This is a genomic window from Methylophilus sp. TWE2 (assembly GCF_001183865.1).
In the GTDB taxonomy this organism is placed as follows: Bacteria; Pseudomonadota; Gammaproteobacteria; order Burkholderiales; family Methylophilaceae; genus Methylophilus.
In genome coordinates, this window is sequence record NZ_CP012020.1 from 397962 (window position 1) to 455632 (window position 57671).

Here is a 57671-nt window from a genome sequence, read left to right on the forward strand (position 1 = left end):
TACGAGGCCTTGCTCATGCTGGCCCTGGCCCTGGCCCTGACGGCGGCCTATGTGATGCTGGTGGGCGATGCCGGACATGGCTGGAAGAGGCTGGGACTGCAAGCTTTGCTATGGCTGGTAATGGGCGCTTATTTCGTGCGCTGCTGGGTGGTGACCGGGCAAACGCTGGCAAGCCAGACCTGGAAACTTAAAGTGGTGGATGGGCATGGTCATCAGTTGCTAAGCGAGCAGCAAGCCATCCTGCGTTATGTAGTGGCTAGCTTATTGTTGGTACCTGCCGGATTGACATTGTGGTGGGCCTTGCTGGATCGCGATCAGCAGTTCTTGCATGACCGCCTGTTAGGATCACGCATCATTGAATTACCCAGGACTTAGCGCCGTTCAACGTAATACAGCATGCCGAGACCAGCCGCTAAAAAAATCAGTGTCGGGCTGATGGCGCTCACAAGCGGGGACCAGTCATTCAGTACCCCCAAGTGCACAAACACACGGTTCATGATCTGGTAGACCACGCCCAGGAAAATCCCAGCAAAAATCTTGGCACTGATGCCGCCTGCGCGTTGCTGTAAAAAGCCAAATGGCAGGGCCAGCATGACCATTACCAGGCAGGCCAAGGGGTAAACCAGCTTGGACCATAACGCGACCTGGTAACGGGTGCTGCGCTGGCCATTCTGATGCAGGTACTGGATAAAACTATACAGGTTCCATGCCGACATTTTCTCTGGCAGTACTAGCAAAACATTGAGCAATTCCGGTCTGATCAGGGACTCCCACTTGGTTTGCTTGAAAAATTGCGAGGTGACCGAGTTGTGCTGGACGGCCTTGCTGGTGTTCATTTTGGTTTGTGTCACATTGGATAATACCCAATGGTCATCCTCAAAATAACCTTTGTCAGCATGACTGATCGTGCGTAAACGGAACTCAGGATCAAAGTCATAAATACGGATATCTACCAGGCTGGAGTCCGGCATCACCGTGTTGACATTGACGAAGCTGCTGCCATCCTTGATCCAAAGGCCAGACTGGAAATCCTGCGCAATGACGGAGTCCGTGGCCTGGATACGAATGCGTTGCGCCATTTTTTCGCTGATGGGGGCAATGACCTCACCAATCAGGAAGGTGACCACCGCAAAGACCAGGCCGATGCTCAGCAGCATTTTGGCAATGGTTTGCAATGAAATGCCGCTGGTGCGCATAACGATGAGTTCGGAGCTGCTGGCCATGGCGCCGAGTGTGTAGACAATCCCCAGAAGCACGGCGACCGGGGCGACTTCGTAAATATGGCCGGGAATGCTGAGGCCCACGTAAATCAGCATGCTGTTGATGCCGTAATGTCCTCTTCCCAGGCTGTCCAGCTCTTGCAACAGGTCAAAGAAGGAAAACATGGCGAGCAGGCCCAGCAGCACCAGCATGATGCTAAAGCTGATTTCTTTCCAGAAATAACGATTTAAGATGACGAGTGTCATGGCTTTATACGCGTTTTGCCCGACGTTTGAACCAGTCGGGAATCAATGGTTTAAGGTATTTGCGCCGGTAATATAAATACCAGCCAAGCAGGATAAAGCTTAAATGCACTGGCCATAGCCCAACGACAATCGAAATTTTCCCCTGCGTGATCCATGCTTGAAAGATACTCAGCATGTTGTTGTAGATGATAAAGATCAGGATGGCAAACATAATGTTGAGTGAACGCCCGGCGCGGGGGTCGACAAAGCTCAAAGGGATGGCAAGTAAAACCATGACAATGGTCGAAATGGGAATGGCTAGCCGCCAGTGAAGTTCTGCCTGATCAGCAGTCGTGGCGCCAGTGATTAATGATTGTGTAGACTTGGTTTGCGCAGTACTGGTCGGCGGTGTGGATTCCTTGATCTCTACCCGTATATCGTAACGTTCGAATTCAGTCGTGGTGACTTCCAGAGTGTTGGGGATGGTTTCATAGCGTCGGCCCTGTTCCATACGCAGGAAATTGTCGCCGTTTGGCGCTTTGTAACGGCTACCTCTATTGGCGGTGATAATGCCGGTTTTGCCATGCTGCTGCGATTGCACAAAGATATTCTTGACCTCGTAGCCCAGTTTGTCGAAGCTCTCAATAAAGTAAATACGCTCACCGTTATTGGACTCTTTAAATGTCCCTGGGCTGATGGAGGAGAGTTCGTCACGCTTTTTAAGTTGTGCCCGATAGTTTTCGGCCTTGTCATTGGCCCAGGGCATGATCACCAGGCTGAACAGGCTGATGATGATTACGATAGGCGTAATAAAACGCATGATGGGCATCACCCACTGGCGTAAACTGAGCCCGGCATTCATCCAGATGACCATTTCCGAATCACGGTGCCAGCGCGTCAGCGTCAGGAGGACTGCCAGGAAAATCGCCAGCGATAGCATCATGGGCATGAATTGCACCAGGCTGAAGGTCAGGATGGTGCCGATGGCGTCATTGGGTAAAATGCCCTTGGACACCTGGCGCACGATATTGCCGGCACGTTGAGCTACCACAATACCGAGGATAATCAGGAAAATCGCAGAGGCCGAGGACATTAACTCTGCAGACAATGCACGTTTGAATATTTTCAATTTAGATGCACCGCTTTGAAATCAGCATAAAACACTAGATAATACAACCATCACTCAGGCTAGTTGCATGAACCAAAAAGGATAAAGATGGAATTTAGCATAAAAAGCACCTCCCCGGAAAAATTGCGTACGGATTGTTTGCTGGTCGGCATTTATGAAGGGAAAAAACTGACGGATCTGGCGAAATCACTGGATGCTGTCAGTGAAAAAGCAATTTCTAACGCCCTTAAGTCAGGGGATATGGAAGGCAAGGCGGGCAGTACGCTGATGTTGCGTCAATTGACAGGTGTCATGGCCTCAAGAGTCATGCTGGTTGGCCTGGGTAAAACAGATGAAGCCACTTTAAAGAGCGTGCGTAATAGTTTCCGCGCCGCATTAAAAGCCTTGCCCACCGGGGTGGAAAATGTTGCGACTGACTTTTCCAGCCTCACCCTCAAAAAAATAACAGTCCAGCAAAAGGCCGCGGCATTGGCTGAAGTGGCATTGGATGCCACCTATAAAGTGAATGCCATCAAGGCCAAGTCTGTGGAGCCGCACCCGCTAAAACAATTACTTCTATTGGTAGATAAAGCCGATACTGATGCCGCTGAAGCTGGTGCCAAGCAAGGCCGTGGCTTGGGACAGGGTGTTGCCCTGGCTAAAGACCTCGGCAATCTGCCACCTAATATCTGTACGCCGACGTATCTGGGCAAGCAGGCTGAAAAACTGGCCAAAGACTATGGATTCAAGGTGGAGGTGTTGGACCAGGCAGCGATTGAGAAACTCAATATGGGTTCCTTCCTGGGGGTGACGCGTGGCAGTGAAGAGCCGCCGCGTTTTATTGTGCTGCAGCATTTGCAAGGTAAAAAGTCGCAGAAACCAGTTGTGCTGGTGGGGAAAGGCATCACGTTCGATACCGGCGGTATTTCGCTCAAACCCGGCGCAGACATGGATGAAATGAAATATGACATGTGCGGCGCGGCCTCTGTGCTAGGTGTGTTTAAAGCCATTGGTGAGTTAAAGTTGCCGCTCAATGTGGTTGGCCTGATCCCGACCTGTGAAAACATGCCGAGTGGCCGTGCCACCAAGCCCGGCGATATCCTGACCAGTATGTCCGGCCAGACGATTGAGGTATTGAATACCGATGCCGAAGGTCGCCTGATTCTCTGCGATGCGCTGACGTATGCCGAACGTTTCGAACCTGCTGCCGTGATTGATATTGCCACCCTGACCGGTGCCTGTGTGATTGCCTTAGGCCACCATGTCAGCGGCTTGTTTGCCAATAATGATGACCTGGCGAAAGCCTTGCTGGCAGCCGGTGAGCAAGCCAATGACCGAGCCTGGCAAATGCCATTGTGGGACGATTACCAGGGCCAGCTCGACAGCAATTTTGCTGACATGGCCAACATTGGCGGCCGTGCGGCGGGTAGTATTACCGCGGCCTGCTTCCTGTCACGCTTTGCCAAAAAGTATGATTGGGCACACCTGGATATTGCAGGCACGGCCTGGAAATCTGGCAAGGAGAAAGGCGGCACAGGTCGTCCTGTCCCCTTGCTGGTGACTTATTTGCTGGAGCAAGCAGCCAAGTAAGCGGTCATGACCAAGATTCGTTTTTATACTGACGTGACAGACCAGGTGGCCTTGATACAGCATCTTGTCAGCCAGGCCTTATCGCGGCAACGGCAGGTAACCATTTATGTGCCAGACCGGGAACGGGCGTTGCAACTGAGTGAAGGGTTATGGCTGCAATTTGCCGACAGCTTTTTCCCGAATGCATTGGCTGATGCTGAACATGCGGCTTTGGCACAAGTGCAGTTGGCCTGGCAACCAGAGCAGATTCGTCAGGATGACCTGTTATTTAATTGCCAGGCCACGCTGCCCAAATTTTTCAGTCGATTCCGCCACCTATTTGAGCTGATTGGTACGGAAGAACAGGAAAAGGTGGCTGGACGGCAACGTTGGACGTTTTACCGCGAACGCGGTTATGAGATTCAGCATATGAGCAAGCAGTAATTCAGCTTGTATACGGAGGTTGTGTGGATATTTCAGAAATTCCGGTGTTAACCAAGGTGGTACAAAAAGCCGCGGCGCCTGCTGCGGATATGGACGAACTGGTGATACAGCTTAAAGAGGCATTGCTCCCTGAAATTGCACAGATGGTTGCAGCCCAATTGGCCGGACAGCCTAACGATGCGCTTGGGGCCGGGCAGCAATCATTGGCTGACTATGCCAATACCTTGCAGCAGGAGTTGACGGTAAAAGCACAGGTGCAGATGGGTGACACGATTCAATCCGTTGAGCAGGCCTTCACTGAAGCCATGGGGAATATCAGCAAACAACAATTGCAGACATTTCAAACCACGCTGGAAAGTCAGTCACAACAGCAATTGCAGGTGATTGAAGAAAAACTCTCGCAGTTAACTGACACACAACAACAGTTACTGTCCTCAGCGGAACAGTCGTTACGAGAAGTCTTGGAACAGGCCACGGCACAATCGCTGGAAAATGCCATCAACCCGTTGATTGAACGCCAGCAAGCGCAATTGGAAGGGCGTGTGCAAGTGTTACGTGAGCAATTGGAGCGTGGCCTTGATGCACATTTGCAGCAACTGCAAGAAAATAGCCACCAAACGCTGACTGCTGGTCAGGAAGCCGCCACCACACAACTGGTGGCAGAGTACAAAGCGTCTTTGCAGCAGGCCTTTGCCGAATTAAATGCGACACAACTCAGCGAATTCAGGCAAAACATGCAGTCTGAATTGATGACTTCTGAAACTGTTTTGCAGGAAAAAGTCGCGGCCATGGTCGCCACGCAATTGCAAGAGATGGAGGCTGAGATGAACAAACGGTTGAAATCGCGCATCCTAGAAGTCTTGCAGGGCATCAAGTTTGTGATGCCCACCATATAACCCAGATTTTCCATCAGGCGATTTTCACTCTACTTGAGCGTCAACTTGTTCAGATTGCGTCTTTTTTGCGCAAATTTTCGGTCAACAGAATGACTATTGATCCTCAAATATCCACAAAAAATCCATCAAACTGACCTGCGTTGTCATTTCAAGCCCCAGTAGACTGAGATTAGTTAAGCATCAGCCAGTGTCAGCACCACTGGGGTGTGGTCACTTGGACGCTCCAGTTTGCGGGGTGCCTTGTCTATGATGCAGCTTTGACATAAAGGCTTCAAGGCTTCGCTGACAAGGATATGGTCTATGCGCAAGCCCATGTTGCGGCGGAAAGCCGCCATCCGGTAATCCCACCAGCTGAATTGACCGGCTTCTTCATTAAATAGCCGGAAACTGTCGTGTAATCCCAATCCCAATAGTTGTTGAAACGCCTCCCGCTCCGGCGGGCTCACCAGCACCTGTCCTTGCCAGGCTAGCGGGTCGTGGCAGTCCCTGTCGTCTGGGGCAATGTTGTAGTCGCCCAGTAACGCCAGTTTGTCGTGCTGCCTGAGTTCTTCTTTCACCCATGCATGCAATACCCCTAACCAATTCAGTTTGTACTGGTATTTGTCAGAGTCTACGGACTGTCCGTTGACCACATAAGCGCAAATCACACGTACACCCTGGATTGTCGCAGCAATAATTCTTTTTTGCGTGTCGGCAAAATCAGGTAGGTCCAGATGCACATTTTCAATTGGGTGTGGGCTGATGATGGCAACCCCGTTATAGGTTTTTTGCCCGTTATGCACTGCGTGGTAACCTGCTTCTTTCAGCGCCGCATACGGAAACTTGCTATCTTCCTGTTTGGTTTCCTGCAGGCAAAGGACATCTGGCTGATTGGCAGCCAGCCAGTCCAATACATGCGGCAAACGTACAGTCAGTGAATTGACATTCCAGGTAGCCAGTTTCAACAATATTCTCCCCAACTTTTTAAAGGCGCTTTAGCCGCGCCAGAATTATCCAACACAGGATTCCTGCGCATTTTACATGAGTCTGTGGCGCGTGCTGCCACATCACTGCAGTGATGTGCTTGCGTCTGGCAGGATATCAGGCAAATGGCGTATTTTTAAATCCTGCCATCGCCACTACAGTCTTGCCTGACAGGATTTATTCAGGAGCAACGCATGCCAGGCAATAAAGCAAGTTTTTCCAGGGCCGAATGGGGATTGATTGTAGCCATTGTATTGGTGGCGATCAGCCTGCGACCAGGGATTGTCTCTATGGGGCCGGCCTTGCCTGCCATCATAGACACCTTCCAGTTAACCCATGCCATGGCCTCGATGATGACGGCGATCCCTGATGTCTTGATGGGCGCATTAGCCTTGCCTACCCCCTGGCTGGTGCGCCGCTTTGGTGTGAACAGAGTGCTGATGCTGGCGCTGGGTATCTTGAGTATTGCGATGATCGTGAGAGCTTATGCAGCCAACAGTACTGTCCTGATGACGGCAACGGTAGGCGTGGGTGCAGGCATTGCGGTGGCGGGTGCCATGTTTGCCGGTATCGCCAAGGCCAGTTTTGCCAATCACGCGGCTTTCATCATGGGGGTGTATGCCACAGCCCTATCTTTAGGGAGTACGTTGTCAGCCGGATTCACCGGCTGGATATTGCAATCGGCAGGCTGGCGGCTGGCCACTGGTGTCTGGGCGATTTTTGGCCTGATTGCAATCGTCGCCTGGTGGTGGGTGATACGGAAATCAATCACAACCAGGCGACTTTCTGCAGTGCCATCTATGACAGCAATTCCTCAATCACGATTGCCATTGCGCACGCCAGTGGCATGGCTGATTGCGTTATTCTTTGCCTGTGTCAATTTCCTGTTTTATTCCATCCTGACCTGGACCGCTAGCATGTACCAGGAGCGGGGGATGTCTGCCGCTGAGGCGGGAGCTGTCCTGGCCAGTTTCACTTTTTGTTTCATGCTCGCCAGCCCCATTGTGGGCATGTATAGCCGAGATATCGACAGGCGAGGTTGGCTGGCAGGCTGTGCATTATTGTCTACCATAGGCCTGGTTGGCATTGCCACTCCTGGGACATTGGCTTGGCTATGGGTACCATTGGCAGCGCTTGGCCTGGGCGGCGCATTTACGCTGGCAATGACCTTGCCGCTAGATCATACGCATAGCCCCGACGCGGCAAATCGCTGGAATGCCTTTGTGCTCACCATTGGCTATCTGATTGCGGCGACCGGGCCGTTTATCATGGGATGGATGCGGGATATCAGCGGCCACTTTACTGGCGCATACCAATTACTGGTGGTGGTTTCTTTATTGATGTTGGCGTTGGCCACAAAGTTAAAACCGCCGGTGCATTGAGTCTGCGCATTCAAATGCATTGATACCACTATAAACGCCTGCTTATTTGGGTCATGTGTTCAACATCTTTTGCGGTATAAATTAAGCTGGATACGATTGTCGGCAGTTTGCCTAATCAGTCATTGCACTTAATTATTACTCCAATACGCATGAAGCTTGTTCCCATCCTGTGGTTGATCAGATGGCTGCTGACACTTGTCACGCTGGCCGGACCAGCCATCTCCTTCGCTTCGGAAACGATTACCGTACAACTCAAATGGCGCCACCAGTTCCAGTTTGCGGGTTATTATGCAGCGGTTGAGCAGGGCTATTATCGTGAAGAAGGGTTGAATGTCCGGCTCGTAGAAGCTAGCAAGAACCTGTCACCGTTGCAGCAAGTACTGTCAGGGCAGGCCGACTACGGTATTGGTGATGCAGATATACTGGTGTCGCGCATTTCCGGTAAGCCGGTGGTGGCCTTGGCCGCCATTTTTCAACACTCTCCAGGCGTATTACTCAGCCTGAAGCAAAGTAATATTCAAACGCCCGCAGATCTCATAGGTAAGCGTGTCATGCTGTCCAGTAATGGGCAGGGCGTATATCAATTCAAGGCCATGTTGTTGAAACAGCATCTGGATATCCGCCAGATGACCATTGTGCCGCATACCTGGCGCCTGCAAGACCTGATCGAGGGCAAGGTAGATGTGGTCTCTGCCTATGCCATGGATGAACCTGGGCAGTTGCAGCAAATGGGCTATGAACCCTCTGTGATCAGCAATCAGCCCTATGGCGTAGATTTTTATGGCGATGTGCTGTTTACCAGCGAGCAAGAAATTTCAGAGCATCCTGAGCGGGTACAGGCCTTTTGGCGGGCAACCAAAAAAGGCTGGATGTATGCCTTCAAGCATCAGTCAGAAATGGCGGAGTTGATTGCAAACATGCCTGGTGTCACCACGCGTGGCCTCAATAAACAAATGTTGTTACATGAGGCTAACGTGATGTTGCCTTATGTGCTCACCGATCTGGTCCCTTTGGGGCATATGAATGAAGAGCGCTGGAACAGCATTGCACAGACCCTGGCTGATCTGGGCCTGGTACCGCAACAGTATAGCTTGGAAGGATTTCTGTATCAGGATGATATGCTGGTCAAGCGGCCATACATGGTCTGGCTGTTGCGCGGTATTTTTATCCTGCTGCTAGTGCTGGGGGCTACCTTCGTCTGGAACGTGCAGATACGGCGACAGGTCATCCAGCGTACCCAGGCCTTACAAAACGAGATTGATAGGCGTACCCAGGCTGAATATTTGTTAAAAGTGGCGGGTAGTGTGGCAAAAATCGGTGGTTGGGTCATTGACCTGAAAACCAACCTTATTCATTGGTCTGATGAAGTGGCTGCTTTGCACGATATGCCGCCTGGATACTCGCCTACCGTTGAGGAGGGGATGAGTATGTTTGTGCCCGAGTCGCAACCGATCATGGCCAGTGCGCTCAAGGCATGTATGGAGGCCGGGGTGTCATATGATCTGGAATTAGAGAAAATCACTGCCACCGGTCGCCGGTTTTGGGTACGTGCCATGGGGCAGCCTGTACGTGACAATGCCGGCAATATTATCAAGCTGCAAGGATCCCTGCAGGATATTACTACGCATAAGCAACTGGCAGCGATCAAGGAAGGGCAGGATAGGATCCAGGCCATGATGTTGGCAGATATTTCCTTATCTGAGATTCTGCATACAGCGGTGTTGCTGATTGAACATCAATTCCCGGATGCCTGCTGTGCCATATTATTGCTCGATCAGGAAGGCTCGCATTTGCGGCATACAGCCTCCGCCAGATTGCCTGCTGCCTATGCGCAAGCCATTGATCGTATGCAGTTGGGCAGTTGCGGCATTGCAGCATTGACAGAGGGTAGAGTCGTGGCTGAAGACATCAGTGAGCACCCACTCTGGGATCAGTGCTATGAACTCGCCAGCATGCACGGTTTACGTGCATGCTGGAGTATGCCTGTCTTGTCCCGTAGCCGACGTGTGCTTGGTGTGCTGGCCATGTACCGCCAGCAGCGTCACGTTCCGAGGTTGGCCGAACTGGATTTTGTCGATAGTTATGCGCAGATTCTGGGATTGGCGATTGAACGTGAGCAATCGGATGAGCAATTGCATCTGTTACAAAGTGGCGTCTCCAGGCTCAATGATGTTGTCATGATTACCGAGGCACCCATGCATGCGCCCATGCAGCAGAAAATCGTATTCCTCAATGAGGCTTTTGCAAGGATTACCGGTGTGCCTGTTAAGCAATTGCAGGGCACTTCACCATTTGAGCTGTTTCAAGAGGCCACACCAGGGCGTGAGCTAGAGCGCATCAAGAGCGCTTTCCTGCAGATGCAGCCAATCAAGACTGAGGTGGTAGCCATTAACCAGGAAGGCGTTGGCATTTCACTTGAAATGGATGCACTGCCTTTGCATGACAAAGGTGGCCTGGTCACGCACTGGGTGGCTGTGCTGCGTGACATTACCCAGCGCAAGCAGGCCGATGCGCAGATCCGCCAACTGGCCTACTACGACACCATGACTGGCTTACCTAACCGATTGTTGTTGCAGGACAAGTTGTCTTCGCACGTACGCAAAGCCATGCGAAAACAAGTAGGTGGTGCCTTGTTATTTATTGATATCGACAACTTCAAGACACTCAATGATACCTATGGTCATGACGTCGGCGATGCCTTGCTGGTCGAAGTTGCCAAACGTATCAGACAGTCCGTCCGCCGTTTGGACACCGTCAGCAGGTTGGGTGGTGATGAGTTTGTGGTGGTCCTGGATAGCTTGCATTACGATTCAGCACAGGCCGAAAAACAGGCCCGGAGAGTCTGCGAGAAGATTATGGCTGCATTTAAAAAGCCATTCAAACTCAAACATTACCAGCACTACACCACCCCCAGTATTGGTGTGGTGTTATTTGACCCTGAACACCTGAGCCAAACAGACGAATTGCTGCGCCGGGCAGACCTGGCCATGTACAAGGCCAAAGAGGCAGGCAGGAATGGTTTCCGCTTTTTTGACGCGCAAATGGAAACCGAACTCCGTCAGCGGGTGGCGCTGGAAGCTGACTTACATGCAGCCATTGAAAAGCAAGAGTTCACGCTGCATTTCCAGCCACAATACAACCAGGCCCACGAGATTGTAGGTGCTGAAGCACTCGTACGCTGGCAGCATCCTGAGCGTGGATTGATCATGCCAGGGCAATTTATCAGCCTGGCTGAAAGTTCTGGCCAGATTGGAGAACTGGGCCATTGGGTATTAAAGGAGGCCTGCAAAATGCTGCAGCGCTGGTCTACGCATCCGCAATTGCGTCATTTGGTGCTCTCGGTCAATGTGAGTCCCAAACAATACCTGCAGCCCGCCTTTGTCGCTGAGATACAACAAATGCTTGTCGAGACTGGCATTTCACCACAACGCCTCAAACTTGAGCTGACAGAAAGTATGCTGGTAGATAAAGTCGAAGACATTATTGCCAAGATGGCGGCGCTCAGGGAGCTTGGCATTTGCTTTTCGCTGGACGACTTCGGCACGGGATATTCCTCATTGTCTTATCTGAAGCGCTTCCCGTTTGACCAGTTAAAAATCGACCAGTCATTTGTGCGAGATATGCTGAATGGTCATGATCATGAGAGCATTGTGAATGCCATCATTTCGCTGGGTCAGAGTTTGCAACTGGAAATTCTGGCTGAGGGGGTAGAAACAGAAGCGCAGTTAAATGTCCTGAAAGACCTGGGGTGTGAGATATTCCAAGGCTACTACTTTACCCAGCCATTAAGCCTGGAAGCATTCGAGGTATGGATATCGCAGCCAATAAACTCGGCCAAGCATACCGCCACAGCCTAAGCCGTTAACACGGTCTTAACTGGCCAGGCTTATTGGTAAAGCACAAACACCCCTTCAAACGTAGAAGTCGTTTTGGTTTGACACACGATGCGAGCCTGCACGGTCATTCTCGCGCGACCCTTGTCACGATAATCCGCCACAAATTGCGCCCATGTTTCAGCGGATGGCAAAGTGGCGATACAGTCAAAGTCGGCATGCACGGGCAACAGAAATTTAATCTCCTGCTGTTTGATGACCAGGTTTCCTGCCAAGCCTAACCGTTGAATGTTGTGCTTCAACAGTGACCAGGCGGTGGTGATCGAAATGGCGGCAATACTGCCACCAAATACAATATCCAGATGGTTTTTATTGAGCGCATACGAGCCGCGCACAACCAACTCGGTCTCGCCTATTTCGGTAAACTGAATGCCAAAATTTTTGGTTTGAGGGATCAGCTCAAACAGCGTTTCTTCAAATGTCGTTTCGAGGGATGTCACTTTACTTTCCATATGTCGCTTCTCTTCAGATGATCTCTCTATGGGGACATTATCGCTTAATTATCAACATGACTGGAGAACGAACTTTGGCGATCTCATATTCAAAAGCAAGCAACGGAGTTTTTTGCTGCAAGTGATGCTGTATATTCTGGTTTCTTATGCACATACATCAATTCAATATGAACGTGGATGCAGCCCAAACAATATTAAGCGATCCGCGTTGGCAGCAGGTGCTGGCGCGTGATGTCAACGCGGATGGGCAATTTTTCTATGCAGTAAAAACGACGGGCATTTATTGTCGCCCTTCGTGTGGTGCCCGTCAGGCCCGCCCGGAGAATGTAAGCTTTCATTTGACCGCTGCTGCTGCCGAAGCTGCAGGATTCCGCCCCTGTAAACGCTGCAAGCCCAACCAGGCCGGGGCAAATGAATATGCAGCCAGGGTGGCAGCCGCTTGCCGGATGATAGAAGACGCAGAATCGCTGCCCAGCTTGGCGCAATTGGCAGCACACGCTGGCTGGAGCCCTTTTCACTTTCACCGTATTTTCAAATCAATCACAGGGCTCACACCTCGAGCCTATGCGACGGCTATCCGGGCACAAAAGCTGCGTCAGACACTGGGGGCAAACATGAAAATTACCGATGCAATGTATGACACTGGCTACGGCTCAAATAGCCGTTTTTACGCATCCGCAACGGATATACTAGGCATGAAACCGTTGCAATACGCTAAAGGAGGTGTAGATGCGCAGATTCATTTTGCCATTGCAGAATGTATATTAGGCAGCCTACTCATCGCCACCAGCAGCAAAGGCGTGTGCGCGATTTCCCTCGGCAATGATCCTGAAACACTTCTGCGCGAACTGCAGGATAGGTTTCCGCGAGCGGACCTGGTTGGTGGAGATCGGGATTTTGAGTCGATCGTGGCAAGTGTCGTTGGTTTTATTGAAACACCTGGGCCAGGGCTGGCCTTGCCACTGGATATCCAGGGTACGGTCTTTCAGCAAAAAGTATGGCAGGCTTTACGCGAGATTCCATACGGCACCACTGTGACTTACAGTGAGCTAGCCAGTCGCATTGGTGCCCCTAATGCAGTGAGGGCGGTTGCCAGCGCCTGTGCAGCCAATACCTTGGCTGTGGTGATTCCCTGCCATCGTGTGATCCGGCAGGATGGCTCATTGTCAGGATATCGGTGGGGAATTGCGCGCAAAAAAGCCTTGATTGAGAAAGAGGCGGCAGCGACCGCTGTCCCGCCCAAGTCATCGAAGTAGAGCTGTTTTGCCAAACTGTGCCGGAAATCAATATTTCCGGCACATTCATGGTTAAGGCTGCACTTTTCTACCCAGGAAGTTGTGCATCAGGTTTCCTATTTCTTCACCATCCTCTTCTAAGGCAAAGTGGCCAGTGTTGAGAAGATGTAGTTCGGCATTTGGCAAGTCTCGCAAGTAAGGGGTCGCACCTTCTGCCGGGAATATTTTGTCATTTTTACCCCACACGATCAGCATAGGCGGTTGATATTGACGAAAATAGGCCTGCCACGCTGGATAGAGTGGCGGGTTGGTGCCATAGCTATAAAACAGTTCTATCTGAATGTCTTTATTGCCTGGGCGGTCCATATAAGCCTGGTCCAGCATCCAGGTGTCCGGGCTGACATGGTGTGCTGGGTCACGAAATCCTTCTGTGTATTGCCATTTGGTCGCATTCAATTCAAGGACTGGGCGGAGCTTGGCAGCATTGGCTTCAGTTTTGTTTTTCCAGAAAGCTTTAATCGGATCCCAGAACGGATTATCAATGCCTTCGTTATACGCATTGCCATTCTGGACAACGATGGCAGTGACTTTTTCTGGATGCGCAGAAGCCAGGCGATAACCTATCGGTGCGCCATAATCCTGCACGTAAATGGCATATTTAGTCAGCCCAATCTGAGCGGTAAATTTGTCCACAATAGCGGCTAGATGATCAAAACTGTAGGTGAATTGTTCCATAGCGGGTTGGTCACTTTGCCCATAGCCAGGATAGTCTGGAGCAATCACATGGTAGCGATCAGCCAGTTTGGGGATCAAATTCCTGAACATATGTGACGAGGTTGGAAAGCCGTGAAGTAACAATACTGTCGGTGCATTTTTCGGGCCAGCCTCTCTATAGAATACCTTGACGCCCTCAACCACTTCAGTGTGGTAAGAAACCGTGGTTTCATTTAAAGCACCGTGGTTGGATGCAGGTGCAGATACCGCTTGCAGGGGCATTGCAAACGCGGTCATCGCTGCCCCAAGTAAGATCGGCCGCACCATCCATTTTAAAATATCGTTTTTCATTATCAGTCCTCTTAATATATTGGATTAAGTCATTCATTTCATTTGAGCTCGTCACACTGACGGCGTGACTGAAATTTAAAGGATTTTTTAACACTGAAAATCCAGGCTGGCCGCAATTCATTATTGCAGGCAACGAAACAATCACCGGAGACCTTCTGTGGACAATTGTAGAATGACTGTTCTACAATGCTGGGATGACAACCAATGAACCCCTGCAACGATTATTATTGGCGACCGAGAAACTGATTTATGCAAATGGCATCAACGCGACTGGCATGGATGCTATCGTCAGTGAATCCGGTGTAGCCCGTAAAACGATTTACCGTAATTTCCCCACCAAGGAAGCGCTGATCGCTGAGGTATTGAGGCAACGGGATCAGCGGTGGATGACATGGTTTATTGACTCCACGCGCACGCTGACAGAGCCTAGAGCCCGAATTCTTGGCTGTTTCGATGCTTTGGAAGCATGGTTCTCCACCCCTGATTTTAACGGCTGTGCGTTCATTAACGCCGCTGGCGAATGTGGCAGCAGCAGCCAATTGATTGCTGAGGTCGCCAAAGAGCATAAGGTCAATTTAGAACGTTATTTGGAACAGCTGGCTGCGGCTTATGGCGCCGCCGAGCCTCAAAAAATAGCCTCAGAGTTATTACTCTTGATAGAAGGCGCAATCACCGTGGCCAAAGTGATGGGGGATAAAATGGCGGCGAGTACTGGAAAACAGTTGGCTGAGCGCTTATTTTTGCAATCAATAGAAATGTAAGTGACGATCTCACCAAGGTCATGTATTGGCCGGTTTGTGCCGACCCTGATTGCTTATAACCCTAATTCAGACAAGCCGGGATGGTCATCCGGACGTCTTCCCAGCGGCCAGTGGAATAAGCGCTCACTCTCTTTAATCGGCACATCATTTAAGGATGCGTAGCGGTTGACCATCAGTCCATCCGGGTTGAATTCCCAGTTTTCGTTGCCATAAGAACGGAACCAGTTTCCAGAATCATCCTTCCACTCGTAGGCATACCTGACGGCAATCCGGTTGCCATCAAACGCCCACAACTCTTTAATCAGCCGATATTCATGTTCCTTGTTCCATTTGCGTTCAAGAAATCTTTGAGCTTGCTCACGCCCTTTGATGAATTCAGACCGGTTTCGCCAATGGGTATCTATGGAGTAGGCCATGGCCACTTTTGCCGCGTCACGGCTGTTCCAGCCATCTTCGGCCAACCTGACTTTCTGGATGGCAGTTTCTCGGGTAAATGGAGGCAGCGGTGGCCTGCTGGCTTGTATAGTAGTCATGGATACTCCTTTAGTGGCGCAAGATGGTGATATAGGTGTGACAACACACTTGATACTCTGCTCAGACTGACCTTATAAAGAGAGGTAGAATGAGTATTCTACTTATGGTAGAACGATTGTTCTTTTTTGTCAATCCGTTATTCCAAGTTGTGGATTAGAAGGGCCACTTTCGGAAAAAACATTGCATTCACAAGGGCAGTCAGTCGTATTGCTTGCGCAAAGCAGACCCTAGGCTGATTTGCAGGGTTTTATCGAGAAATTAAAAATTTTTTATGAATTTCCCTAAAGTTCTCTAAAGCAATGCCGTAAAGAAGTCAGTAGTCCGAAAATCCGTGCCCCCCGATTTAACGACTTTTCCAAGGCCCAGAACCCGCCTTTGTTGTATTCAGCCGCTATTGTGAGCTGTAGGCAACATTTAATTTTCACTATTGAAAGTTTGCGGCTATGTTCGGGTTCCAGGAATCAATGATTTTAGAAGCACATCCCATAGATGTTGCGCTTCAACCTCTTTCCTCAAGTATCTATCTCACTTTGTTGTGTCTGATCACTTTAGTTTTGTGGCGATCCACAACTCTGGCCATTGGTATTCCTGTCAGTTTTCTGTTTGTCATTTCCGTGAGTGCAACAGTATTCAACACTCTGACTAGAGTGCGGAGATTGGTGCAAACAAACACGCCTCAAACTTTCAATACTTGGAAGCATGCATCCTCTTCTGAAAGGGTATAAAAATGTTAAACAGTCTTCGCAAGGTATTTGGTGGTCATCAATACACAAAGATATCCAATATTGAACTTGCTAATTTAAGAGGTCAAATCGAAGCCATTGGTAAATCGCAAGGCGTGATTGAGTTCACGATGGACGGCTTGGTGATCACGGCAAATGACACTTTTCTCAATATCTTGGGTTATACGCTGGCCGAAGCCAAAGGACAGCATCACGGCGCATTCGTAGAGTCTGCTTATCGTAACAGCCCTGAATTTAAGGCATTTTGGGCCAAGCTGAACCGTGGTGAATATGAAGCGGGCGTTTACAAACGCATTGGTAAAGACGGGCGCGAGGTATGGATACAGGCTAGTTATAACCCTATCCTGGATCTCAATGGCAAGCCATTCAAAGTGGTGAAATATGCGACCGATGTGACGGCAGAGCGCCTCAAGAATGCGGATTTTGAAGGCCAGATTGCCGCCATTGGCAAATCACAAGGCGTGATTGAATTCACCATGGATGGTCATGTGCTCACAGCCAACAATACCTTTCTGGATGTATTAGGCTATAGCCTGGATGAAGCAAAAGGTCAGCATCACAGTACCTTCGTTGAGCCTGCTTATCGCAGCAGCGTTGAGTATAAAGAGTTCTGGGCCAGGTTGAACCGTGGTGAATACCAGGTGGGTGTTTATAAACGTCTTGCTAAAGACGGGCGCGAGGTATGGATACAAGCCAGCTATAACCCTATTTTGGACCTCAACGGCAAACCATTCAAAGTGGTGAAATATGCGACCGAGGTGACTGCAGAGCGTCTCAAGAATGCCGATTTTGAAGGCCAGATTGCTGCGATTGGCAAATCTCAGGGAGTGATCGAATTCACGATGGATGGCAAAGTGATGGCCGCCAACGATACCTTCCTGAACCTGTTGGGCTATAGCCTGCCTGAAGCCATAGGACAACCTCACAGTGCTTTCGTGGAGCCTGGTTATCGGGCCAGTGGCGAGTACCAGGCTTTTTGGGCCAAACTCAACCGGGGTGAGCATGATGCCGGTGTGTATAAACGCATTGCCAAAGATGGGCGTGAGGTTTGGATACAAGCTAGCTACAACCCCATTTTGGATTTGAATGGCAAACCATTCAAAGTGGTGAAATATGCGATCGATGTGACGGCAGAGCGCCTCAAGAATGCGGATTTTGAAGGCCAGATTGCTGCCATTGGCAAATCACAAGGTGTGATTGAATTCACCATGGATGGCCATGTGCTCACAGCCAACAACACCTTTCTGGATGTATTAGGCTATAGCCTGGATGAAGCAAAAGGTCAGCATCACAGTACCTTCGTTGAGCCTGCTTATCGCAGCAGTAATGAATATAAAGCGTTTTGGGCCAAGCTGAACCGTGGTGAATACGATGCAGGCGTCTATAAGCGTATTGCCAAAGACGGGCGTGAAGTCTGGATCCAGGCCAGCTATAACCCCATTTTTGATCTCAATGGCAAACCGTTCAAGGTCGTGAAATACGCCACTGATGTCACGGCTCAAATTCATGCTTCCAGAGTGCTGGCAGAAGCCGTTGCCGAAACGCAAGTAGTGGTCAGTGCGGCTAAAGAAAATGATTTGACTAAGTTTATCCCCATGGAAGGTAAAACTGGGGAGATTGCCAACTTGTGTGAGGGTGTGAATGTACTGATTGGCAATATGGCGGAAATCATCACACAAATCAAAGAGGCCAGTGAGACCATTAATACGGCAGCTGGCGAAATATCTGCGGGCAATAATGATCTTTCGCAACGTACTGAAGAGCAAGCCTCTTCATTAGAAGAAACCGCCGCCAGTATGGAGGAACTCGCTTCCACGGTAAAACAAAACTCACAGAACGCCAAACAGGCCAGTCTGCTTGCCGTTGAGGCGTCCAGTGTTGCAAATAAAGGCGGCAGTGTTGTAGAGCAGGTCATCACAACGATGTCGGATATCAGTGCAAGTTCCAGCAAGATCGAAGACATCATTTCAGTGATTGACGGCATCGCTTTCCAAACCAATATTCTGGCACTCAATGCCGCAGTCGAGGCTGCGCGTGCAGGAGAGCAGGGACGAGGCTTCGCTGTGGTTGCCGGTGAGGTGCGCAATCTTGCCCAACGCTCAGCCACTGCTGCCAAAGAAATTAAGCAACTTATTGCTGACTCTGCTGAGCGCGTGACTACAGGCACCAAGCTGGTACAAGAGGCGGGCGAGACCATGCATGAAATCGTGAGCTCGGTTGGGCGCGTGACCGGCATTATGGAAGAAATTTCCGTGGCATCCACAGAACAAAGCACCGGAATTGACCAGGTAAATTCAGCTGTCGCACAAATGGATGAGGTCACTCAGCAAAATGCAGCGTTGGTGGAAGAGGCTGCAGCGGCTTCTGAATCCCTGCTGGATCAGGCGGATGCATTAATGCGTAATGTGGGCATGTTCAAGTTGAGCAAGAACGTGATCACTCACATGGCCGCCAGCAGTTCCAGAGCCTCCCACAACACTCACACTGTCACAAAACAAGCTGGCCGGTTTACCTCAGCACATGCATCAAGCTCAAAGGCGGCTTCTCCATCCATGGGGCTTAAAACTGCCACGGATAATGAATGGGTTCAATTCTAATGCGAGGAACAACGACCATGAATACGACATATGCAACATCTGAGTCTTCCAAAAATGAGTTCTTGTCTTTTCAGTTGGGAGAAGAAGAGTTCTGCCTTGACATTCTCAAGGTTCAGGAAATCCGGGGTTACGCTGGTGTGACCTCCATCGCCAATACGCCAGACTATATCAAGGGTGTCGTAAATTTGCGGGGAGAGGTGGTGCCCATTCTTGATTTACGCATCAAGCTTCAATGTGAACAAGTTGAATACAATGAATTTACGGTGGTGATCATACTTAATCTGGGCGGCCAGAATCTCGGCATTGTGGTCGACGGTGTGTCAGATGTAATTGCCTTGAATGCGGATCAGATACAGGATCTGCCGGAGATGCTGAGTTGTATAGATACCCGGTTTATGACCGGTGTCGCAATTATCGATAGCCAGACGGTCGTGTTGCTGGATATCGAAAAATTATTAAACAAGGACGAACTGGACTCCGTGGTTAACCAGTCCGTGCATTAGTGAATATGCCCCTTGGAATTTTTAAGGATCCCATATGTTAAAAACAATCCACATTCAGGAGTTAAAGCTGGGCATGTTTGTCCAGCAGTTACAAGGTGCGTGGTTTGATCATCCGTTCTGGCGTAGCTCATTTTTACTCAAAGATCAAAGTGATCTGAATAAATTATTGGCAAGTAACGTCGAGCATGTACTCATAGATACGGAAAAAAGTCTTGTTGCCACTACGCCATCAGGCACTTTGGAGCATAGTGTGACGGGTAAGTCTGTCAACGATGCCATGGCCGAGCTAAGGAAACGTGAGATTGGCAAACCGCGCGCACAACACCTTTCAGCGGCCGAAGAGCATCAAACGGCGATGAAGTTAATCAATGCGAGTAAGGCATCCGTACGCCACATGTTTAATGAGGCCCGGATGGGGAAAGCGATGAATGCCGAAGAAGCCTTGCCATTGGTGAAGGATATTTTGTCATCCATAGACCGTAGCCACAATGCCATTACCAGTTTGGTGCGGCTCAAAGGCAAAGATGAGTACACCTATATGCATTCGGTGGCAGTCTGTGTGCTCATGATTGCCCTCGCCCGGGAGTTGGGGCTGAGTGATGAGCAGACCCTGCAGGCGGGCGTGGCTGGACTGTATCATGATATTGGCAAGATGGCGATTCCGGACGATATTTTAAATAAGCCCGCCGCATTGTCGGAGGATGAGTTTATCGTGATGCGCAAACATAGTGAGTTTGGGCATGCAATTTTGTCGCGGAGTAAACAGATTGATGAAGTATGCCTGGATGTATGCCTGCACCATCATGAGAAAATAGACGGTACGGGTTACCCGCATAAAATGAATGGTAGTGAGATCAGCATTTTTGCAAAAATGGCCGCAGTCTGTGATGTCTATGATGCGCTGACTTCTCATCGCCCATACAGGACTGGCTGGGAACCGGGCATTACCCTGCACAGGATGACGCAGTGGACCGGGCATTTTGATGCGCACATCCTGAACGCTTTTATTAAATGTATTGGCATTTATCCAATTGGTAGCCTGGTAAAACTGAAATCCGGCAGACTGGCTGTCGTTATTGATCAGTGCCCCACCTCCTTGTTGACGCCAGTGGTGAAAGTGTTTTTTTCTACCAAGTCCAATATGCACCTTGAGCCACAAGTCGTGTACCTATCAAGAATCGGGGGCCACGATGAAGTGATAGGACACGAAGACCCTCGGGTATGGGGCATCCATGATTTGCATACGATGTGGGCGAATGGCTAGTGCAATAAGTGACTTGTTTAATGAATGACCCTTGGAATGTGCTAGGCGTCATTTTCAAGGTTCAGACGCTCACGCGAATGAATAATGCTGGTGGCAAAGTCAACCAGCTTTATCCGTTTACTGCGGGCGTTATTGCGTAACATGCTATTTGCTTCTTCGTAGCTGATGCGGTATTGATCCATGATGATACCGATGGCGACGCTCACTGCGCGGTCGCCATCGAGCGCGGTTTGTAACTGTTGCTGCTGGGATTTCATCTTTTTCACATCTTGTGCCCGTGAAAGTGCGGTTTGAATCGCTGGAATCAACTGGGCGCTATCAATCGGTTTGACAAGGTAAGCCATGGCACCCAAGGTGTTCGCTTCTGCATTCACCTCAGGCTCACTTCGCGCGGTGAGGAAAATAAATGGAATATAGTCCAGCCTGTCCAGGCTTGCAGGCAGCTCCAAGCCACTACGGTTGGGCATATTGATGTCAATGATGGCAATGTCAGGCCTGGGATTACTTTCCAGCCAGGCTTCAGCATCATCCACAGACTCCGTGGTGTTGACTTCGTAGCCCGCTTGCATGAGGCCAGTGGCCATGGTCGCCAGGATCAACCGATCGTCATCGACCAATAAAATAGAGGCTTTATTTTGTTGCAATGACTTTTCTGAAGACATGGTTAATCGCTCCTCGATCCAATGTCGATGATGGGGGCTGTTAAATCTATCCGCGTGATCACGAACTCACCCGCCTGCTCCCAAGACAAGCTGGCGTTCCTTTTAGGTAGCAACACCGTTGCCAGTTGTAGGCCGGTGCCAAAGTGTGGCGTCATGTTGGTTGAGGTCGCTGCCAACTTCCCTTTATTGCGGATGACGATGGAAACTTTATTGCCGTCAGCATCATAGGCCAGTTCAATCTCTACTTGTGATTGATCACCGTGCTTAATGGCGTTTGTAATCAATTCATTCATGACCAGTGCCAGGGGGACGGATTCTTTTTCTTCAACAAGAATAACAGTCTCATCCGCTGGCATGCTCAATACCACCTGGGTATTCCATAGCAGCTGGTTATTGTTTGCGATAGCTTCAATGAGGCCTCTCAAGCCAACGGCGCTATTCACAAATTGTCCTTGCAAGCCATGTACGGCAGCAATACTTTTTACTTGAGTAATGGCAGTGTTGAGCGGCTCCGCCAGTTTGGGGTGTTGGGCTGAAAAGTTGCTCAGTAAACTGGCGACGCTTTGCAAGTTATTTTTAATACGGTGATGCACTTCGCGCACTAAGGCATCACGCTGATTTGACTCATCGGCAAGACGTTGCTCTTCATGTATTTTATATTCGGTATTGTCGCTAAAAATACCCACATAATTAGTGATTTCGTCATTACTATCTGCGACCGCTGTAATCGTCATATTCGCGGGGTATATTTCTCCATCCTTGCGACGGTTCCAAATCTCGCCTTTCCAAACCCTTGATTCCTTAAGACGAGCCTGCATGTCATCAAAAAACGCTTTTGCGTGATAACCTGAATTGAGAATACGTGGCGTATGCCCAAGCACTTCATCAGCAGAGAACCCGCTAATGGCAGTGAAGGCCGGGTTGACTGAAACAATCACATGATTGATATCAGTGACCATGATGCCTTCAATGGTGTTTTGAAACACACTTGCTGCAAGTTTTAACTCATTTTCAGCCTTGATGATGGGCGTGACATCTGTCACCAGAACATAAAAGCCATTTACTGTTCCGTGAGCGTCAATATCGGGGATATAGTTGGCCCACGTATAGCCAATACTTCCATCCGCTTTGGTCAGCATCCGTTCGAACTGCTGACATTCTCCAGCCAAAGCACCTCGAATATACTGCTCATTCATTTTAAACAGGGTTTCCCCTAACAGGGATTTGATAGAGGTACCGATAATGGCTTCTGGGGGCTTGCCAAACCATTGCATATAAGGCTTGTTGGCGAACCGGCAAAGTAAGTCCCGGTCCCAATAGGCCACCATGGCCGGCATGGCATCAGTAATGGTTTTAATAAATCGTGCATTCTCTACAATGGCCGCTGCAGATGTTTGGCGATCGAGTTCGCTCGCTATCCTGGCAGCAAAAATCTTTAGCGTGGATTCAATTAATACTTGTGATTTTTGTAAGATGGGTTCACTAAAGAAAACGAATAATAAACCCACCGCTTTGCCACTCGAGTTGTAGATGCATAATCCTGCAAACGCCTGGAACTTTGCAAAGTTCATCATGCTCATGTCTGGGAAATCACGGTAAGCATGTTCAGGTACAATATGCAGGTCAACACTACTGAACAGCTCGTTTGCCAGTGCGTCAGAAATTGAATAATCAAAATTGGCTATGATTTCATGATTCACCACAGCCGCAATGGTTTGGGCTATCACTGGTTTCTCAGGCAAGAAACGGGAGGCATGCCCTGCTTGCGCGCCCAGTGCGCTGACCATATTAGTTACGAGCTGTGAGAAAAAGGCTTCGCCACTGCTGACACTGACCGCTGTCGCCACCTTAAGCATGGCATTTTGCAACTGCTGCCGTTCATGCTCGGCACGAATATTGATGATCCCCGCCGCCAAATTGTCCGCAAGATCTTGCAATAGGTGGAGTTCATCTTGCGCAAAATGGTGAGCGTCTCCCAGATATAACGCGAGCAGGCCAAACGCTTTTTCTTTGTTTTTTAATGGCAGGGATACTAATGAACGGTATCCTTGTTCCAAAGCCTCTTTTTTGACCGGGTAGCTGGCATCTTTCAATAAATCTTCAACAACCACGGTCTGGCCATTACGAATGGTTTTTCCGCCTGGCCCCAAACCGTTTACGACATGTTCTGACCAACTCAGTTTGATTTTATTAAGGAAACCTTCGGAATGTCCAAAATGCGCTTGAGGCAGGATAGATTTATAGTCATCATTTTCTGCATAACCAACCCAAGCCATACGGTATCCGCCAATGACAACCGCAATACGGCAAACCTCAGTAATTAGTGCCGTTTCATTGTTGATGTGAATAAGCAACTCATTGCATTTGCCAAGCATCTGCAAGGCACGATTGACCCATGCCAGATCCAGCTCGTTTTTCTTGCGTTCAGTAATATCCTGGAAAGCACCAATCAGGCGGACAGGTTTTCCTTGCGCTATCACTACTGTCCCTTGGGTACGAACCCAGATATGCCTGCCTTTGGCCGTGATCAATGGCAACTCAAGATCCCAGGGGGTATGGTCATCGAGGGTTTTACGAACGGCTTGGCGAATGACAGGGATGGCTTCAGGGGCATAAAAGTGCAGCGCTTGTTCAAGCGTCGGTAATTCGCCTGAATCAATTTCATGAATAGCGAATATTTCTTTGGACCATTGCAATTGCTGTGTTTCCAAATCGACTTCCCAACCACCGATTTTTGCCATCTCACCGGTACGTTGCAATAAATCCGCCATGCTTGCCAGCGACGCTTTCGCTTTTTCACTGGCTGTAATATTAGTTGCAACCCCTAAAAAACCAATTAAAGCGCCTGTATTATCATACATGGCTGTGACGGTGAGCCTGACAGGGATGCGGTGCCCCTCCTTGCTGATATATGTCCATTTTCGGGTATCAGAATGGCCTTGTTTCGCTTTGATGACAAAGACCTCAAAGCCAGGCTCAATCTGTTTGCCTAACAGCGTACTCAGTTCGTTGGCGTAAGCAATCACTTCGTCCGTATCATGAAATATTTGCGGCTGCTTTCCTATCATCTCAACAGCCTGATAACCAAGCAATTTTTCGGCACCGATATTAAAGCTTGTGATGTTGCCTTCTACGTCTGTTGAGATAATGGACTGGTCTACACTGCAAAAAATGGAATCAAAAAATGCCGTTTTTTCTGCGAGTTTTTCATTAAGAGCGACTAATTCCAGCCGGTGGGTTCTTGACTCCACCTGTGCAACCACTTGTTTGGCAAGCATCTTTAGGGATGTGCGCTGTTCATCCGTGAGTTTGCGCGGCACTTTATCGATGACACATAATGTGCCAAGTCCATACCCATCATGCGTCATCAATGGCATGCCGGCATAAAATCGCAGATGTAAACTGCCAGTAACTAATGGATTATCGTGGAACCTTTCATCTTCCAGTGCATTAGGAATCTCAAACAATTCTTCCTGCAAGATGGCGTGGCCGCAAAATGAAATTTCCCGAGCCGTTTCTGTCGCATCAATCCCTATCTTACTTTTAAACCACTGGCGCTTCTCATCAATAAGGGTAATCAGGGCGATGGGCGTTTCACAAATTTGGGAGGCAAGGTAGGTGAAATTATCGAACACTTCCTCCGCAGAAGTATCCATCATTTGGTAATGATGTAATGCACTTAATCGTTGGATTTCATTAGGAGCTATGTCAGGTTTTTTCATCAATGAATGCTCTTCACTCAGATTATCCAATCATGGACTACTCGCTCAGCAGTGCTGGCGAAACTTATTTGCCATTGACCATTGAACCACTGAAAACAGAATTAGCAAAATGACTGGTATACCAAAACAAATGCCAGTGTATTTTTTGCTAGGTGCGATAAGGTCTGAAAGTCCGAAATATCGTATGCATAAAACCTGATGAAAATGAAACGCTTAAAAATATACCCCCCTCAGAAACTGAGGCATTATTTAAGCATTCGGCGGGAATTAATGTTGTCATTTAAGCTGCCTTTTAAATCCTTTACCCTGACGATAACCTGGCTGAAAATTGGTTTATATCAGCCAATTTAAGAGGGGATATTTTATCTTTTCAGCCTTTTTTAATTGCTATCAAACTTTTATTTCAACAAATCAATAGATTAGCTAGTTGGAATGATTTATGCATTTGAATAATTATGCTCCTAGTCATGATTCGTTATATTTCATCATCTTAGGGCATTTAGAAAATGAGTCATTCGTCAAATACTTTAGTATCACAACTGTATACTGACCACCATCGCTGGATTCTGTCTTATCTCAAAAAGCGTCTCAGAAATGTAGAAGATGCTTATGATTTAACCAACGATACCTTCTTGAAGTTAATTTTGAAGGGCGACATAAGTAAGATTATCGAGCCACGCGCTTTTTTAACTAACTTGGCTCATGGCTTAATGGTGAATCACTTAAGGCGGAAAGAGATTGAGTCCAAGTATCTGGAATTCTTAATCCAACATTCTGAAGACTTTCATGATTCAGTGGAAACCCGGACGATTATTTTAGAAACCTTATACCAAATTGATTTAATCCTGGATGGACTGGAACAAAAAGTGAAGAAGGCTTTTCTGCTGTCACAACTGGAAGGCATGGCTCACGGTGCAATTGCGAATGAAATGCAAGTGTCAGTGAGTAGTGTGCGGAAATATATTTCAACCGCATTGCTGCATCTGATGCAGCATAAAGATTAAATATGCGCTCCCATGAAGACGTCGTTCCTGAAGCAGTTAATTGGTATGTACTGCTTTCATCCGAGCATGTGACTGATGCAGAGCGGCAGGCATGGGATAGGTGGATGCGCGAATCCGATGTGCATCGGCAAGCTTGGGAAGACATCAAACGCAAGCTCTCCATCTTTGAGGGGATTCCATCCAATCTTGGTGTTGAGGTACTTAGCCGCACACCAAGTAAAGTGAATCGTCAGCGTAGAGAAGCAATCAAAACGCTGGGATTACTTGCCGCTGTGTTATTGCCAACCGGATATGTGTTCAAAGACGCATTGTTTGGACGGATTAATTATGACCATTTTACTGACGTTGGGGAGCGAAAGAATATTACCCTCACGGATGGCACCAACCTTGTCTTGAACACTAAAACAGCGGTCACGATTCATTCTTCCCGTCACACCATGATAGTTCAATTGCATCACGGTGAGATCTTGGTGTCGACTTCCAAGTCACATCAAAAAACACAAGTACTGATGATTGAAACCGGTCATGGTCGGATTCTTCCCCTGGGTACTGCATTTAATGTTCGACGATTTGATCAATTTTCACGGGTATCCCTTTTTGAGGGCGTGCTCAAGCTATCCCCTCAACAAAACGGTGAAGACGCTTTCATGCAGCCCCTGCAAGAAGTGGACATTCATTCCAATCGTGTTGTGTTTAGGCCCCGGCTGAGTGTCCTATCCCCCTCTTGGCAGAGAGGTTATCTGGAATTGGATAATATGCCGCTCAAGTATTTTGCCGAAGAAATGGAAAGATACCGTTACGGAATCATAAAATGCCATAGAGATATTGAGCAGTTGATGATTTCAGGATCATTTTCATTGGATGATGTTGACGCTTCCTTACGCAGTCTGGCTCAGACATTTCCAGTCAGAATTCAGCACTACACACGCTTTTTGATAATGATCCTGCCTCTGAATCAGTAAATTTTTAGAAAAGTATTGTCACTTTTGAGTTTTCGATTGGCATAGCTAATGAGAACAATATTTTCAGGAGTGCAATATGTTATTTACCCATTCAAATCCTCTTCCATTAAAACCAGGCAAAAAGCGTCGCTTGCATTTGATGGTTGCCGCTAGCTTGGTGTTGACTCAGTCCTGGCATACGCCACTGATCGCCGCTGAAAACACCGTCGCAGAAACTACAAAAAAGGCTTACAACATCAGTGCTGGTCCTTTAGGGGCGGCGCTATCTGCGTATGCCGCTCAGGCCGGTGTACTGCTGTCATTTGATCCGCAGTTAACTCAAAACAAGCAGACGACAGGACTCAATGGCGCGTACAGTCTGCATCAGGGGTTCGATGTTTTGCTTCAAGGCAGCGGCCTGGCTGTCATACAAATTGAAAGCAACAGTTTTTTACTCAAGAAAACGGTGAGACAGTCGGAAGAAAATATCTCTGTTTTGCCCGAAGTCAAGGTGACGGATAAATTCATCATTGATGAGCCTGATCAGCAGTTTTTGCAGAAGGAGTCGTCAACAGCATCCAGGATCCCGCTCGACATTAAAGAGTCTCCTGTTTCAGTCACGGTCATACCGAAGAAAATCATGGATCAGCAAGCGGTGAGAGTGCTTGCTGATGTGGCTAAAAATATCGCCTCAATTAATCAGGAAAGTTTTAATGCAGGACGACAAGCTGCACTGCGGTCGCGAGGTTTTCTGCTGGACGACGAAACAGGGTATTTTGTCGATGGGCAACCGTTGTATGGTTTGCTTGATCAGCCCGTTGAACTGTTAGAACGGGTGGAGTTCTTGCGGGGACCTGCCTCCATACAATATGGTCGTGCCCAGCCGGGCGGGGTCGCTAATTTAATTCGTAAAAGACCCACGCAAGAGAGGTTTACATCGTTTAAGGTAAGCAAGGGCAGTTACGATTACGATCATATGCAGTTGGATGCAGGTGGCCGTGTCCCGGATTATGAGCATATTGGCTACAGGATTAACGTCGCGCGAGAGCGCAGTGACAGTTTCAGGGACAATGTGTATTTAGACCGCGATGTGCTTGGTTTGGTGTTGGATGCGCAAGTGACTGACGACCTCAAAGTCACAGTGCTTGCTGATTACGTCAATCGTGACACGCCTTGGGATAACGGCCAGTTTTACTATCGTGGCGCTGTCAATGATGTGCCAAGAAGCCGTTACTTTGAACTGCCATGGGGCAGTCAATCTTCTGTCAATACCACATTGGGCTATGAGGTGGACTGGAAGTTAAATGATCAATGGAAGCTGAAACATCAATATACCTATCAGGATTACTTTATTGACCGCCATCAATCTAACAAATCTGCACCCAATGCCGTGACGGGTAACTTTAATGTGACCGAGCAACGCTCGACCCAGGATGTAGATGCCCGCTCTTATATCTTTGACTTGATCGGGGACAATACACTGTGGGGCATGCGGCACAGAACGGTGTTTGGCTATCAGCGCGTCGATCTGGAGCGTACTATCCACTCGCAAAGTGGGACTGGCAATGTCTATGCATCCAATATTTTTAACCCTGCCACTTTTGTACGTAGGCCTCTTCCAATGGTTGCCTTACCTACCCAAGAAAATAACAATTTATTTCAGGGGGTATATGCTGAGGATTTTATAGGGCTGACCTCCAAGCTTAACTTGATGATAGGCGGGCGTTATGACCGCTTTAGCCAGGGCTCGAAATTTCCTGCAACAGGGGCCGCAAGTGACACCGTCAGAAACAGCGATTTTACGCCTCGTGCTGGAATCATATACACGCCTTTTGAGCCGGTCACTTTGTATGCCAGCTACAGCCGTGCCTTTAATCCAAATAGTCGTGTGGGCCCAACCTTTGCCAATGCCGGACAGGTGCTTGATCCCCAAACCGGCAAGCAATATGAGGCTGGCATTAAAACAATGTGGCTGGATAACAAACTGGCCATCAATGCCGCCGTGTATGAGTTAACCCGCGGCAATTTAACGTTTACCGATGTCGCTGCCAACACCGTGACGCTGGTAGGCGAGGTACAAAGTAAAGGCTTTGAGCTGGAAGCGATTGGCGAAGTGGCAGATGGCTGGAATATCATGGCCTCTTATGCTTATCTTGATTCCGAAATCAAAGAGGGCACCAACAAGGGCAATGCGCTGAACCAGGCACCTTCTAATGCCTTCAAGGTGTGGACTTCTTATGATTTCACCAGCGGACCATTCAGGAATTTATCCATCTACGGCGGCGCATTCAGCCAAAGTGAGGTGTTTGGTGACCCGGCCAATACCTTCAAATTAAGTGGTTATACCCGTTACGATATAGGCGCCAGTTACAAACACAATCTGGGTAACCATAAAGCAATTTGGCGTTTTAACGCAGAAAATATCACGGATAAAGTCTATTACTTCGGTAATGGAGCACAATCCATTTTCCCAGGCATGCCAGCCAATGCCAGAGTGAGCCTGGAGGTGCTGTTTTGATGTTTGGTAAAACACTATTTTTGGTTTTGATGCTGGCCTGGCATCCAGCCTTCGCAGCAGAAGGCCCTGTTCCCGTGATTAACTTTGAGCTGATTGCCGATGCCAGCACGATATTCTCGGGGGAAGGGGGCAAGTTTAAAGAGTTTGCAACCGCGCCCGTGGTTGATGGTGACGCCATATTCTTTTCTGCCACACGTGACAACGGATTAACCGGTATTTTTAAAAGCAGGCTGGGCAATATCGATATGCTGGTCAGTTCGCTGGATGATATCCCCGGAGGCGTGGGCAAATTCATTAGTTTTGAAGGCGCACCGATGGGCGTGGGTGATCAACTGGTTTTTCGTGGAACAGGAGCGGATCAGCAGCAGGGTATTTATTATTCTGCAGGTGGCAAGATCAGCAAAATTGTTGACCTTAATACCCTGATGCCCAACAGCAAATTTAGATTTACCTCTTTCAAGCGCCCGGTCTTTGATGGCCGGACGGTCGTATTTGTTGGCCGAGGCGACGTCAAGGAAGCGAAAGAAACGCGCCAATATCAGGGCGCTTACCAATACGATATTCAAACAGGGCAACTCAGTGTTGTTGCAGACTGGACGACAAAAATCCCGCATCAGTCGCTCTATTTTGGCGCCATGGATGATGTGACAGTCGGCCACGATCGTGTATTGTTGACCGCCTCAGACCAGCTTGGAAAAACCGGGATATATGTCAAACAAAGTGGTGCACTGCTTGCTCTGGTCGACGCTTCAACCCCTATCCCCGATGTACCTAACGCCACCTTTCAGGGTCTGAATGACGGGACGGTAGACCGCTCTTTTGCGACGCAAAATTATGCGTTTAAAACGGTCTCCAAAGACAATACCTTAAATGGCATGTATGCGTGGATAGACAATAAACTCTATACCCTGGCCGATAACAAGGCAGAAATGGCCGGAGGTTCTGTCAACTTCAGCAGCTTTAGCAAACCCAATATCTTTAAGGATCGGGTATTTTTTATTGGAAAAAATCCCCAGGGGCATGCGAGTATCTATGTGTGGAAGAAGGGAAGTCGCTTTCCCATCGTGCATCCTGAAATCAAGCTTTCCGGTAAAACCCCAAAAAGCTTTAATCTTAGCCTGGAGTCTGCCACATCAGATGGTCTGGCATTTCAAGTGGCATTTGAGGATGGTTCTAGCGCAATTTACAAAGCCCACTTAAGAGATCAAGTTGGCAGAGTGGTACTTTCTGACAGTTTGCACGGCAACAGCCAGGGGCAGGTACAAGGCGGTCAGTTTGTGGAGGGCGGTGGGTGGACACTGCTTAATGATAACGACCGGATCGTCTGGAAAATCCCGCCGATGTCTTCTCATGGATTGCTTGAAGTCGATATCCGTCACTTTGATCCCCGAACACAATTGACGGCCAATAAAAATATTTTTCTGGGGCTATGGGGCAATCTTTTTAATAATCACGAGCGGATGAATCTGCCGGAAACAGACAATTGGGAGCTCAGGGTAGGCAAAGCGCATGCGCAATTCAAGATCGAATATCACGCCCGAGGCTTTGGTAAAGCCAAGGAATGGGTACCCTTTGACGGCCCCTTTGACCCGCAACATACCTATCGTTTCCGGGTGGAATGGCATGATGGCAAAGTGACGACCTGGATCGACGACAAGGTATTACACTTTGAAGGTTTGCAGTATGAGCCTGTAGATAAATTCAATTATCTGCATATAGGCACCAGTACCCATTTTGGCGGTGCAGGCACGAGAGGACCGATATATTCCAATGTTCGGATCGTGTCATTTGATCATTAAGCTTGCGTCCAGTTGATCCGGAAAGCATGCAGTGTCCTCATCTTGTTGATGGTAGGCTTAACATTGTTTGCCAGCATAAAAAAACTCCCGGAAACCGGGAGTAAGAGAGAGTCAGGTCAGTTGCCAGAGAAATTCACAGCAACTTCAGCTGCGTCATGCGGATGCATAACGGCTGATCATAAGAGGTATCGATCAGAAGGTGGAGCTGAGCGTGATCACCCAGCGGTTATCTGTCAGGTCCTTGGAGCCCGTGCCGCCATTAAAGCTGGAGCCACCAAACCCACGGCTACTCCAGTAGCCAGTATCATCGGCCCCAACGTAGTAAACCCCGAGGTTAAGCCCATTGGTATTGGCGAATGCAATGTTTTTGCTCAAACCAATCTTGTAATCCTTGTTGTCAGGATTGCCCCTGCCTGAAACAAACGTGCCATATGCGCCAGGCGTGACTCTGCCTGCGACATCGAGCATGCCTACGTGGGCAACCAACACCAGATCATAGAATGGCAACGGATAGTTTGCATTGAGTTCGAGATAAGTCGAGCCTTTGGTATTGCTGTCAAAACCGGTACCACGGTTCGCGCCAAACCAGTCTGTCAACGTCATGGAGGCTTTTGCGCTAATCCAGTCGTAGCTAAGTGCGGCATTCACCTCATAGGTGTCAAAGCGCTGGCTCGAAACTGCAGATCCATCACTACGCGTACAAGCTGTACATTTGTCCCAATTGCCGCCTGGATAGAGGTAGCCAATGAGCCCGGCTGACCAGGCGAGCTTTTCAACCGAAGCAAAACTGCCGTTATAGCCAGCGTAAATATCAATCTCGGTCGTGCTGTCAACATAGGTCTGGGGCGAGATACTGGATCCCCACAAGCCTGCATAAAAGCCGCTCTCATGGGCAATGTCTAAGCCGGCCTGCACGGCAGGTTTATGCCATGACTGAGAAATGCCGCGTGAGTAATAGTCAGATACAAACGACAGATTTCTGGATAAAGACCAAGCGGATTTTTCTTCTGCCAGGCTGGGAGTGGAGACGAAACTTGCTGAAAAAAGTGCAAGAGCAAAGAGGATAGATTTACGCATAAGTAAGGACCCTGTTGATGAATAATGTGAGGCCATTTTGCGGAATGCTTTACTCTGCGACTATCCCAAATCGGCAAAGATGCAGATAAAAATGGCGATGAGAGGTTTGATGATTAGGTGAGCAACCTGATGCGCAGACAGCGCTTTTTGCGCCCATGTAATGCACTAAAAATAGGCGCAGTATGCGTAATTGCACCTGGATTGATGACTTTGTGATTGGGGTAACCACAGTTGCGAAATAAAAGTGCACAGGAAAGGCTTTGTTAGCCTGCATGAGGAGCTCAGTGCCGGGCAATGTGCTAAAGCCGGGGAGTTGGAATGTTATTTGCTAATACAGCTATTAAAGTTAGCTCGCACAATAATAAAGAAGACTCAGGGATACCATAATGTTAGAACATTGCGCGCGCAATGCGCCATTATTGACGCTACCACAGCCAAACTATTTGCATAGGGAAAGTCAGGATTTTGATGAGCAGTCTCAGTTCCTGCAAGGCTGGCATCAGGATTATTCACAGCTTTCGGCCGGGCATTTTAATGGCTTTTTGACCCATGTGCACTTGCCTGAGGTGTCGCTATTCCTTGAGTTTACCAATCAGCAACTCCATCAACAAGGCTATCTGGATGAGGAAAAAATTTCCATCGGTGTGCCTATGAATAGCATTGAAAAGGGCATGTTTTGTGGCAGCCTCTGCGAGCAGCAGGCGGTGCATATTTTTTCTGGCAGAAACGGGTTTGAATTTGTCTCGCCCGCAAACCTGACCATTGGCTTGATTGTGATTTCGAGAAAGTTTCTGATGCAGTATTTGTCTGATGACGATCAGGAGCGACTGTACCAGCAGTGCCAGAGTGCCAAGATTTTATATTTGAGTCAAACAAAGTATCAGAACCTGGTCCGCTTTTTACGTTCTGTATTTGCGACGCTCAAGGCACTGCCCGGCTTTATTCAATACCCTACGCTGGTGCAAGAAACACAAATGATGGCGTTGCAAATGGTTGCCGATACATTGCTGTGTGACGATTCGGCGCCAAGGACGGTTTATTATCAGAATCAATCCTGGCAAGTGGTCACCAAAACACGAAAAATCGTGCGTCAACGCCAGGATGATCCTATCAGTGTCGTCGAGTTGTGCGAATCTTTGGCCATGAGCCACCGCACCTTGCAATACCATTTTCAAAGAACGCTGGAGAAAAGTCCGGTCGTCTACCTGCGGACTGAGCGCCTGAATGGCGTCCGTCAAATGCTGAGGCATGCCAACTCAGTGACCGAGGCCGCGACTTCATGGGGCTTCTGGCATTTTGGACATTTTTCGCAGGAGTATAAAAAGATGTTTGGTGAAGCGCCCTCTACCACCTTCAAGCGCTTTCATGGATGAGGTGGCAGTTTAGCGTCATTGTCCGGAAGGCGCGTCTTGAACCATAACGACATCGCTTTCATCTTTGAGTGCAACGCCGGACAATTTTAAACGGTTGGCTTCTTTTGCCAGCCATAACAATTTTTTTGCGGCGGCGGCATAGCCCAGGCCATCTGGCCTGACATTGGAAATACAGTTTCTGTCCGCATCACTACGGCCACGCCGTGGCTGATGCGTCAAATAAATCCCCAGACTATCCGGCGAACTTAGTCCAGGCCGCTCACCAATCAGCATGGCCACCATGTTTGCCCCTAGCATTTCGCCCACTTCATCGGCCAGTGCAACCCTGGCCTGAGAGGCGATGACCACCGGTCCCAGATGCCATTCCGCAGGAGCTTGCGCATGAATTTCTTGCAATAATGGCAGCGCGTGATTTTTGATTGCCAATGAAGACAAGCCATCCGCAACCACCAGTAATAAATCAATGGCTTGTTTTGTGTTGGCGGCTTTGAGTTTTAGCCCGCTGTCTTCGCTCAGTTGACGGCCCCAATCGGGCCTTAATAAATAAGAAGCCCGGTCTGGTGCCTTGCTATGAACCTGATGGACATCGACTGACAATGTCGCTTGAATTTGCACCATCAACGCCTGGGTATCGAGGCCAAGATGAACCGCATCCCTGGCCAATGCATGGCTCAAGCTGAAATCCAGGACTTCTTGCGTAGGCAGGCTGCTGCCTACCCTGCCGATGGCAATCCGCGCTTGTGTGAAGCTTTTAAGTTGTGACCAGGGATCTTCACTGACGATGCCTGTGCTAGGGGCTGCAGGAGGCTGATGCATATTAAGGGGCACTCATTAATTGCTTGGGTTTATTTTGTAACAAGGCATGGCTATTGTCTACCGGGCGGATCATGCCAGTGTTATCCATCAGGTTCATGCGCTGTAGCCATTGCTCAAACTCCGGTGCTGGCTTCAGGTTAAGCGTTTTACGCAAATAGAGGGCATCGTGAAAAGAGGTGGTCTGATAATTAAGCATGATGTCATCCGCCCCTGGAATGCCCATGATGAAGGTAATACCAGCCACAGATAGCAAGGTCATCAAGGTGTCCATGTCGTCTTGATCCGCCTCGGCATGGTTGGTGTAGCAGACATCACACCCCAGTGGCAGACCTAGCAACTTACCGCAGAAATGGTCTTCCAGGCCGGCACGGATGATTTGTTTGCCATCGTACAGGTATTCCGGCCCAATAAAGCCCACCACCGTATTGGTGAGCAAGGGGGAAAAGTGGCGGGCGACGGCATAGGCACGTGCCTCACAGGTTTGCTGGTCCATGCCAAAATTGGCGTTGGCCGAGAGTGCCGAGCCTTGGCCTGTTTCAAAATACATGACGTTTTGGCCTACCGTGCCGCGTTGCAGTGACAAGGCTGCAGAATAAGCTTCATCCAGAATGGAAAGATTAATGCCAAACGTTTTATTGGCTTGTTCGGTGCCGGCAATCGATTGAAACACCAAGTCAATCGGCGCGCCTTTTTCAATCAGTTGAATCTGGTTGGTGACATGGGTCAGGATGCACGACTGGGTGGGAATCTCATATTGGTTAATGACTTCATCGACCAGGTAATATAAGTTCATCAAGCCAGGAATACTATCGGTGGCCGGATTGATGCCGATCACCGCATCGCCTGAGCCATACAGTAATCCGTCGAGCAAAGAGGCGGCAATGCCGCGGGCATCATCGGTTGGGTGGTTGGGCTGCAAGCGCACGGACAGCCGACCCGGCAGACCGATGGTATTTCGGAATGCGGTCGTCACTTGGCATTTTTTGGCGACCAGGATCAAGTCCTGGTTGCGCATTAGCTTGCTGACCGCCGCCGCCATTTCCGGCGTGATGCCTTTGGCAACGCGTGTCAGCGTGGCGGTATCCGTGGTATCCAGCAACAACCAGTCTCGAAAATCGCCCACGGTGAGATGGCTGATTTCACTAAATGCCTGCGCATCATGCGTATCAATGATTAAGCGCGTCACCTCGTCTTGTTCGTAAGGCAGCAGCAACTCTTCTAAAAAGCGTTTGAGCGGCATGTTGGCAAGGCACATCCTGGCAGCCATGCGCTCAACATAAGTCTCAGCTGCCACGCCTGCGAGAAAGTCGCCTGAGCGTGGCGGGGAGGCCTTCGCCATCACTTCTTTCAAGTCTTTGAATGGGTACTGATGTACGCCAACGCGATAACTGTAAGCCATCTTTTTCTCACTCTCCAAAGAATCAACAGGGTACTCCTTTGCATACCCTACATGGATTGCCTGCGTTTAACGATCAGTCGCGGTGTCGCGTTGCCCTTTTGTCAGGCTGAAATAAATATAGCCCACTGCCATCAGCACGGCAAACACCAGCGCCAATGCCTGATTGTAGTAGATCATGGTCAGCAAACTGATCACGGCAAGGCTTAAGGCAATGGCCGGAAACAGCGGATAACCCATGGTACGGAACGGGCGATCCAGCGCAGGCTCGTTTTTTCTCAGCGCAAAAAAGCTCAGCATCGAAACGATATACATGACGATGGCCCCGAATACCGCCATCGTGATCAAGTTTGCCGTGAGCGTCATGCCATTAAACTGTAAGTCATCACTCAAAATAGCTGCCAGGCCAACCACTGCCCCGGCAACCAATGCGCGATGTGGGGTTTTAAAGCGCGCATGCGTGGCTTCAAAGTATTTCGGCATAAATCCGGCGCGTGCCAGGGCAAAAATCTGCCGTGAGCAGCCAAGCAAAATTCCGTGAAAAGAGGCGATCAATCCTAGCAAGCCAATCCAAACCAGCATATGTAACCAGCCACTGTTCTCACCCACCACCACTTTCATTGCCTGTGGAATAGGATCGTTGACATTGGCCAGGGTTCTCCAGTCACCCACGCCACCTGCATATAACATCACGCCTATGGCCAGAAACACCAGCGTCAGAATCCCGGCAATATAAGCTTTGGGGATCGTTCTTCTCGGATCTTTGGCTTCTTCTGCCGCCATGGCCACGCCTTCAATGGCGAGAAAAAACCAAATGGCGAATGGAATCGCCGCCACCATGCCAGGAATCGCTGCGCTACTAAAAACGTCATTACCTGCCCAGCCATGTGCGACAAAGTTTGTCATCGAGAAACCGGGGGCAACCACGCCCATAAACACCAATAACTCAATAATCGCGAGCAGGGTGACCAGCAGTTCAAAGGTGGCAGCGATATGCACCCCAACAATATTCAAACTGACAAATACAATATAAGCACCCACGGCAAAAAGCTTGGGGTCTATGCCCGGATATTGCACATTCAGATAGGCGCCAATCGCCATCGCAATGGCCGGCGGTGCGAACAAAAACTCAATCAAGGTGGCATAACCGGCCACATACGCCATCTTAGGACCAAAAGCCCGTCTGGCGTAAGCAAACGGCCCACCGGCATGTGGAATAGAAGTAGTCAGTTCGGTAAAACTGAAAATAAAGGTGGTGTACATCAGCGCGATGAAAAGGGTGGTCACCAAAAAACCCAAGGTTCCCGCTTGATCCCAGCCATAACTCCAGCCAAAATATTCGCCAGAAATCACCAGCCCGACGGCTAGTCCCCATAAATGCCAACCATTCAGCGTTGGCTTTAACGATACGCTCATGACAGCTTCCCCTAGCAATTAAAAATCATGGTCGTATGATGCGAGTTTCGTGTGAATTCAACTATCCCATTTTCGCAATGATGGGTTGCGCGCTATAGATTGCCTAAGGTTGGGCTTGAGTCGTACAAGCTTGGGTAATTGCAACAAAGTAAGCTACATCAGCAGAGTCTGCTTGATCACAGACGTGCTGTTAAAAGAATAAATACGTCGTCTCACGCAAGGTGAACGTTAAGTGAACGACCCCTTTAGGGCGTGTACTGTTGCCATTTCATGGCTTATGATCCGGCAACTTTCATGAGTATCAGCCCAGAAATGATTAAGGTTGCCGCAAGTAATCGCAACATTGTGATGGGTTCAGAGAGCACCGTGATGCCAACGATAAATGCACCAACGCCACCAATCCCCGTCCAAACAGTGTAAGCAGTGCCCATGGGTATCGTGCGCATCGCCGAAGAAAGCAACCAAAAGCTTCCTATCACTGTAAGCAGCGTCATGAGTGATGGTAGCAGTTTTGAAAAACCATCAGACTCTTTGATCGCGTAAGCGAAGATGATTTCCAGAATGCCAGCGGCGAAAAGTTGTAACCAAGCCATAAACTGTCCTAAAGTGAAGCCAAGCTGTCCTGTGAAAATGCAATGACTGGAGGGCCACTGCGCGTCATTACCACAGTACTTTGCCTAGGCGATTGTGTACCCTTTGATCAGGCTGGGTACTTTTTATCATATTGAATACAGCGTCCAGGGCTTTTGCAGAGAGAACTGCTCAAAGCGAAAACATTCGACGGTCATTCAAGTGCTTAACCTGCCAACCCCCGTCGCTGTTAGTTCTGCCGTCGCTTGAACTTTGAGGCTGAAACGAGGGCGCTTAGCCCCGCTGCGCTAAAAATAGTCATCTTTTTGTGCAACATCCCTATTAAAAGCAAAAAATATTTTTGAATGGATCAGGGAAAGGTCAGCGGTTCGCTGACAGACCCAGCAACGTTATTGGTGTTGCAAGTACTCTCGCCATCCAGAAAACTGCGAGATTGGATCTGCAGTTTCCAGGGCGTAATCCTCACAGATAAATCCGGTGACCCACGAGCCATCTATCAGTTCAACCTTGCCCAGTCCTAATGGCGCAGGAATATCATTTAGAAAGGCGCCTAACTCTTGGGTGGGGATTTCCCAGATTTCTACCTCAAATGATCGGCCACCTGTTGAAACTCTTCTTAAACCTGGTCGTTTGGGCGGTGAGCCCGCCAAGGCATAAAACTGGTAAGCAGGGGAGGTCTGTGTTTTCTTGAGCAACTGCCCGCCTTTGTCTTTTAATTGCCAATTCAAGGGCAAGCCCTCTAAATGTGCGCCACACACCAGCAGCTGTGAGCGATCATTTTTTGCCAATGTTGTCTGGGGCGCGGCCGTGAATTCGAATTGACCAATCAGCGGTAGTTTTGAGGTGCGCTGAAAACTGTCCGCAATACTTAAAAGATATTGGTCACAGAATGCACGCCCAAAAAAAGTTACCCCGGAAGGCAGGCCATTCCGCATGAATCCAGCCGGTACCGCTACCGCCGCATAGTCCAGCAGATTCATGAAGTTGGTGTAAGTCCCCAAATCAGAGTTACGTTTCACAGGCTCTGCCGCTAGCTCGGCCAAGGTGACTGGGCGCGGATAGGCCGGTGTGATAATGAAATCCAGGTTGGCAAGAATGGCATCCGTCTTGACTTTCAGGGCTTGTAATTTGTATTGCGCTTTAAACGCTTGCACCGCCGTGGCAGTCGGGGCTTTCTGCAGCACATCTCTGATGACAGGCAGTACCGTTTCAGGATTTTTCTCAATCAACTCGCCAACGACGCTGTATCTTTCAGCGACCCAAGGACCTTCGTAAAGAAGCTTCGCAGCCTCCAGAAAGGCACTGAAATCGATTTCAATGGCAACTCCTCCCATCTTCTCAAGGGTGGACACTGAACGCTCAAAGAGTGCCTGACTTTCAGTGCACCCTAGAAACTCTAATTGTTTAGGGATACCAAATTTAAAGCCAGCGGCTGGGATGCCAAACGATCTGCCTGTGTTCCAGCCAACATTGGCACGACTGTACTCATCTTCTGGATCCTGATGGGCAGTCAGTGCTAGCAGCTTGCTTGCTTCCAATGCGGTCGCTGTAAAAAAGGTCGTGCAATCCAGTGTGCGGCAAGCTGGCACAACGCCAGCCGTTGAAATTAAGCCCTTGGTGGCTTTCAATCCAATCAGGTTATTGAGCGCTGCCGGAACACGCCCGCTGCCTGCGGTATCTGTGCCGAGTGCAAACGATGCCAGTCCCAATGCCACTGCCAGCGCGGAGCCTGCACTTGAACCACCGCTTGGGTATTCAGCAAGGACGCTATTGCGGCAGAGTCCATAGGGAGAGCGGGTGCCGTTCAGGCCAGTTGCGAACTGATCAAGATTTGTTTTACCGATGGGGATCGCGCCTAGTGCAATCAATTGCGTAACAATGGTGGCATTTTTAGCCGGGATATAACTAAATGCGGGGCATGCGGCGGTGGTCGGAACGCCCGCCAGGTCGATGTTATCCTTGACCGCAAATGGGACGCCATACAACGGTAAGCTTTCAGCCCCGGTTGCCTCTAAATTTGCCAGATAAGGCGCTAACTCTTCTTCAGTCAGAATGTGGATGAAGAGCTTGTATTCCGCATTTAACTGGAGGGCTCTTTCGCGCAATGCTTGAATGAGTTCACGTGGTGAGAATGCATGGTTGGCATACGCACTTTTAAGGGCATCCAATTGCAGGTTATATGGGTGTTTCATTTCAATGTCCTTTAAGCTTCGTTAATCACGACCACACACTGCCCGGCTTTGACGGGTGAGCCAGGGGAGACCCGTATCTCTGCCACTTCACCATCGACAGGTGCTTGGATTTCAATTTCCATTTTCATGGATTCAAGAATGACTAAGGATTCGCCAGCGTTAACTTTCTGCCCAACCTTCACAACGACTTGCCATAAATTCCCAGCAATATGACTCTCCACGCCGATCTGCCCCTCGGCCAAAGTGGATTCTTCAGTATCACTGGCTAAATTTTCATCTATTTCAAAATGGGCCTGGCCCGTTTCAATCCAGCGCTGACGCTCCGCATCGAATGCCGTTTTTTGATGGCTTCTGAAGACTTGAATCGATGATGCCTCCCTCGCCAAAAAGGATTGATATTCCGAAAGATTAAGGCTGGTTTCTTCAATCTTTAATGGATAGCGACCGAGTGGGAAATCGCGCCGGATGACCAGTAACTCTTCGGCCGACACCGGGTAAAAGCGAATCTGGTCAAAGAAATTCAGTAACCATGGCTTTCCTTCAAACGCAGCTACCTTTTTATAGCGACTCCACATTTGCAGGGTGCGGCCCACAAACTGGTAACCCCCTGGGCCCTCCATACCGTAAACGCACATGTAAGCACCGCCAATCCCAACGGAGTTCTCGGCAGTCCAGGTTCTGGCAGGATTGTATTTGGTAGTGACTAATCTGTGCCGTGGATCCAGGGGGGTCGCGACCGGTGCACCAAGATAAACATCTCCCAGCCCCATCACCAGGTAACTGGCGTCAAAAACGATTTCCTGCACTTTTTGAATATCCGGCAATTCATTGATGCGGCGGATAAACTCCAGGTTGCTCGGGCACCAAGGCGCATCTTTACGCACCGTAGTCATATATTTTTCGATCGCCAATTGGCACGCCGGATCGTCCCAGGACAATGGCAGGTGAACCACGCGCGATGGCACGGTAATATCTTGCGTTGAACTTACCTTGCCCCAAATTTCCTGGATCAACGCCAATAATGTTTTTAATGGCAGCTGTTCCGGCTGGTAATGCACTTGCAAGGAGCGTATGCCAGGGGTGAGGTCAATAATGCCGGCAGGATTGCTGTGCTCAATGGCTTGCATCAAAGCATGCGCTTTGAATCGTAAGACAAGGTCCAGCTCAGGCGCGCCGATCTCAATCAACAAGTGCGTATCGCCAGATAGTCTTGCGACGAGCTTGGCATCCTTTTCCCCAATTTCCAGAACGATAGGCGACTGCAGTTCTGCGGCATGCCAGGATCCGGTGACTGGACTCAGGCCTGCGATTTGTTGCTGTTGATCTTTAAACGCCTGTCTGGCGGTGGCGATGGTCACCGGGATAAAGCGAACTTTGTCACCTGCCTTGAGTTGCCCTAGATGCCATAAATCCGCTTCAATAATCGTCACCGGGCAGACAAAACCGCCCAGGCTGGGCCCATCAGGCCCGAGAATCACCGGCATGTCACCGGTGAAATCAACCGCACCAATCGCATAAGGGTTGTCGTGAATATTGGAAGGATGTAACCCCGCTTCACCGCCACTCTCTCTGACCCACTCAGGTTTTGGTCCAATCAGGCGAACACCGGTTCTGCTGGAGTTGAAATGCACTTCCCAATCAGTGCTTAAAAACTGATCGATATAGCGCTGGGTGAAATATTCCGGGGCGCCATGCGGGCCATAAATGACTCGGATCTGTCTGGTCTCAGCAAGGAGGGGGTAGAGGCCTGGCGGTAGCGCGATGCCCGCAGCCGCATGCGCTAAGGTTGACAGGTGGATGACATCCCCGGCTCTTAAAGCGCGCCCGGCATGCCCGCCAAATTGGCCCAGCGTAAACGTACTTTTACTGCCCAAATATTCAGGAATCTCCAGGCCGCCGCTGAAAAGCAGATAGCTGCGGGCGCCTGTTTCGGCAATTTTGCCTAAGCTTAACGTTGACCCTTGCTTGATATGTAGAGAGACATTTTGTGGCGCGTGCTCGCCATCCACTTTGACCGGGATATTTGCACCCGTAATAGCGACGACTGCATCCGTATTGAAACGTAGGGTGGGGCCACTCATGGTGATTTCCAACCCGGCAGCACTTTCTTCGTTCCCCAGCAAACGATTCCCTAAACGGAAAGCCAGGCTATCCATTGGACCTGAGGGTGGAACACCGACTGCCCAATATCCCTGGCGACCAGGATAATCCTGAATAGTGGTTTGTGTTCCTGGAACAAGCACTTCAAATGTCTCAGCGTGATACGCTAACCCCTCAAGGCAGCGCGTCCACGGATTGCCTTCTGAAAATGGCTGGTCGGATAATATTTGTCGGAGGTAGCCACGGTTGGTTTCTACGCCGTATAGCACGGTCTCTGCCAGCGCGTCATCCAGACGCTTTCTGGCCTCCTCCCTGGTGACTGACCAGCTAATCACTTTTGCAATCATGGGGTCAAAATAGGGCGGGACTTCACATCCTGCCTCAACCCATGTGTCTACACGTAATGCTTTTCCATCCGCGTGAGGAAAAGCAACATTGGTCAACAAACCAGGGCTGGGTTGAAAATCTTTCCCTGGATCTTCCGCATACAGGCGCGCTTGTATTGAATGGCCTTGGGGGTGCAGTGTTTGGCGAATGTCTGACAAAGGCGGTAAGTCGCCAGCCGCCAATTCAATCATCCAACGCACCAGGTCAACGCCCCATACTTGCTCGGTAACACCATGCTCTACCTGTAAGCGGGTATTCACTTCTAGGAAGTAAAATTGCTCGGCAAGGCTGTCATACACAAATTCTACGGTGCCCGCACTGCGATAATTCACTGCTTTTGCTAATTTAATCGCCGCTTCACACAGTGCCTGCGCCATGCCGTCTGGCAAATTGGGCGCGGGGGTTTCTTCTAAGACTTTTTGGTTTCTGCGCTGCACAGAGCAATCACGCACCCCCAAGGCAATGACCTCGCCTTTGCCATCTCCAAACACCTGAACCTCTAAGTGTCTGGCGCGTTCAATGTATTTTTCAATAAATACACCAGAGTCACTAAAGTTGTTCTGTCCCAGGCGTCTGACTGCCTCAAATGCTTCGGCAAGGTCGCGTTCGTTCCAGCATACGCGCATGCCTATGCCACCACCACCTGCGGTACTTTTCAGCATCACCGGATAACCTACTTGCTTAGCTGCAGCGATAGCCTCATGCACACTATCCAGTAACACAGTGCCTTCCAGCATGGGCACCTGGTGGGCTTTTGCAATCGCTCTGGCCGTGTGCTTAAGCCCGAATACGCGTAATTGTTCCGGGGTTGGGCCAATAAAGGCAATGCCCGCTTGTTCGCAAGCTTCTGCGAACGCTGCATTCTCAGATAAAAAACCATACCCAGGATGAATGGCAGTCGCCCCGGTGGTTTTTGCGACTTCAAGTATTCGCGCTACATTGAGATAAGTATTTGCAGCGGGGCCTTCACCTAGGCTAATCGCCTCGTCGGCCTGCTGAATATGTAAACTGGCAATATCCGATTCTGAATAAACCGCCACCCCTTTCACGTTCAGGGCTTTTAGGGTGCGGAGGATGCGGCAAGCAATTGCCCCTCGATTTGCAATCAGTAGTTTATTGAACATACAAATGATCTTCTGAGGGCGGGTCGTCCCGCATATACGAAACCACGCTGAGGTCGTCCACAGCGGGATCCACTGGCTAGGTGATCGTTTGGGTAGCCGGCTTGACTTGCTAAAAGCGCGCTATTTGGAAAAGTCTGCTCTTGCAACCATTCCTTGATAGAGCGTCGTGAGTATTTTTCTAAAGATACTACGCATACTTTTTTTAAGCCTTAATTCCATACAAACACCTCCGCTTGGGTTGGGTTCCATCCATTACAGGGATTGTTAAGTTGCGGGCAATTCGAGATCAACACAATTAAATCCTGGTGCGCTTTTAATTCCACATATTTGCCTGGTGCTGAAATGCCATCTGCAAAGGTCAAGCCGCCCTCCGGAGTGACCGGAACGTTCATGAAGAAGTTAATGTTTGCGCCAATATCCCGCTTGTTCAATCTGCCATCATGTAAACATGCGCACATGAAATTGTCTCTGCAACTATGCATGTAGCGCTTGTCGAGTGAATAACGCACGGTGTTGCTTTCCTGAGCGCATGCGCCTCCCAGCGTGTCGTGGCGACCGCAGGTATCTGCCACAATCGTGGCTAATGGATTGCCCAGGTTTGAATACAGCGTTGTACCGGTTGTCAGGTAAACCTTGTTCTGATTGCGCATGGTCCGTTGCGCGTCATAACGCTCTCTTGGATTGCTCGCACTATAAAAAAGGGTATCCACGGCCTGGTTACCTTCACTGTCTAACAGCCTGAATGTCTGTCCTGCTTTGACTTCAAACAAATAAGGTTCGCCTGCCGGAATAACATGGTGGAAAAAGGCGTTTTCAGCAACTAATTGGCTTGAGATGATGTTCATATTGATTCCTTCCTCACAGGTAGAAGCGTTCAGTGTTATGAAAAGCTCTACCGTTTTCCGGCCGAGACTGTCGACACACTTCACTGATACTTTCACTCTCTGCTTTGCGCCATGACAGTTGTACTGGGCGGGGGTGGTATTCAGGATTGGGATCCAATGGATGTTGAATGGCGGTCAGAATCACCAAGGTATCCATCGGGGCATACAACTCCACGTAATCGCCTGCACAAGAGTGGTTGGGCTCAAAGAAAAGGGATCCCTCGTCATCCACGGTCACTTTGCTAAAAAAGTTAACGACCATGAGCAAATCTTGAAGATCAAGGTTCCATTTACCCATTTCCACCAACAGATTGTCGGTGCCATTTCGATAGAAATTATTTCTGAGTTCCTGATAGCGGCCAACGCCATATTTCGTTTCAACTTCTTGAGCGTTTAATACCCCGCCCAAACTGTCATGCCAACCGCATGTGTCCTCAGTGATGGCGGCGAGTACTCTCCCCATGTCCGAGTAAAAGCAATGTCCTTTTGTGAGCTTGGCCGTGTGTTGCGCTTTTAATGTGTCTGGTAAGTTCAGTCTCTCGCTGTGTTGATGTGCATTCAACATCATCATGCTGACATTGGCGTGACCTTTGACGTCGGTCATTCGCAAAACCTGATCTTTTTTCAGGATGAAGGAGGTGTGACCGCCCCCTGGAACAAACTCTTCATAGAGGATGTTGGATGTATTTGTATAGTTGTTCATGGGTAAACCTTTTAATTCGTTTTAAGCACATGGGTGGGCAATGTCGCCACCTGTGCTTGTTGCTGGAGTCTGTCCTGATTGAGCTTGATGTCGTAGGTGATACGCGCACCGTAGGCTTTGGGCGCATGTGGATCGACTCTGACCTTATCAAATACCATCAATCGGGTGCCCAAATGAAAGCCCTCGGACAAGTCATGGGTGACCATGAAGACCGTCAATTTTGTCTCTTTGCATAGCGCTAACATCAGTGCATGCATATCTTTGCGAATGCCAGGATCCAGCGCGCCAAAGGGTTCATCCAGCAACAGGATGCGAGGTTGAGCTATCAAAGCCTGTGCAATGGCCAGCCGCTGTTGCATGCCGCCGGAGAGGGCTGATGGATATTGATGCAAATGATGCTCAAGCCCCACGCGCTGAAGGATTTCTGTTGCCTTGCGCCTGGCCTCCTTCTTTTTTGAGCCCCAGAAACGACCCCAAAATGGCGAGGCTGAAAACTCCATGCCGATGACGACGTTCTCAAGGACAGTCAGGTGCGGAAACACTGAATATTTCTGGAACACGACCCCTCTTGACTGGTCTGGCTCAGCAGGAAGCGTTTCCCCATCCAGAAGGATTTCTCCTTTTGACGGGGTTTCCTGGCCTAAAAGCATACGCAGGAATGTGGACTTGCCGCAGCCAGAGGCGCCTACCAGTGTGCAGAATTCGCCTTCCTCAATTTGCAGATTGAGCCCTTCCAGCACCACATGATCGCCATAGCATTGCCATACATTATTGAATTCTATAAAGCTCATGCGCCTGCCCCTTCAGCCCAGGGGAAACAGATGTGATGCAGCTTCTTCAGTGCATAGTCTGTCAACCAGGCCAACAGCGTGATCCACAACACATAGGGCAGGATGACATCCATCGCGAGATATCTACGTACCAGAAAAATACGATATCCCAAGCCCTCTGTCGCCGAGATAGCTTCAGCGGAAATCAAGAACAGCCAGGCTGAACCCATCAGTAATCGCAACGAAGTCAGCAGCCTCGCAAGCAACTGCGGAAGAATGACCCGGATCATGACAGTCCACGAATTAGCGCCCAAGGTCTGCGCTTTGATAATGATTTCTTTTGGCAACTCTCTTGCACGCTGTTCTAAATCACGTGCGAGCATCGGGGTGAGGCCAATGACGATCAGCATGACTTTTGATAGCTCATCCAATCCAAACACAATAAAAAGGATGGGCAGAATCGCCAGCGGTGGCACCATGGAGATCACGCCGACTAATGGAGAAAGCGAAGCCCGAACCAAGGGGATGGCGCCCAGAAAGATACCGAGCATTAAGCCCAAGCATGCCACAATCGCCAAGCCTAGTCCCAACCGCTTCAAACTGGACAAAGTGTCATCCAGCATCAGAAAGGTCCCAGTGGAGGGGTCTTCTGTAAAGGCCATCAGCTTCAGGGCTTCCCACATCTGAGAAACACTAGGCAGGAGCTTGTCCTCTGGATTTTCAACCAGGCGAAGATGTGAGTTCACCAAATACACAACAATGATCAAGATCATTGGGATTGCGGCAAGCATCCATCTCGTCCCCCGGCTGGGGTGTTGATTAATTAATCTCATGATTGACCTGTTTAGAGCTTGCCATCAATCGCCATTTGCAAATACGTGTCAGTGAATCTGAGTTTGATATTTTTGCTATTACCGGTGACGACGCCGTTGGGATATTCAATGCCAATGGCGGTTGCAGATTTTGCTGCAGGCCCTAGCAATCCATTATCGAAAGAAAAACTAGAGACCTTTTGCATCACCGTTGGCAGTTTGGCGTCCCTGACAAAGGCCAGTGAGGCAGCAGGTTCATAAAACAGGGCTGTGGTGGAAATTTGCTGCATGTATGAATCCAGGGTTGTGCCAGAGTGCTTTGCCATGTATTGCAACGCCTCTTTATCTTTTGCTTTCATGAGTGCCATCACTTCAAACCATGCCCCCGTCAACGCTTTCCCTAGCGAGGGGTTTTTTCGTAAAGTGTCTGTATTGACGACCATCAAGTCGATGATTTCGCCAGGAATCTGGCTGGAGGTGAATGCCTTTGAGGTATTTGGCAGCGCGGCTAACTCAGAGAGTTGAGGGTTCCAAGTGGCCATTGCTTTCACAGAGGGTGTGCTAAAGGCTGCGACAACATCTGCATCTGAGACATTGACTAACTTCAAGTCCTTTTGTGTGAGTCCGGCCTGTTCCAGGGCTCTCGCCAGTAAGTAATGCGATACAGAATATTGAACCAAGTGTACGCTTTGCCCCTTGAGGTCCTTGATCTGTTTATTCGCACCCTTAATGACAATGCCGTCGTTACCATTTGAATAGTCGCCGACAATTAATGCGGTGGAGTCAACGCCACCAGCCGCTGGCACAACCAATGCATCCAGATTGGCCATACTGCAACCATCAAATTGACCAGCGGTGTATTGATTAATTGACTCAGCATAATCGTTCAACTGAGTGACTTTAATCGTGATGCCGTATTTCTTTGCCCATTTGGCGACGATGCCTTTTGCTTGCGCATAATCCCATGGCATCCATCCAGCATAAATGGTCCAGCAAATATTGAATTGTTTTTTTGAGTCAGCAGCGAATGCTGTGGTATTCAAAAGTGAAAAGCAAAGCAGCGTCAGTGCGATTGTAAAGCGTCGAACTAGCATAGGAGAACTCCAAGTAAATTATTCGGCAAGGGAGCAGCTAACATTCAACATGTTGCTATCTCCCGGGCTTTTATCCCGCCGTGTAACCTCTTGGAGGTCGTTAGCTCTCGGACCAGCGCTCACTTACGTAAGCCGGAACCCTAGCCAACCATTAGGTAATGCAGCGTTCATACCTGCTGCCCCACATGATTAAACTAGCAACTAATATGCCAGCCGGTAAATCCTTGTTTTCAATAGATTTCCTATAAAGTAGATCAATATTTATGCACTTCGATAGTGCGTTAAGCCCAAGTTTGGGCGTGATTAAAATCGTGCAATACGATAAAAATGCCATCATTCATTTTTAAATGACAGAAAATACTTTTAGACAAAGTCAGCCTCACCTCACAAAGGCATGATTACTAAGTGTCTCTATTCAAACTGATCACCCATGAAAAAATAAAGCCCCAGAAGGTCCGGTGCTTGAACGCAGGTGTTTGGCATCACCAAACAACGATTTTAATAATACGGGTTAATGTTTGCGACTTTAGAAGAGATCGATTTATTGTCGACAACGATATTGCTCGTTAATTAATACGTAACTTGGTTGCTCGATTCCAATGAGAGTTTTCAAGGATAATCTTCAATGTTCTTAGGGATGTACGTAACTGTGAGTCGCAGCATGAGATGCAACTTTGTCTCCAAAAGCTGCAACTTTTAACCTCATAAGTCGCAATCAAAAAGCCCATTTTTAGTGGGCTTTTTGATGATGGTGCCAACGGCATATTTTGTTGAGAGTGGATCTATCCAGGTAATCTGTGCCCCGCTTGTTTTTGCGACTCTATCCAGCTGCTCTATGTCGGATTGGCATTTTGTACGACGGCTCAGAGTGAAGCCTAGTCCAGCCTTCAAAATGCGGATTAGTTGTGAGACAGGTAGATGATCAAAACTCATCTTAATTAAGCTTTCATTTAATATACTTGTATTAATTAAATGCATCCCGCCAGAGCGGGATGACTCTAGTCAGAGCTTAAAGTATTTGCCTATTTTGCAGTTGTGCTGCAGGCAGATTCAGTTTTCTTTTGAGCCGAATTACAGGCTTCCATCGCTTTTTTAGCACTTTCTTTTGCTTCTGAAACGTTATTTTTGTTATGACTCTCAGAAGCACTCAAATGATGTTTCGCTGCCGCTTCATGATCGCTTGCTGCTTGTTGATGCAATCCGCTGGCTTGATTGGAAATTGACATGACTTAATCCTTTATGTTGTAAATCAATCTGACCCTTGGAAATTCAAAAGCCAGTCTTACTACTTTACAATCAATTTTTAAGCATGTTTGTTCGCTAGCCAACACCCCTTTGATTATTCTGTTGTCACACCATCAAACAACCGTTCCGTGACATCAGCATACACTCGCAGATGACAGACTGTTCCATCTAAGTGGTTAGGTGGTGAATATACTGAATGTACTTTTAAATCAAACTTTCCCGTATTAATAAGGTTGTGATTGACTCCGGCGGGGACAATAATGGCGTATCCCGTCTCAACCTCAGTCGTGACGCCATTGATGATGATATGTCCCATGCCTTTATCCACCCCTAAGAACTGATCCTGCATATGCACTATAAAGCCAGTTTCTTCACCAGGTTTTAGTGAGACCAGTAGTAATTGACTATACTTTCCCGTGTATAAGACTCGTCTGAAGTCAGTATTCATAACACTGGCTTGCTGAAGGTTTTGGATATATCCATGCATAAGCGATTTCCTGAGCGTCATGAAGCGTCACATTGCAGATAGGTGGTTCCTGAGAGTACCGATAAGACTCCTCTCTGACATGTGAGGTCATGCACTATGATGTTAATGGTATTTGATGTCTTGTACCGAGTCGGCAAATGCATTGATTTGCTTATTCGCTTCCTGTTTGTTAATACCGTATATATGCTGTAATTTATCGACGAGTAATTCCCGTTTGCCGGCAATGTCATAAATATTGTCTTGTGTTAGACGCTCCCAGTTGTCGAGAATCACACATTCAAGTTCTATCCAATGATCTTGTATCAGTCGCCATTCCATGGTTTTCTCCTTAGCGTTCGAATATCCATATCCTCATGTAGAGATGATCAAGAGGTTTTCCACTTTTTTGACCCCTGCAGTATGTCTGCAAATATCCGAGGCTTTTTCGCTCACAGCAAGTGAATTAGCATAGCCTGTTAAGGTGACTATGCCTGACCTGGTTTCTACGCGTATGGTCGTATCCATTAGTAGCTTTTCGTTCTTAAAGGCTTTGTTTATTTTTTTTGTAATATATGCATCAGATAATGCGCTCTGTTCCCCCCAGATTTCCAGCTGAACAGGATGTTCCCTCTGATTATGCTCTGTACCGTCTGATTGCCGGTGAGTTTCAGCAATCGGTGCAGAGGTCGCGCCAGGGTCGCTGCAAGCAGATAGTGCGATACAGAACATTGCAGTCATCTGCATTCTAAAATTAAGCCTCTGCTTAAAGGCACGATCAAGCATCATCGTTGGCAAGCTCATGATGGGAGTATCTTCAGGTCGCAATAGTCATGCGCTGAGTGATGCATCACCTCTGCCACAATTGCAGTTTGCTCAATCGAGTAGGTCATCACCGAAAGCTTGATTTTCTTCTTGCTCATAAGCATGCGTATCCATTGATAGCTCCTGGCAGGAAGCTGCGAAAGCCGATGATGATTTGCCCGGTCATCTTTCATCATTGCTCCCACCAACATTCCTGTGAGGGTGCCTATGATGACGCCTGAGCATAGCAAGAACATGGTTGAAACACCCCATTTCGAATGTAATAGACTCTTATCCATAATAACCAAAGCCAGCTCTACCAGGCAGGCCAAAAATATGCCATTGATAGCACCAATACAAGACATTAGCAGCAGCCTTTCACCGAGATAACTAGGCTGAGTGTTTGGCTCTAACCCACATGTATTTGTTAGATGCTTGGTAATTGAAATCTGTGACTCAAGTATTCCTTTTTCAATTAGGGCATCTTTCGCTAAGCGAGCATTTAGCATCTGTTCGAAGACCCCAGAAATATGGTGACGATATGAGTTCATGAGGCGCCTCAATCAACGAAATAATAGTGGTCACCATAATCAAAGATTTAGCGCGCTGAGTCTGTTCGCTACCGAACCAGAAACGCTCATAAAAAACTAGACGGGACATGCGTCAATGATAGAGCTTGATACTGGCTAAACGTGCGTCAACGCACAGAACAGGCTTTTTCTTTACGTGAAGATGTAGCCAGATCAATGACCCCATTGCTCTATCATCACCCTTTAAAGGAGCACATTATGCACGCTAATATGAAGCACTTTCTGGTTGGATTCGCCTTCACAAGTGGTTTGGGACAGGCCTACGCGACCCCACTCTTAGTCAACTTACCCACAGCAAATGTAGACATTGTTGCTTCTGGATTTGGGGGAACTTTGCTGGATAGTGCCACCACGTTGATCAGTAACGCCAGTTACAATGGCACTGCCCGTGCTGCAGTTTACAGTACTGCTACTGGCCTCGATTTTTATTATCAATTTACAAACAATGCCAGTTCGCAAAACGGCATCAACCGCATGACGGCTTTCGACTTCAGCAGCCTGGGTAATGGAGTCGTAAATGTTTATCAAACAGCCACCGGGTTTGATATGTTTAGTAATGGGACGGAAAACTCACAGTATGCTGATCGCACGATGGCAGGCGTGATAGGTTTTAACTTCTCCCCCGTTAGTATTGCTGATATTCCCCCGGGAACGACTAGCTTTATTCAGATAATTCGTACCAGCGCTACCAATTATCAGCCAGGTAACTTCGGCATTCTTGATGGGATTGGTTCTAATGCAGCGGGCTTTAGTCCAACAACGACAGTCCCTGAGGCTTCCACATACGGAATGATGTTGCTAGGTTTGGGGTTGCTAGGGTTGATTAGTGGTAAACGGATGAAAGATTAATTTCTAATAATCATTGGTTATGATTCCATAAAGCGCCTTTCAACCGGCGTTTTTTTGCATTAAACAGCCTGCAATGTACGCTATCGCACTGAGCCGCACCGACGATGGAGAGACCATGATGACTCAATATACCGCTGGAGAACATGGTGAAAGCAGACTTGCAAGTCCAAGAAGATGTGATGAAAGAATTGCACTGGGAGCCTTCAAAGAATGCTGCGCATATAGGGGTTGAAGTCCACGAGGGCATCGTCACCCTGTCAGGGCATGTAGACACTTTTGCCCAGAAATGGCGTGCTGAAAACGCCGCAAAACGTGTGCATGGCGTGAAAGCCCTGGCGATAGACATACATGTTCAATTGCTAGCTGGATCCGAGCGTTCAGATGCCGATATCGCCAGATCGGCAAATAATGTGTTGCGCTGGTCTAACGATTTGCGTGATAACTCTGTACAAGTCATGGTCGAGAATGGCTGGATCACTTTGACGGGTTTTGTTGAATGGGCATACCAAAAAAAGAATCTTGGATATGCAATTTCTAACTTGTTGGGTGTGACTGGGCTTAGTAATCAATTGAAAATAGAGCCCAAGGTTACCTTGAAAAACGTGAGGGATGACATTGAGCAAGTTTTAAAACGGAGAGCATTGGCTGAATTAAAGCATGTTTCCATTAAGGTCAACGGTACAGAGGTGCTGCTCTCAGGTCATGTGAGCAGTTGGGAAGAGCGTGAAGCCATTCACCACTCTGCCTGGAACACACCTGGTGTCCAAAATGTAATCAATGAGATTAAAGTCGCCTAGCGCAGGGCGCCATAAAATGTATGCCATCTCCACTGCAAAAGTTACTTATCATAAAACACAGTAAAGTTGCCTATGTGGCGGACTTCGCCTTGTACTTTCTCTTGATTGGCTGGATGACGACTTCCCTGATTCTATTCCCGGTCAGGATGTCAGCGCTCTCTATTGTCGTTTACATAATACTTGGCGGTTTCAGCTGGACGCTGATGGAATATGTATTGCATCGTTGGGTGCTACATCAATGGCCTCCCTTTTGCGAATGGCATCACGAGCATCACCGGCAACCAAAGGCATTGATTTGTACAGCCACGCTAGTGAGCTTAGGCGCGATTGCATTGACCGTCTACTTGCCGCTGTATTGGGCAGCCTCCGCTGAAGTGGCAACGTGCTTTACACTAGGGTTATTAATGGGCTATCTCGCTTATGCCGTCACACATCATGCGATCCACCACTGGCCCAACTCAAGGGTCGCATGGCTCAACAACAGGCGGGTGATTCATTGTTTGCATCATGCATGCCCCCATCACTCTTTTGGGGTGACGTCTACCGTTTGGGATAGGGTGTTGGGCACTCGCCTCACACCCCTCACACCCCCTGCCGTCAAGGGACTTGAAAATTCGGCGCGTGTCTAAATTGCAGCGCGAATACTCCTCTTTAGAACTGCAAAATGGCTGGGCGAGTGGGCGATTTTACTGACATATAGTCTCTGGTGAGCGGTTGCTTCATGTGATCAGAAGCTCGGTGGCCAACCAGTATCTGGTAAAGACCCAAGTGACCGTTTTCAAACGATAGGCGGCTTGCAGTCATATAGGATAACCAAATTCGGAACGTTGCCTCACTGACATGCTTAAGTGCATGCTCGTGTTGATTAACCAGCTGTGAAATCCAGTTCTTTAAAGTCAAGACGTAATGTCTGCGCATTGACTGCACATCAATGATTTCAAATTCCGCTAACTCCATCAGCGTTTGAATATGACTGATTGTTTCCAGTTGTCCATCCGGAAATACGTAACGGTTGACAAAAGTATGACCAAGATTATTTGGCCAACCCTTAGTATCACTAGTGATGCCGTGATTGAGGAAAAGGCCATCACTCGTTAACAAGTGCCGGATAGTCTGGAAATACGCAGCCAGATTTTTGATCCCCACATGCTCAAACATGCCCACACTCGCAATTTTATTGTACTGGGCCTCGCCAGGGATATCACGATAATCTTGTAACTCCACGGAGACACGTCCTACCAAGCCTGCTTTTCTGATCTGTTGCTGAGCATAGTCGTACTGTTGCGAGCTCAATGTGACGCCATGCGCTTTCACACCATAGTATCTGGCGGCATGGAGGATAAGTGCGCCCCAGCCACAACCCACGTCCAGAAAAGCATCGCCTCTCGTCAACTGTAGTTTGCGGCAGATTAAATCGAGCTTGGCGGTTTGGGCGCTAGCAAGGTCTTGTGTCTCGGTGAGAAAGTAAGCACATGAATAGACCATCCTCGGATCGAGCCACAACGCATAAAACTCGTTTGAGACATCGTAATGAAATTGAATGGATCGCTTGCTTTCGTTTCGGCTATGCGTAAGTACCGCTTTTGCGGTCGCTAAATGCGTGAGTTGAAAAGGCCTAAACGAGATCGGTTGCCTTACTTGCTTGATGAGTTGATCGATTAGCGCCCGGCCTTTCAGCCGCCAATCGAAGTGCAACCGGTTAAATTGCTCTCGCAAGGCCAGCAAAGCTGCCAGGTCACCTTCTATGTCCATCTCGCATTTAAAATAAGATTCGGCAAATGTCAGGGGGTCTTTGCGCTTTAGAAATGACTCAAGAATGGCAGACGTATGAAAAATCAACACAAAAGGGCTGCCATTCACTGGCGGTGCTTGCATGCCCAGATTGACGCGCTGGCCATCCCATAACTGTATTTGCAAATGGCCATCAAATTGATCAAAGATGCTTCTAAGCATATTCACCATTGAAGCGGAGGGGTCTTCAGCCCACACTTTAAAAGTCAGTAGCTTTTTGACAGGTTTCATTTGTACCCTCCGCGGTTCGAAATGAACTCAAGCTAGTATTTGCTGCCGTTTGTCGCATCCCTGTCATTCACCTCGGGATTATCCGTGGTAGTACCCAGTGCTTTTTTATTCATAGAGCTGTTGTGTGTATCCTTATCAACTTTCTCCAAGTTGATCGTGCCATTTTTTTGCTTGATTTTATCGAAGCGATCTTCATGAAACTTTAGAAACTCGGCTTTTGAAATTTCTCCATCGTTGTTTCTATCCATTTCTTTATACTGAAGATGGCCTTCACAGGAGTTGGGTTTCATATCGCGAGCCTCAGCTAATATGCTTTGACTGCTTATAAGGAGAATAATGAGTAGCGAGGAGAGTGTTTTAGTCATGATGGTTCCTAATAAAATATGAGCAGATGAAATTAAAATGCAGGCTTAACTCTGTCGAGGTTCGGAGCATTCAGGTAACAGATTAATGCTTGCTCACACAATACTCAGTGCGCTAACGTACGTTGGGCAGACAAGTGCTTATGTACGATATCGTACATAAGCGTATAGTGATTTCTTCTATGATGTACAGACTCATAAATCAAAGAGATCACTATGAACTCATTCAACGCTCCGAGCCAAAATCTTTTGCTCAATGCATTGCCAGAAGTGGATTATTTGCGGATCAAAGATGCGCTCGAATTTGTAGTCATGCCTTTAGGGCAGGCTTTGTATGAGTCTGGAGGACATTTAAAACACGTCTACTTTCCAACGACTGCCATTATCTCTTTGCTGTATGTGCTGGAAAGCGGTGCCTCTGCAGAGATCGCAGTAGTAGGCAATGAGGGAATTTTGGGGATTTCACTCTTTATGGGAGGCGAAACGACGCCAAGCAGGGCTGTCGTACAAAGCGCGGGCTTTGGGTACAGGATGCGAGCCAGTTTTTTGAAACAGGAATTTAATCGTGCAGGACCCATGATGTACCTATTATTAAGGTATACACAGGCCTTAATTACTCAAATGTCTCAAACTGCCGTGTGTAATAGACACCATTCGATTGAACAACAATTGTGCCGATGGTTATTGTTGAGCCTGGATAGATTATCTTCAGATGAGCTGAACATGACACAGGAATTGATCGCCAATATGCTAGGGGTTAGGCGTGAAGGAGTCACTGAGGCCGCCGGTAAATTGCAGCGAGCGGGCTTGATTGAATATACACGAGGGCATATCCGGGTGCTTGATCGTGTCAAGCTGGAGAAAACCGTCTGTGAATGCTACCAAGTTGTTAAGACTGAGTTTGACCGCCTGCTCCCTGACATGCATAGGCATCATCAATAGCCGCTGGTCCAAAACTTGCAAGCTGTGATTTCCCTATCCACCCGGAGTAGCTGGCTGCTACGGTTTACGGTCGCGATTGATAATGTTTGATCCCAGCACTGCTGCACCTAGCCCCAGTATCGTCATGCAGGAAAGGATACTGATGGCCATAATGACATACCACTGTGTATAGGTGTACCAAGCCGGTGAAACCGTCATCCATAAAGGGAAAAACAAGATGTACAAGCCAAGAAGCAGTCCTATTCCTCCGCCATACATCACGCCATGCCATCCCTCAACCCATATTTTGGTTCTCAGGACAGCAGGCTGCTTGGGGTCATAAGGCTGAAATTTTCCCCGCTTGACGCCAGCACTTTCCGATGTATTTAAATAATGGGAGTGCTCGCCATTTAGCTTCAAGGTATTCATCGTCATTAGTCCAAGTCTTCGTTTCATAATCATCCTTTATACAGTCAGTTTTTGAGCTTATTTAGGTCTCTCATAAAAGATCATTATAGGCTTGAGACACTGTGCATCCGTCTGCCAGCACACAGAGACTCATCTCTTCTCATAACTCACTGCATGTGTGCAATCGAACAGAGGCACATGCAGGATTCTGCTATTTTTTGATCATGAAAGGCCATCCTAACTGTAATCAGCTGATAGAGTCATTAGATAGTCATTGTCATCATCAGCTTTTTAAACATGGCGGCTGGGTAGAACTGACATCCGGTCAAAGATTGAATACGCCAGGAGAAGCGACCGAGTACGCTTATTTCCCTACTGGAGGCGTGATTGCACTGATGATGCAACAGAATATGAAAAAACAGATGGCACTGGCTCTCGTAGGTGCTGAAGGCATGGTAGGCATTTCGCATATCCTTGGAGTGGATGCGGAGTCCTATGCATCCATAGTACTTACTCCTAGCAAGGCTTTCCGTATCAAAGTCAAACAGTTGTACGGGATCAAGCTCAAAAATAGTACTTTTTGCCGAGTGCTGGATAAATATGTGGCTGTCATGTATGCACGTTTTGCACAAGCCATTTTATGTCACAGCCAGCACAATGTGCAGCAACGCATGGCCAGTTTACTTCTCACCTACAGTGACTGTGCTTCTGCTCTAGAGTTTGAAATGACACAAGCCCTGTTGGCCAATTTGCTAGGCGTGCGCCGCTCTGGTATCAACAATGTAGCCATTACCTTACAGCAGATGCAGATTCTGCAATATAGCCGTGGTCATATGCATATCATTAACCGAGCATCATTGCTCAAAGAGGCATGCCAATGTTATGCCAACGACAAAGATACATACACGAGATGTTTCGCCATATAAACATGCATGCACGCAATCTTGGATAACGTAAGAAAATAAATTAACGACC

The 57671-nt window shown here is 48.5% G+C and carries 49 protein-coding genes and 1 riboswitch (1 of these 50 only partly in view); of the genes, 21 read left to right on the forward strand and 28 right to left on the reverse strand.

From position 1 onward, the window contains the following. A protein-coding gene (locus ACJ67_RS01850; protein ID WP_231587223.1) for an RDD family protein crosses the window boundary here: on the forward strand, window positions 1–375 show its 3' portion. It extends 39 nt beyond the left edge of the window; 375 of the gene's 414 nt are visible here — the last part of the coding sequence; its start codon lies off the left edge, out of view; the stop codon is at window positions 373–375. Here ACJ67_RS01850 and lptG read toward each other — a convergent pair. Both lptG and lptF read right to left on the reverse strand, forming a co-directional pair. Then, window positions 372–1466, reverse strand: a complete 1095-nt coding sequence (gene lptG / locus ACJ67_RS01855) for an LPS export ABC transporter permease LptG (RefSeq protein WP_049637648.1) — start codon at window positions 1464–1466, stop codon at window positions 372–374. The two genes, ACJ67_RS01850 and lptG, sit on opposite strands and share 4 nt — an antisense overlap. Window positions 1467–1470: 4 nt before the next feature. Further along, the gene (lptF, locus tag ACJ67_RS01860) at window positions 1471–2574 is read right to left on the reverse strand and encodes an LPS export ABC transporter permease LptF (RefSeq protein WP_049637649.1); all 1104 of its coding nucleotides are present in this window, start codon (window positions 2572–2574) and stop codon (window positions 1471–1473) included. A gap of 87 nt (window positions 2575–2661) precedes the next feature. On the opposite strand from lptF, the gene ACJ67_RS01865 reads away from it, so the two are divergent. The 3 genes from ACJ67_RS01865 to ACJ67_RS01875 are packed head-to-tail and all read left to right on the forward strand — an operon-like array spanning window position 2662 to window position 5462. Next, entirely contained in the window at window positions 2662–4143 is a 1482-nt protein-coding gene (locus ACJ67_RS01865) for a leucyl aminopeptidase (RefSeq protein WP_049637650.1), read from the forward strand. Window positions 4144–4149: 6 nt separating this feature from the next. Then, complete coding sequence (locus ACJ67_RS01870) at window positions 4150–4566, forward strand: DNA polymerase III subunit chi (RefSeq protein ID WP_049637651.1); 417 nt, start codon at window positions 4150–4152, stop codon at window positions 4564–4566. Between the two features lie 23 nt (window positions 4567–4589). Next, window positions 4590–5462, forward strand: a complete 873-nt coding sequence (locus ACJ67_RS01875) for a hypothetical protein (RefSeq protein ID WP_049637652.1) — start codon at window positions 4590–4592, stop codon at window positions 5460–5462. A 173-nt stretch (window positions 5463–5635) separates the two neighbouring features. Here the strand turns inward: ACJ67_RS01875 and xth are convergent, their stop codons facing one another. After that, entirely contained in the window at window positions 5636–6406 is a 771-nt protein-coding gene (xth, locus tag ACJ67_RS01880; protein WP_049637653.1) for an exodeoxyribonuclease III, read from the reverse strand. A gap of 213 nt (window positions 6407–6619) precedes the next feature. Between xth and ACJ67_RS01885 the strand changes: the two genes are divergently transcribed. Together ACJ67_RS01885 and ACJ67_RS01890 are read left to right on the forward strand one after the other, a co-directional pair. Continuing rightward, window positions 6620–7807 (forward strand): CynX/NimT family MFS transporter, encoded by a 1188-nt coding sequence (locus ACJ67_RS01885; protein ID WP_231587224.1) that lies wholly within the window; start codon window positions 6620–6622, stop codon window positions 7805–7807. A 149-nt stretch (window positions 7808–7956) separates the two neighbouring features. Further along, a complete protein-coding gene (locus ACJ67_RS01890; protein ID WP_049637654.1) occupies window positions 7957–11664 on the forward strand; it encodes an EAL domain-containing protein in 3708 nt (1235 codons plus the stop codon). Window positions 11665–11693: 29 nt separating this feature from the next. Here ACJ67_RS01890 and ACJ67_RS01895 read toward each other — a convergent pair whose 3' ends face one another. Further along, a complete protein-coding gene (locus tag ACJ67_RS01895; protein WP_197080644.1) occupies window positions 11694–12152 on the reverse strand; it encodes a YiiD C-terminal domain-containing protein in 459 nt (152 codons plus the stop codon). A gap of 167 nt (window positions 12153–12319) precedes the next feature. Between ACJ67_RS01895 and ada the strand changes: the two genes are divergently transcribed. Then, window positions 12320–13408 carry a bifunctional DNA-binding transcriptional regulator/O6-methylguanine-DNA methyltransferase Ada gene (gene ada / locus ACJ67_RS01900; RefSeq protein WP_197080645.1) on the forward strand — a complete coding sequence of 363 codons (1089 nt, stop codon included), beginning with the start codon at window positions 12320–12322 and terminating at the stop codon, window positions 13406–13408. 51 nt (window positions 13409–13459) lie between these two features. On the opposite strand, the gene ACJ67_RS01905 is transcribed toward ada, so the two are convergent. Further along, window positions 13460–14452: an alpha/beta fold hydrolase gene (locus tag ACJ67_RS01905; protein ID WP_231587225.1), complete on the reverse strand. Its 993-nt coding sequence runs from the start codon at window positions 14450–14452 to the stop codon at window positions 13460–13462. 194 nt (window positions 14453–14646) lie between these two features. Between ACJ67_RS01905 and ACJ67_RS01910 the strand changes: the two genes are divergently transcribed. Further along, window positions 14647–15213, forward strand: a complete 567-nt coding sequence (locus tag ACJ67_RS01910) for a TetR/AcrR family transcriptional regulator (protein WP_049637656.1) — start codon at window positions 14647–14649, stop codon at window positions 15211–15213. A 53-nt stretch (window positions 15214–15266) separates the two neighbouring features. Here ACJ67_RS01910 and ACJ67_RS01915 read toward each other — a convergent pair whose 3' ends face one another. Continuing rightward, a complete protein-coding gene (locus ACJ67_RS01915; protein WP_049637657.1) occupies window positions 15267–15746 on the reverse strand; it encodes a DUF1348 family protein in 480 nt (159 codons plus the stop codon). 728 nt (window positions 15747–16474) lie between these two features. Here ACJ67_RS01915 and ACJ67_RS01920 point away from each other — a divergent pair. The 3 genes from ACJ67_RS01920 to ACJ67_RS01930 are packed head-to-tail and all read left to right on the forward strand — an operon-like array spanning window position 16475 to window position 20854. After that, complete coding sequence (locus ACJ67_RS01920) at window positions 16475–19087, forward strand: methyl-accepting chemotaxis protein (RefSeq protein WP_049637658.1); 2613 nt, start codon at window positions 16475–16477, stop codon at window positions 19085–19087. 17 nt (window positions 19088–19104) lie between these two features. After that, window positions 19105–19590, forward strand: a complete 486-nt coding sequence (locus ACJ67_RS01925) for a chemotaxis protein CheW (protein ID WP_197080646.1) — start codon at window positions 19105–19107, stop codon at window positions 19588–19590. A gap of 34 nt (window positions 19591–19624) precedes the next feature. Beyond that, the gene (locus tag ACJ67_RS01930; protein WP_049637660.1) at window positions 19625–20854 is read left to right on the forward strand and encodes an HD-GYP domain-containing protein; all 1230 of its coding nucleotides are present in this window, start codon (window positions 19625–19627) and stop codon (window positions 20852–20854) included. Between the two features lie 41 nt (window positions 20855–20895). Here the strand turns inward: ACJ67_RS01930 and ACJ67_RS01935 are convergent, their stop codons facing one another. Both ACJ67_RS01935 and ACJ67_RS01940 read right to left on the reverse strand, forming a co-directional pair. Then, window positions 20896–21516 carry an ANTAR domain-containing response regulator gene (locus tag ACJ67_RS01935; protein WP_049637661.1) on the reverse strand — a complete coding sequence of 207 codons (621 nt, stop codon included), beginning with the start codon at window positions 21514–21516 and terminating at the stop codon, window positions 20896–20898. Window positions 21517–21518: 2 nt separating this feature from the next. Then, entirely contained in the window at window positions 21519–25238 is a 3720-nt protein-coding gene (locus ACJ67_RS01940; RefSeq protein WP_049637662.1) for a PAS domain S-box protein, read from the reverse strand. 506 nt (window positions 25239–25744) lie between these two features. On the opposite strand from ACJ67_RS01940, the gene ACJ67_RS01945 reads away from it, so the two are divergent. The 4 genes from ACJ67_RS01945 (at window position 25745) to ACJ67_RS01960 (ending at window position 31500) form a co-directional block, all read left to right on the forward strand. Then, window positions 25745–26242 (forward strand): sigma-70 family RNA polymerase sigma factor, encoded by a 498-nt coding sequence (locus ACJ67_RS01945; RefSeq protein ID WP_049637663.1) that lies wholly within the window; start codon window positions 25745–25747, stop codon window positions 26240–26242. A 2-nt stretch (window positions 26243–26244) separates the two neighbouring features. Then, a complete protein-coding gene (locus ACJ67_RS01950) occupies window positions 26245–27204 on the forward strand; it encodes a FecR domain-containing protein (protein ID WP_049637664.1) in 960 nt (319 codons plus the stop codon). Window positions 27205–27280: 76 nt separating this feature from the next. Further along, complete coding sequence (locus ACJ67_RS01955; protein WP_049637665.1) at window positions 27281–29701, forward strand: TonB-dependent receptor; 2421 nt, start codon at window positions 27281–27283, stop codon at window positions 29699–29701. Further along, window positions 29701–31500 carry a hypothetical protein gene (locus ACJ67_RS01960; RefSeq protein ID WP_049637666.1) on the forward strand — a complete coding sequence of 600 codons (1800 nt, stop codon included), beginning with the start codon at window positions 29701–29703 and terminating at the stop codon, window positions 31498–31500. The genes ACJ67_RS01955 and ACJ67_RS01960 overlap by 1 nt, the downstream gene beginning before the upstream one ends. A gap of 192 nt (window positions 31501–31692) precedes the next feature. Here ACJ67_RS01960 and ACJ67_RS01965 read toward each other — a convergent pair whose 3' ends face one another. After that, complete coding sequence (locus tag ACJ67_RS01965) at window positions 31693–32577, reverse strand: TorF family putative porin (RefSeq protein WP_049639720.1); 885 nt, start codon at window positions 32575–32577, stop codon at window positions 31693–31695. A 386-nt stretch (window positions 32578–32963) separates the two neighbouring features. Here ACJ67_RS01965 and ACJ67_RS14500 point away from each other — a divergent pair, with 386 nt between their 5' ends. Continuing rightward, entirely contained in the window at window positions 32964–33950 is a 987-nt protein-coding gene (locus ACJ67_RS14500) for a helix-turn-helix domain-containing protein (protein ID WP_053092875.1), read from the forward strand. A 15-nt stretch (window positions 33951–33965) separates the two neighbouring features. On the opposite strand, the gene eutC is transcribed toward ACJ67_RS14500, so the two are convergent. The 16 genes from eutC to ACJ67_RS02055 form a co-directional block, all read right to left on the reverse strand. Beyond that, window positions 33966–34766, reverse strand: a complete 801-nt coding sequence (gene eutC / locus ACJ67_RS01975) for an ethanolamine ammonia-lyase subunit EutC (protein WP_049637667.1) — start codon at window positions 34764–34766, stop codon at window positions 33966–33968. A gap of 1 nt (window position 34767) precedes the next feature. Continuing rightward, window positions 34768–36165, reverse strand: coding sequence for an ethanolamine ammonia-lyase subunit EutB (locus ACJ67_RS01980; protein WP_049637668.1), 1398 nt, complete (start codon window positions 36163–36165; stop codon window positions 34768–34770). A gap of 66 nt (window positions 36166–36231) precedes the next feature. Next, window positions 36232–37578: an ethanolamine permease gene (gene eat, locus ACJ67_RS01985; protein WP_049637669.1), complete on the reverse strand. Its 1347-nt coding sequence runs from the start codon at window positions 37576–37578 to the stop codon at window positions 36232–36234. Between the two features lie 275 nt (window positions 37579–37853). Beyond that, the gene (locus tag ACJ67_RS01990; protein WP_049637670.1) at window positions 37854–38171 is read right to left on the reverse strand and encodes a multidrug efflux SMR transporter; all 318 of its coding nucleotides are present in this window, start codon (window positions 38169–38171) and stop codon (window positions 37854–37856) included. Between the two features lie 387 nt (window positions 38172–38558). Next, on the reverse strand, window positions 38559–40361 hold the full coding sequence (gene atzF / locus ACJ67_RS01995; protein WP_049637671.1) for an allophanate hydrolase: 1803 nt from the start codon (window positions 40359–40361) through the stop codon (window positions 38559–38561). Window positions 40362–40372: 11 nt separating this feature from the next. Then, on the reverse strand, window positions 40373–43972 hold the full coding sequence (uca, locus tag ACJ67_RS02000; protein WP_049637672.1) for an urea carboxylase: 3600 nt from the start codon (window positions 43970–43972) through the stop codon (window positions 40373–40375). A 209-nt stretch (window positions 43973–44181) separates the two neighbouring features. Continuing rightward, window positions 44182–44817 (reverse strand): urea amidolyase associated protein UAAP2, encoded by a 636-nt coding sequence (locus ACJ67_RS02005; protein ID WP_049637673.1) that lies wholly within the window; start codon window positions 44815–44817, stop codon window positions 44182–44184. A gap of 13 nt (window positions 44818–44830) precedes the next feature. Beyond that, window positions 44831–45559: an urea amidolyase associated protein UAAP1 gene (locus ACJ67_RS02010; protein ID WP_049637674.1), complete on the reverse strand. Its 729-nt coding sequence runs from the start codon at window positions 45557–45559 to the stop codon at window positions 44831–44833. 11 nt (window positions 45560–45570) lie between these two features. Next, on the reverse strand, window positions 45571–46350 hold the full coding sequence (locus ACJ67_RS02015) for an ABC transporter ATP-binding protein (protein ID WP_049637675.1): 780 nt from the start codon (window positions 46348–46350) through the stop codon (window positions 45571–45573). Next, on the reverse strand, window positions 46347–47162 hold the full coding sequence (locus tag ACJ67_RS02020) for an ABC transporter permease (protein WP_049637676.1): 816 nt from the start codon (window positions 47160–47162) through the stop codon (window positions 46347–46349). Before ACJ67_RS02020 ends, ACJ67_RS02015 begins: the two co-directional genes overlap by 4 nt. An 11-nt stretch (window positions 47163–47173) precedes the next feature. Next, the gene (locus tag ACJ67_RS02025) at window positions 47174–48235 is read right to left on the reverse strand and encodes a putative urea ABC transporter substrate-binding protein (protein WP_049637677.1); all 1062 of its coding nucleotides are present in this window, start codon (window positions 48233–48235) and stop codon (window positions 47174–47176) included. 57 nt (window positions 48236–48292) lie between these two features. After that, window positions 48293–48390, reverse strand: a riboswitch (guanidine-I (ykkC/yxkD leader). Window positions 48391–49257: 867 nt separating this feature from the next. Continuing rightward, window positions 49258–49461 (reverse strand): hypothetical protein, encoded by a 204-nt coding sequence (locus ACJ67_RS02035; RefSeq protein WP_049637679.1) that lies wholly within the window; start codon window positions 49459–49461, stop codon window positions 49258–49260. A gap of 113 nt (window positions 49462–49574) precedes the next feature. Next, window positions 49575–49967, reverse strand: coding sequence for a cupin domain-containing protein (locus ACJ67_RS02040; RefSeq protein WP_029148283.1), 393 nt, complete (start codon window positions 49965–49967; stop codon window positions 49575–49577). Between the two features lie 102 nt (window positions 49968–50069). Continuing rightward, on the reverse strand, window positions 50070–50285 hold the full coding sequence (locus ACJ67_RS02045) for a hypothetical protein (protein WP_049637680.1): 216 nt from the start codon (window positions 50283–50285) through the stop codon (window positions 50070–50072). Between the two features lie 33 nt (window positions 50286–50318). Beyond that, window positions 50319–50747: a BON domain-containing protein gene (locus ACJ67_RS02050; protein ID WP_049637681.1), complete on the reverse strand. Its 429-nt coding sequence runs from the start codon at window positions 50745–50747 to the stop codon at window positions 50319–50321. Then, complete coding sequence (locus tag ACJ67_RS02055) at window positions 50744–51298, reverse strand: hypothetical protein (RefSeq protein ID WP_049637682.1); 555 nt, start codon at window positions 51296–51298, stop codon at window positions 50744–50746. The genes ACJ67_RS02050 and ACJ67_RS02055 overlap by 4 nt, the downstream gene beginning before the upstream one ends. 237 nt (window positions 51299–51535) lie before the next feature. Here ACJ67_RS02055 and ACJ67_RS02060 point away from each other — a divergent pair, with 237 nt between their 5' ends. From ACJ67_RS02060 to ACJ67_RS02070, 3 genes are all read left to right on the forward strand, one after another. Next, window positions 51536–52186, forward strand: coding sequence for a PEP-CTERM sorting domain-containing protein (locus ACJ67_RS02060; protein ID WP_049637683.1), 651 nt, complete (start codon window positions 51536–51538; stop codon window positions 52184–52186). Between the two features lie 143 nt (window positions 52187–52329). Beyond that, the gene (locus ACJ67_RS02065) at window positions 52330–52983 is read left to right on the forward strand and encodes a BON domain-containing protein (RefSeq protein WP_156171626.1); all 654 of its coding nucleotides are present in this window, start codon (window positions 52330–52332) and stop codon (window positions 52981–52983) included. Between the two features lie 113 nt (window positions 52984–53096). Beyond that, a complete protein-coding gene (locus tag ACJ67_RS02070) occupies window positions 53097–53612 on the forward strand; it encodes a sterol desaturase family protein (protein ID WP_197080647.1) in 516 nt (171 codons plus the stop codon). Between the two features lie 22 nt (window positions 53613–53634). Here the strand turns inward: ACJ67_RS02070 and ACJ67_RS02075 are convergent, their stop codons facing one another. Then, window positions 53635–55005: a cyclopropane-fatty-acyl-phospholipid synthase family protein gene (locus tag ACJ67_RS02075; protein WP_197080648.1), complete on the reverse strand. Its 1371-nt coding sequence runs from the start codon at window positions 55003–55005 to the stop codon at window positions 53635–53637. A gap of 32 nt (window positions 55006–55037) precedes the next feature. Beyond that, window positions 55038–55370 carry a hypothetical protein gene (locus ACJ67_RS02080; protein WP_049637685.1) on the reverse strand — a complete coding sequence of 111 codons (333 nt, stop codon included), beginning with the start codon at window positions 55368–55370 and terminating at the stop codon, window positions 55038–55040. Between the two features lie 213 nt (window positions 55371–55583). Here ACJ67_RS02080 and ACJ67_RS02085 point away from each other — a divergent pair, with 213 nt between their 5' ends. Further along, window positions 55584–56309 carry a Crp/Fnr family transcriptional regulator gene (locus ACJ67_RS02085; protein ID WP_049637686.1) on the forward strand — a complete coding sequence of 242 codons (726 nt, stop codon included), beginning with the start codon at window positions 55584–55586 and terminating at the stop codon, window positions 56307–56309. Window positions 56310–56366: 57 nt separating this feature from the next. Here the strand turns inward: ACJ67_RS02085 and ACJ67_RS02090 are convergent, their stop codons facing one another. Next, window positions 56367–56744 (reverse strand): hypothetical protein, encoded by a 378-nt coding sequence (locus ACJ67_RS02090; protein ID WP_156171627.1) that lies wholly within the window; start codon window positions 56742–56744, stop codon window positions 56367–56369. Between the two features lie 176 nt (window positions 56745–56920). Here ACJ67_RS02090 and ACJ67_RS02095 point away from each other — a divergent pair, with 176 nt between their 5' ends. After that, a complete protein-coding gene (locus ACJ67_RS02095; RefSeq protein WP_049637688.1) occupies window positions 56921–57622 on the forward strand; it encodes a Crp/Fnr family transcriptional regulator in 702 nt (233 codons plus the stop codon). Window positions 57623–57671: the final 49 nt, after the last annotated feature.

Coding starts and splice junctions, on each gene's coding strand:
- ACJ67_RS02040 (WP_029148283.1), bottom strand. CDS start 49,967: ATGCATGGATATATCCAAAACCTTCAGCAAGCCAGTGTTATGAATACT.
- ACJ67_RS14500 (WP_053092875.1), top strand. CDS start 32,964: ATGTTAGAACATTGCGCGCGCAATGCGCCATTATTGACGCTACCACAG.
- ACJ67_RS02035 (WP_049637679.1), bottom strand. CDS start 49,461: ATGTCAATTTCCAATCAAGCCAGCGGATTGCATCAACAAGCAGCAAGC.
- ACJ67_RS02015 (WP_049637675.1), bottom strand. CDS start 46,350: ATGAGCTTTATAGAATTCAATAATGTATGGCAATGCTATGGCGATCAT.
- ACJ67_RS01960 (WP_049637666.1), top strand. CDS start 29,701: ATGTTTGGTAAAACACTATTTTTGGTTTTGATGCTGGCCTGGCATCCA.
- uca (WP_049637672.1), bottom strand. CDS start 43,972: ATGTTCAATAAACTACTGATTGCAAATCGAGGGGCAATTGCTTGCCGC.
- eutC (WP_049637667.1), bottom strand. CDS start 34,766: ATGCATCAGCCTCCTGCAGCCCCTAGCACAGGCATCGTCAGTGAAGAT.
- eat (WP_049637669.1), bottom strand. CDS start 37,578: ATGAGCGTATCGTTAAAGCCAACGCTGAATGGTTGGCATTTATGGGGA.
- ACJ67_RS02020 (WP_049637676.1), bottom strand. CDS start 47,162: ATGAGATTAATTAATCAACACCCCAGCCGGGGGACGAGATGGATGCTT.
- ACJ67_RS01925 (WP_197080646.1), top strand. CDS start 19,105: ATGAATACGACATATGCAACATCTGAGTCTTCCAAAAATGAGTTCTTG.
- ACJ67_RS02050 (WP_049637681.1), bottom strand. CDS start 50,747: ATGAGCTTGCCAACGATGATGCTTGATCGTGCCTTTAAGCAGAGGCTT.
- ACJ67_RS01910 (WP_049637656.1), top strand. CDS start 14,647: ATGACAACCAATGAACCCCTGCAACGATTATTATTGGCGACCGAGAAA.
- ACJ67_RS01965 (WP_049639720.1), bottom strand. CDS start 32,577: ATGCGTAAATCTATCCTCTTTGCTCTTGCACTTTTTTCAGCAAGTTTC.
- ACJ67_RS02010 (WP_049637674.1), bottom strand. CDS start 45,559: ATGAACAACTATACAAATACATCCAACATCCTCTATGAAGAGTTTGTT.
- ACJ67_RS02090 (WP_156171627.1), bottom strand. CDS start 56,744: ATGAAACGAAGACTTGGACTAATGACGATGAATACCTTGAAGCTAAAT.
- ACJ67_RS01945 (WP_049637663.1), top strand. CDS start 25,745: ATGAGTCATTCGTCAAATACTTTAGTATCACAACTGTATACTGACCAC.
- ACJ67_RS01915 (WP_049637657.1), bottom strand. CDS start 15,746: ATGACTACTATACAAGCCAGCAGGCCACCGCTGCCTCCATTTACCCGA.
- ACJ67_RS01940 (WP_049637662.1), bottom strand. CDS start 25,238: ATGAAAAAACCTGACATAGCTCCTAATGAAATCCAACGATTAAGTGCA.
- ACJ67_RS01905 (WP_231587225.1), bottom strand. CDS start 14,452: ATGAAAAACGATATTTTAAAATGGATGGTGCGGCCGATCTTACTTGGG.
- atzF (WP_049637671.1), bottom strand. CDS start 40,361: ATGAAACACCCATATAACCTGCAATTGGATGCCCTTAAAAGTGCGTAT.
- ACJ67_RS01920 (WP_049637658.1), top strand. CDS start 16,475: ATGTTAAACAGTCTTCGCAAGGTATTTGGTGGTCATCAATACACAAAG.
- ACJ67_RS02095 (WP_049637688.1), top strand. CDS start 56,921: ATGAAAGGCCATCCTAACTGTAATCAGCTGATAGAGTCATTAGATAGT.
- lptG (WP_049637648.1), bottom strand. CDS start 1,466: ATGACACTCGTCATCTTAAATCGTTATTTCTGGAAAGAAATCAGCTTT.
- ACJ67_RS02065 (WP_156171626.1), top strand. CDS start 52,330: ATGGTGAAAGCAGACTTGCAAGTCCAAGAAGATGTGATGAAAGAATTG.
- ACJ67_RS01990 (WP_049637670.1), bottom strand. CDS start 38,171: ATGGCTTGGTTACAACTTTTCGCCGCTGGCATTCTGGAAATCATCTTC.
- ACJ67_RS02070 (WP_197080647.1), top strand. CDS start 53,097: ATGACGACTTCCCTGATTCTATTCCCGGTCAGGATGTCAGCGCTCTCT.
- ACJ67_RS02060 (WP_049637683.1), top strand. CDS start 51,536: ATGCACGCTAATATGAAGCACTTTCTGGTTGGATTCGCCTTCACAAGT.
- ACJ67_RS02045 (WP_049637680.1), bottom strand. CDS start 50,285: ATGGAATGGCGACTGATACAAGATCATTGGATAGAACTTGAATGTGTG.
- ACJ67_RS01955 (WP_049637665.1), top strand. CDS start 27,281: ATGTTATTTACCCATTCAAATCCTCTTCCATTAAAACCAGGCAAAAAG.
- ACJ67_RS01885 (WP_231587224.1), top strand. CDS start 6,620: ATGCCAGGCAATAAAGCAAGTTTTTCCAGGGCCGAATGGGGATTGATT.
- ada (WP_197080645.1), top strand. CDS start 12,320: ATGAACGTGGATGCAGCCCAAACAATATTAAGCGATCCGCGTTGGCAG.
- ACJ67_RS01980 (WP_049637668.1), bottom strand. CDS start 36,165: ATGGCTTACAGTTATCGCGTTGGCGTACATCAGTACCCATTCAAAGAC.
- ACJ67_RS02025 (WP_049637677.1), bottom strand. CDS start 48,235: ATGCTAGTTCGACGCTTTACAATCGCACTGACGCTGCTTTGCTTTTCA.
- ACJ67_RS01870 (WP_049637651.1), top strand. CDS start 4,150: ATGACCAAGATTCGTTTTTATACTGACGTGACAGACCAGGTGGCCTTG.
- ACJ67_RS02075 (WP_197080648.1), bottom strand. CDS start 55,005: ATGAAACCTGTCAAAAAGCTACTGACTTTTAAAGTGTGGGCTGAAGAC.
- ACJ67_RS02055 (WP_049637682.1), bottom strand. CDS start 51,298: ATGAACTCATATCGTCACCATATTTCTGGGGTCTTCGAACAGATGCTA.
- ACJ67_RS01930 (WP_049637660.1), top strand. CDS start 19,625: ATGTTAAAAACAATCCACATTCAGGAGTTAAAGCTGGGCATGTTTGTC.
- ACJ67_RS02085 (WP_049637686.1), top strand. CDS start 55,584: ATGAACTCATTCAACGCTCCGAGCCAAAATCTTTTGCTCAATGCATTG.
- ACJ67_RS02080 (WP_049637685.1), bottom strand. CDS start 55,370: ATGACTAAAACACTCTCCTCGCTACTCATTATTCTCCTTATAAGCAGT.
- ACJ67_RS01890 (WP_049637654.1), top strand. CDS start 7,957: ATGAAGCTTGTTCCCATCCTGTGGTTGATCAGATGGCTGCTGACACTT.
- ACJ67_RS02005 (WP_049637673.1), bottom strand. CDS start 44,817: ATGAACATCATCTCAAGCCAATTAGTTGCTGAAAACGCCTTTTTCCAC.
- ACJ67_RS01865 (WP_049637650.1), top strand. CDS start 2,662: ATGGAATTTAGCATAAAAAGCACCTCCCCGGAAAAATTGCGTACGGAT.
- ACJ67_RS01935 (WP_049637661.1), bottom strand. CDS start 21,516: ATGTCTTCAGAAAAGTCATTGCAACAAAATAAAGCCTCTATTTTATTG.
- ACJ67_RS01895 (WP_197080644.1), bottom strand. CDS start 12,152: ATGGAAAGTAAAGTGACATCCCTCGAAACGACATTTGAAGAAACGCTG.
- ACJ67_RS01950 (WP_049637664.1), top strand. CDS start 26,245: ATGCGCTCCCATGAAGACGTCGTTCCTGAAGCAGTTAATTGGTATGTA.